This is a genomic window from Anabaena sp. CS-542/02 (assembly GCF_028331085.1).
Lineage (GTDB): Bacteria > Cyanobacteriota > Cyanobacteriia > Cyanobacteriales > Nostocaceae > Anabaenopsis > Anabaenopsis arnoldii.
This window is the reverse complement of the sequence record NZ_JAQMTM010000063.1, coordinates 1-57,671: the sequence shown is the minus strand read 5'-3', so window position 1 is coordinate 57,671 and position 57,671 is coordinate 1. Positions and strand designations below refer to the sequence as shown.

General features: G+C 40.8%; 51 protein-coding genes (1 of these 51 running past the window's edge). 30 read left to right on the top strand and 21 right to left on the bottom strand.

Annotated elements, in window-relative coordinates; all coding sequences use genetic code 11:
- Positions 1-634 carry the 5' portion of a cysteine desulfurase family protein gene (locus tag PN447_RS06660; protein WP_271761863.1) on the bottom strand. 512 nt of this gene lie to the left of the window's left edge, so the window shows 634 of its 1,146 coding nt (coding positions 1-634); its start codon is at positions 632-634; its stop codon lies off the left edge, out of view.
- A gap of 589 nt (positions 635-1,223) precedes the next feature.
- Here PN447_RS06660 and PN447_RS06655 point away from each other — a divergent pair.
- The 3 genes from PN447_RS06655 (at position 1,224) to atpC (ending at position 4,992) form a co-directional block, all read left to right on the top strand.
- Positions 1,224-2,852 (top strand): phospholipase D-like domain-containing protein, encoded by a 1,629-nt coding sequence (locus PN447_RS06655; protein WP_442867082.1) that lies wholly within the window; start codon positions 1,224-1,226, stop codon positions 2,850-2,852.
- Between the two features lie 189 nt (positions 2,853-3,041).
- Positions 3,042-4,490 carry a F0F1 ATP synthase subunit beta gene (gene atpD, locus PN447_RS06650; RefSeq protein WP_271761856.1) on the top strand — a complete coding sequence of 483 codons (1,449 nt, stop codon included), beginning with the start codon at positions 3,042-3,044 and terminating at the stop codon, positions 4,488-4,490.
- An 88-nt stretch (positions 4,491-4,578) separates the two neighbouring features.
- Positions 4,579-4,992, top strand: coding sequence for an ATP synthase F1 subunit epsilon (gene atpC, locus PN447_RS06645; RefSeq protein WP_271761854.1), 414 nt, complete (start codon positions 4,579-4,581; stop codon positions 4,990-4,992).
- A 96-nt stretch (positions 4,993-5,088) separates the two neighbouring features.
- Here the strand turns inward: atpC and PN447_RS06640 are convergent, their stop codons facing one another.
- Positions 5,089-6,309 (bottom strand): acetate kinase, encoded by a 1,221-nt coding sequence (locus PN447_RS06640; RefSeq protein WP_271761852.1) that lies wholly within the window; start codon positions 6,307-6,309, stop codon positions 5,089-5,091.
- A gap of 167 nt (positions 6,310-6,476) precedes the next feature.
- On the opposite strand from PN447_RS06640, the gene PN447_RS06635 reads away from it, so the two are divergent.
- Complete coding sequence (locus PN447_RS06635) at positions 6,477-6,731, top strand: hypothetical protein (RefSeq protein ID WP_271761850.1); 255 nt, start codon at positions 6,477-6,479, stop codon at positions 6,729-6,731.
- A 43-nt stretch (positions 6,732-6,774) separates the two neighbouring features.
- Here the strand turns inward: PN447_RS06635 and PN447_RS06630 are convergent, their stop codons facing one another.
- The 6 genes from PN447_RS06630 to PN447_RS06605 all read right to left on the bottom strand — a co-directional run bounded on the left by PN447_RS06630 (position 6,775) and on the right by PN447_RS06605 (position 11,547).
- Positions 6,775-7,779, bottom strand: a complete 1,005-nt coding sequence (locus tag PN447_RS06630; protein ID WP_271761848.1) for a transaldolase — start codon at positions 7,777-7,779, stop codon at positions 6,775-6,777.
- A 235-nt stretch (positions 7,780-8,014) separates the two neighbouring features.
- Complete coding sequence (gene gap / locus PN447_RS06625) at positions 8,015-9,031, bottom strand: type I glyceraldehyde-3-phosphate dehydrogenase (protein WP_271761845.1); 1,017 nt, start codon at positions 9,029-9,031, stop codon at positions 8,015-8,017.
- A gap of 212 nt (positions 9,032-9,243) precedes the next feature.
- A complete protein-coding gene (locus PN447_RS06620; RefSeq protein WP_271761843.1) occupies positions 9,244-9,489 on the bottom strand; it encodes a DUF7219 family protein in 246 nt (81 codons plus the stop codon).
- A 12-nt stretch (positions 9,490-9,501) separates the two neighbouring features.
- On the bottom strand, positions 9,502-10,269 hold the full coding sequence (locus PN447_RS06615) for an alpha/beta fold hydrolase (RefSeq protein ID WP_271761885.1): 768 nt from the start codon (positions 10,267-10,269) through the stop codon (positions 9,502-9,504).
- 91 nt (positions 10,270-10,360) lie between these two features.
- On the bottom strand, positions 10,361-10,873 hold the full coding sequence (gene fldA, locus PN447_RS06610) for a flavodoxin FldA (protein ID WP_271761840.1): 513 nt from the start codon (positions 10,871-10,873) through the stop codon (positions 10,361-10,363).
- Positions 10,874-11,286: 413 nt separating this feature from the next.
- Positions 11,287-11,547 carry a hypothetical protein gene (locus tag PN447_RS06605; RefSeq protein ID WP_271761838.1) on the bottom strand — a complete coding sequence of 87 codons (261 nt, stop codon included), beginning with the start codon at positions 11,545-11,547 and terminating at the stop codon, positions 11,287-11,289.
- Between the two features lie 147 nt (positions 11,548-11,694).
- On the opposite strand from PN447_RS06605, the gene PN447_RS06600 reads away from it, so the two are divergent.
- The 12 genes from PN447_RS06600 (at position 11,695) to alaS (ending at position 25,092) form a co-directional block, all read left to right on the top strand.
- A complete protein-coding gene (locus PN447_RS06600; protein WP_271761835.1) occupies positions 11,695-12,069 on the top strand; it encodes a DUF4870 domain-containing protein in 375 nt (124 codons plus the stop codon).
- A 265-nt stretch (positions 12,070-12,334) separates the two neighbouring features.
- Positions 12,335-13,177: a DUF2382 domain-containing protein gene (locus tag PN447_RS06595; protein WP_271761832.1), complete on the top strand. Its 843-nt coding sequence runs from the start codon at positions 12,335-12,337 to the stop codon at positions 13,175-13,177.
- A 299-nt stretch (positions 13,178-13,476) separates the two neighbouring features.
- A complete protein-coding gene (locus tag PN447_RS06590) occupies positions 13,477-14,292 on the top strand; it encodes a DUF2382 domain-containing protein (protein WP_271761883.1) in 816 nt (271 codons plus the stop codon).
- Between the two features lie 171 nt (positions 14,293-14,463).
- Positions 14,464-15,021, top strand: a complete 558-nt coding sequence (locus PN447_RS06585) for a DUF2382 domain-containing protein (protein WP_271761829.1) — start codon at positions 14,464-14,466, stop codon at positions 15,019-15,021.
- Positions 15,022-15,150: 129 nt separating this feature from the next.
- Positions 15,151-16,851 carry an alpha/beta hydrolase gene (locus PN447_RS06580; protein ID WP_271761826.1) on the top strand — a complete coding sequence of 567 codons (1,701 nt, stop codon included), beginning with the start codon at positions 15,151-15,153 and terminating at the stop codon, positions 16,849-16,851.
- A 186-nt stretch (positions 16,852-17,037) separates the two neighbouring features.
- Positions 17,038-18,474: a phosphoglucomutase/phosphomannomutase family protein gene (locus tag PN447_RS06575; RefSeq protein WP_271761824.1), complete on the top strand. Its 1,437-nt coding sequence runs from the start codon at positions 17,038-17,040 to the stop codon at positions 18,472-18,474.
- A gap of 16 nt (positions 18,475-18,490) precedes the next feature.
- Positions 18,491-19,069 carry an RdgB/HAM1 family non-canonical purine NTP pyrophosphatase gene (gene rdgB, locus PN447_RS06570; protein WP_271761821.1) on the top strand — a complete coding sequence of 193 codons (579 nt, stop codon included), beginning with the start codon at positions 18,491-18,493 and terminating at the stop codon, positions 19,067-19,069.
- A 51-nt stretch (positions 19,070-19,120) separates the two neighbouring features.
- Complete coding sequence (locus PN447_RS06565) at positions 19,121-19,456, top strand: hypothetical protein (RefSeq protein ID WP_271761818.1); 336 nt, start codon at positions 19,121-19,123, stop codon at positions 19,454-19,456.
- A gap of 52 nt (positions 19,457-19,508) precedes the next feature.
- Positions 19,509-21,092: a phytoene desaturase family protein gene (locus PN447_RS06560; protein ID WP_271761816.1), complete on the top strand. Its 1,584-nt coding sequence runs from the start codon at positions 19,509-19,511 to the stop codon at positions 21,090-21,092.
- Positions 21,093-21,129: 37 nt separating this feature from the next.
- A complete protein-coding gene (locus PN447_RS06555; RefSeq protein WP_271761814.1) occupies positions 21,130-21,609 on the top strand; it encodes a hypothetical protein in 480 nt (159 codons plus the stop codon).
- Positions 21,606-22,301 (top strand): ATP-dependent Zn protease, encoded by a 696-nt coding sequence (locus PN447_RS06550; RefSeq protein WP_271761812.1) that lies wholly within the window; start codon positions 21,606-21,608, stop codon positions 22,299-22,301. Before PN447_RS06555 ends, PN447_RS06550 begins: the two co-directional genes overlap by 4 nt.
- 148 nt (positions 22,302-22,449) lie before the next feature.
- Positions 22,450-25,092 (top strand): alanine--tRNA ligase, encoded by a 2,643-nt coding sequence (gene alaS / locus PN447_RS06545; RefSeq protein WP_271761810.1) that lies wholly within the window; start codon positions 22,450-22,452, stop codon positions 25,090-25,092.
- A 183-nt stretch (positions 25,093-25,275) separates the two neighbouring features.
- Here the strand turns inward: alaS and PN447_RS06540 are convergent, their stop codons facing one another.
- Positions 25,276-26,010, bottom strand: coding sequence for a Uma2 family endonuclease (locus PN447_RS06540; protein ID WP_271761808.1), 735 nt, complete (start codon positions 26,008-26,010; stop codon positions 25,276-25,278).
- A 251-nt stretch (positions 26,011-26,261) separates the two neighbouring features.
- Between PN447_RS06540 and PN447_RS06535 the strand changes: the two genes are divergently transcribed.
- Complete coding sequence (locus tag PN447_RS06535; protein ID WP_271761806.1) at positions 26,262-29,681, top strand: DNA methyltransferase; 3,420 nt, start codon at positions 26,262-26,264, stop codon at positions 29,679-29,681.
- On the opposite strand, the gene PN447_RS06530 is transcribed toward PN447_RS06535, so the two are convergent.
- The 10 genes from PN447_RS06530 to bicA form a co-directional block, all read right to left on the bottom strand.
- Positions 29,654-30,727, bottom strand: coding sequence for an L-histidine N(alpha)-methyltransferase (locus PN447_RS06530; protein WP_271761804.1), 1,074 nt, complete (start codon positions 30,725-30,727; stop codon positions 29,654-29,656). The genes PN447_RS06535 and PN447_RS06530 overlap by 28 nt on opposite strands.
- Before the next feature lie 215 nt (positions 30,728-30,942).
- Positions 30,943-31,605, bottom strand: coding sequence for a Na(+)/H(+) antiporter subunit B (locus PN447_RS06525; RefSeq protein WP_271761802.1), 663 nt, complete (start codon positions 31,603-31,605; stop codon positions 30,943-30,945).
- Between the two features lie 13 nt (positions 31,606-31,618).
- The gene (locus tag PN447_RS06520; RefSeq protein WP_271761801.1) at positions 31,619-32,149 is read right to left on the bottom strand and encodes a DUF4040 domain-containing protein; all 531 of its coding nucleotides are present in this window, start codon (positions 32,147-32,149) and stop codon (positions 31,619-31,621) included.
- Complete coding sequence (locus PN447_RS06515) at positions 32,142-32,420, bottom strand: monovalent cation/H(+) antiporter subunit G (protein ID WP_271761799.1); 279 nt, start codon at positions 32,418-32,420, stop codon at positions 32,142-32,144. Before PN447_RS06515 ends, PN447_RS06520 begins: the two co-directional genes overlap by 8 nt.
- Entirely contained in the window at positions 32,417-32,668 is a 252-nt protein-coding gene (locus PN447_RS06510) for a hypothetical protein (RefSeq protein ID WP_271761797.1), read from the bottom strand. The genes PN447_RS06515 and PN447_RS06510 overlap by 4 nt, the downstream gene beginning before the upstream one ends.
- Positions 32,665-33,057, bottom strand: a complete 393-nt coding sequence (locus PN447_RS06505) for a Na+/H+ antiporter subunit E (RefSeq protein WP_271761796.1) — start codon at positions 33,055-33,057, stop codon at positions 32,665-32,667. The genes PN447_RS06510 and PN447_RS06505 overlap by 4 nt, the downstream gene beginning before the upstream one ends.
- Entirely contained in the window at positions 33,054-34,481 is a 1,428-nt protein-coding gene (locus PN447_RS06500) for a cation:proton antiporter (RefSeq protein ID WP_271761794.1), read from the bottom strand. Before PN447_RS06500 ends, PN447_RS06505 begins: the two co-directional genes overlap by 4 nt.
- On the bottom strand, positions 34,478-34,813 hold the full coding sequence (locus tag PN447_RS06495; protein WP_271761792.1) for a cation:proton antiporter subunit C: 336 nt from the start codon (positions 34,811-34,813) through the stop codon (positions 34,478-34,480). The genes PN447_RS06500 and PN447_RS06495 overlap by 4 nt, the downstream gene beginning before the upstream one ends.
- A gap of 37 nt (positions 34,814-34,850) precedes the next feature.
- Positions 34,851-36,236 (bottom strand): cation:proton antiporter, encoded by a 1,386-nt coding sequence (locus tag PN447_RS06490; protein ID WP_271761790.1) that lies wholly within the window; start codon positions 36,234-36,236, stop codon positions 34,851-34,853.
- A 223-nt stretch (positions 36,237-36,459) separates the two neighbouring features.
- Positions 36,460-38,148: a bicarbonate transporter BicA gene (gene bicA / locus PN447_RS06485; protein WP_271761881.1), complete on the bottom strand. Its 1,689-nt coding sequence runs from the start codon at positions 38,146-38,148 to the stop codon at positions 36,460-36,462.
- Between the two features lie 730 nt (positions 38,149-38,878).
- On the opposite strand from bicA, the gene PN447_RS06480 reads away from it, so the two are divergent.
- Together PN447_RS06480 and PN447_RS06475 are read left to right on the top strand one after the other, a co-directional pair.
- Positions 38,879-40,768, top strand: a complete 1,890-nt coding sequence (locus tag PN447_RS06480) for a transketolase (RefSeq protein ID WP_271761788.1) — start codon at positions 38,879-38,881, stop codon at positions 40,766-40,768.
- Between the two features lie 88 nt (positions 40,769-40,856).
- Entirely contained in the window at positions 40,857-41,090 is a 234-nt protein-coding gene (locus PN447_RS06475) for a hypothetical protein (RefSeq protein ID WP_271761787.1), read from the top strand.
- A 64-nt stretch (positions 41,091-41,154) separates the two neighbouring features.
- Here the strand turns inward: PN447_RS06475 and galE are convergent, their stop codons facing one another.
- Together galE and PN447_RS06465 are read right to left on the bottom strand one after the other, a co-directional pair.
- The gene (gene galE / locus PN447_RS06470) at positions 41,155-42,159 is read right to left on the bottom strand and encodes a UDP-glucose 4-epimerase GalE (protein ID WP_271761786.1); all 1,005 of its coding nucleotides are present in this window, start codon (positions 42,157-42,159) and stop codon (positions 41,155-41,157) included.
- Positions 42,156-43,547: a sugar transferase gene (locus PN447_RS06465; RefSeq protein WP_271761784.1), complete on the bottom strand. Its 1,392-nt coding sequence runs from the start codon at positions 43,545-43,547 to the stop codon at positions 42,156-42,158. Before PN447_RS06465 ends, galE begins: the two co-directional genes overlap by 4 nt.
- A 563-nt stretch (positions 43,548-44,110) precedes the next feature.
- Here PN447_RS06465 and PN447_RS06460 point away from each other — a divergent pair.
- The 11 genes from PN447_RS06460 to PN447_RS06410 all read left to right on the top strand — a co-directional run bounded on the left by PN447_RS06460 (position 44,111) and on the right by PN447_RS06410 (position 57,384).
- A complete protein-coding gene (locus PN447_RS06460; protein ID WP_271761782.1) occupies positions 44,111-46,306 on the top strand; it encodes a GumC family protein in 2,196 nt (731 codons plus the stop codon).
- A 271-nt stretch (positions 46,307-46,577) separates the two neighbouring features.
- Positions 46,578-46,946, top strand: a complete 369-nt coding sequence (locus PN447_RS06455) for a hypothetical protein (protein ID WP_271761780.1) — start codon at positions 46,578-46,580, stop codon at positions 46,944-46,946.
- Positions 46,947-47,024: 78 nt separating this feature from the next.
- Complete coding sequence (locus tag PN447_RS06450) at positions 47,025-48,341, top strand: flippase (RefSeq protein ID WP_271761779.1); 1,317 nt, start codon at positions 47,025-47,027, stop codon at positions 48,339-48,341.
- A 28-nt stretch (positions 48,342-48,369) separates the two neighbouring features.
- Positions 48,370-49,455 (top strand): polysaccharide pyruvyl transferase family protein, encoded by a 1,086-nt coding sequence (locus PN447_RS06445; protein ID WP_271761777.1) that lies wholly within the window; start codon positions 48,370-48,372, stop codon positions 49,453-49,455.
- A 20-nt stretch (positions 49,456-49,475) separates the two neighbouring features.
- Positions 49,476-50,480: a nitroreductase family protein gene (locus PN447_RS06440; protein ID WP_271761775.1), complete on the top strand. Its 1,005-nt coding sequence runs from the start codon at positions 49,476-49,478 to the stop codon at positions 50,478-50,480.
- A 45-nt stretch (positions 50,481-50,525) separates the two neighbouring features.
- On the top strand, positions 50,526-51,773 hold the full coding sequence (locus tag PN447_RS06435; protein ID WP_271761879.1) for a glycosyltransferase family 4 protein: 1,248 nt from the start codon (positions 50,526-50,528) through the stop codon (positions 51,771-51,773).
- Between the two features lie 49 nt (positions 51,774-51,822).
- Positions 51,823-53,121, top strand: a complete 1,299-nt coding sequence (locus PN447_RS06430) for a glycosyltransferase (RefSeq protein ID WP_271761773.1) — start codon at positions 51,823-51,825, stop codon at positions 53,119-53,121.
- A gap of 11 nt (positions 53,122-53,132) precedes the next feature.
- A complete protein-coding gene (locus tag PN447_RS06425; protein WP_271761771.1) occupies positions 53,133-54,383 on the top strand; it encodes an O-antigen ligase family protein in 1,251 nt (416 codons plus the stop codon).
- A gap of 34 nt (positions 54,384-54,417) precedes the next feature.
- Positions 54,418-55,371, top strand: coding sequence for a glycosyltransferase (locus PN447_RS06420; RefSeq protein WP_271761770.1), 954 nt, complete (start codon positions 54,418-54,420; stop codon positions 55,369-55,371).
- Positions 55,372-55,438: 67 nt separating this feature from the next.
- Entirely contained in the window at positions 55,439-56,089 is a 651-nt protein-coding gene (locus PN447_RS06415) for a CatB-related O-acetyltransferase (protein WP_271761768.1), read from the top strand.
- Between the two features lie 92 nt (positions 56,090-56,181).
- Positions 56,182-57,384 carry a glycosyltransferase family 4 protein gene (locus PN447_RS06410; protein ID WP_271761766.1) on the top strand — a complete coding sequence of 401 codons (1,203 nt, stop codon included), beginning with the start codon at positions 56,182-56,184 and terminating at the stop codon, positions 57,382-57,384.
- Positions 57,385-57,671: the final 287 nt, after the last annotated feature.

Genomic DNA, 57,671 nt, shown 5'->3' with positions numbered 1-57,671 from the left:
CATAGAGCGCCCCCGCTCCTTGGGGCCCATATATTTTATGACTAGAAATACTCAGTAAATCTATTGATAATTCTTGCACATCTATGGGTAAACGTCCCGCGGCTTGTACCGCGTCAGTGTGAAATAAAACCCCGTGTTCCTGGGTAATCTTTGCTAATTCTGCAATGGGTTGGACTGTACCAATTTCACTTTGTCCATAAATTACAGACACTAAAACAGTATTGTCTTGTAATGCTGCTTGTAACTCTTGGGGGTTAACCCTCCCCTTGCAATCTACACCCAAGCGGGTTACCTCCCAACCCCACTTTTCTAATAACCGTACCGGTTCAGAAATAGCGGAATGTTCCACCTGAGAAATAATTATATGTTGGGGTAGATTATATAATCTGGCAATGCCGATGATAGCCAAATTATTGGACTCAGTACCACCGGAGGTAAAAACTATGGATTCTGGCGCACCATGAATTAATTCTGCTACTTGGATTCTTGCCTGTTCCACAATTGTAGCCGCCCGTTGTCCCCACTCATGTAAACTGGAAGGATTACCCCACTGTTGATTGAGGACTGCTTGCATCGCAGCCATGGCTTCAGGGCGAGTGGGAGTGGTGGCGCTGTAATCTAAATATATTTGCATATTAATACATAGATAGGAAATACGGCGCTATGGGTCTGTTTCTCAAGGTTTTTCGGCATTATAGTTATAATGTGGCGTTAGAGGATGTTTGATAAGTTTTATAAGGTGATTTTAGACACTTCTTGATACCCCCTAACCCCCCTTAAAAAGGGGGGAACTAGAGTCAAAGTCCCCCTTCTCAAGGGGGATTTAGGGGGATCTAAAAATATTAGATACACCATGAGGGACTTGACAAACATCCTCTGAGCGAAGTCGAAGGAATATCAGGGGGAGGAAGTGAGGTTAAGAGAACCGCAAGAGATTTTAGAGATTATTGGGGGGATCGTGGTTTCGACTTCGCTCAACCACCGAAATCAATACAGACCACATATCGACTTCACGCTGGTGACCACCGGGTTGGGGTTGTGGAATCATGTCACTGAGAAATTCATATCGATTAAATCCAGTCCCCTCCCCTTACAAGGGGAGGGTTAGGGTGGGGTAAAACAATATTTGATACACTAATCATGACTTGACAAACATCCTCTTAGCCATAAATTTACCATATTGATTGTTGATATTTTCCCCAATCCACTGTTTTTAAATTACCGTGCTGATTTTCCCACCACGAAAATACATCCTGATCTTTTTGCTGGTTTTGATGATCACGGCTTGTCAAAAACTACCAGATAAAACTCAGCTTTTACCAGCCCTACCACAGGACCCATTAGTTAAAGTTTACTTTAACCATTCCCCATCAGCAAAATATCGAGAACCCTATCGCCTACAAACTCGCCTGGGAGATAACCTAGAACAACAGATTATTGATACCATTTCTAGAGCCACATCTACAGTAGATGTAGCCATTCAAGAATTGCGCCTACCAAAAATTGCCCAAGCATTAGTAGCAAGGCAAAAAGCCGGTGTACGGGTGCGGGTAATTTTAGAAGATAATTACAGTCGTCCTTGGAGTAGTTTAACACCGGCGGAGGTGCGGAAGTTAAGCCCCAGAGAACAAGCTCGTTATCAAGAATTTTATGATTTTGTAGACCAAAACCGAGATCATCGCCTCAGTGAGGAAGAAATTAATCAACGAGATGGGTTAATAATTTTACAAAATGCCCAAATTCCCTGGATAGATGACCGTGCTGATGGTTCTGCTGGGAGTAATTTGATGCATCATAAGTTTGTGGTGGTAGATAATCGTTGGGTGATTAAAACCTCGGCAAATTTTACCCTCAGTGATATCCATGGTCAATATAACAACCCTACCAGCTTAGGCAATGCTAATAATCTGTTACATATTGACAGTCCGGAATTAGCCAGTTTATTTACTCAAGAGTTTAACATTATGTGGGGGGATGGTCCGTTCGGGAAGCCAGATAGTAGATTTGGCTTGGGTAAACCCAGGCGATCGCCCCAAACTATTCAATTAGGTGAAACTGAAATTACTGTAAATTTTTCCCCCACTTCCCGCGGCCAACCTTGGGATAAATCTAGTAATGGTTTAATTGGTCAAAACTTAGCTGAGTCCACCCAATCCATTGATATGGCCTTGTTTGTGTTTTCCGAGCAGCGTCTGTCACCGATTCTAGAAACCCGTCATTTGCAAAATGTGGCTATCCGGGCTTTGGTGGATTCAGAATTTGCCTACCGTCACTATAGCGAAGCTTTAGACATGATGGGGGTGGCGCTGAGTTATAATTGTCGGTATGAAATTGATAATCATCCATGGCAAACCCCCCTGACTACAGTCGGTGTTCCTACTTTAGCTCCGGGGGATTTATTACATCATAAATTTGCCGTAATTGACCAAGAAACAGTAATTACAGGTTCTCACAACTGGTCACAGGCGGCCAATTATGGTAACGATGAGGCAGTATTAATAGTCAACAATCCTACCATTGCAGCCCATTACAACCGGGAATTTACGCGGCTCTATGGGGGTGCGATATTGGGTATACCTCCATTAGTTCAGGAAAAAATCGCTGCACAAACAGAAGAATGTCCCCAGATAATTACCCGCAAGTCCAGGGATAATCAGGAAATAATTCCGGTAAACATTAATACAGCTACTATAGAAGAACTAATAACTCTTCCGGGGATAGGTGAACGATTAGCGCAAAGAATCATTACTGATCGGGAGGCGCAAAAATTTACATCTAGAGAAGATTTAGCCAGAGTCTCAGGGATTAGCACTAGAATGGTCAACAATTGGGGCGATCGCCTGAGTTGGTGATACTGGGTAAATAATGTTTTGGTTGATAACAATTTACCTTGCGCCCCAATATCCAGTAATTGATCCCTTTTTTAAGGAATTACTAAGGTAGTTGTGTCCCCCTGCGGTGCTAAAGTGTAAGATGACATTGCATCATCTCAAGTCTTCTAAGACCCTACCTGAAATATAGTTTCAATTATTAGGTCCCCCATGGTCACCACAGCAGAAAAAACAAATATTGGCTACATTACCCAAATTATTGGCCCAGTTGTAGACGTTAAATTTCCCGGTGGAAAATTACCCAGAATCTACAACGCTTTGAAGATCACAGCCACCAACGAAGCAGGACAGGAAATCAACCTCACAGTTGAAGTACAACAGCTTCTAGGGGACAACCAAGTGCGATCCGTGGCGATGAGCTCCACTGAAGGTTTAGTGCGCGGTCTTGAAGTTGTTGATACAGGCGCTCCCATCAGCGTTCCAGTTGGGAAAGTTACCTTGGGACGGATTTTTAACGTCCTGGGTGAACCTGTAGACAATCAAGGGCCTGTAAATGCTGAGGAAACCTTACCAATTCACCGCCCTTCTCCTCAATTCACTGAACTGGAAACCAAACCTTCAGTATTTGAAACTGGGATTAAAGTTGTTGACCTCCTCACCCCCTATCGCCGTGGCGGCAAAATTGGTCTGTTCGGTGGTGCAGGTGTTGGTAAAACCGTCATCATGATGGAATTAATTAACAACATCGCTACCCAGCATGGTGGCGTGTCTGTGTTCGCTGGTGTAGGTGAGCGCACCCGCGAAGGTAATGACCTCTACAACGAAATGATCGAATCTGGGGTAATCAACAAAGATAACCTCAATGATTCTAAAATTGCTCTAGTTTATGGTCAGATGAACGAACCACCCGGAGCCAGAATGCGGGTTGGTCTGTCAGGTTTGACTATGGCTGAGTACTTCCGTGATGTGAGTAAGCAGGACGTACTACTGTTTATTGACAACATCTTCCGGTTTGTACAAGCAGGTTCGGAAGTGTCAGCGCTCCTGGGTCGGATGCCTTCTGCGGTAGGATATCAGCCTACCCTGGGAACTGATGTGGGTGCTTTACAAGAGCGGATTACCTCCACCACAGAAGGTTCTATTACCTCTATTCAAGCGGTGTATGTACCTGCGGATGACTTAACCGACCCCGCTCCCGCAACCACTTTTGCTCACTTGGATGGAACTACAGTACTATCTCGTGGTTTAGCAGCTAAGGGTATTTATCCCGCGGTTGACCCTCTGGGTTCTACTTCTACTATGTTACAGCCTGATATTGTTGGTGCTGAACACTACAATACCGCTCGTGCTGTGCAAGCAACTTTACAACGTTACAAAGAACTTCAAGACATTATCGCTATTCTCGGTCTAGATGAATTGTCTGAAGAAGACCGTCTGATTGTAGCACGGGCGCGGAAGGTAGAGCGCTTCTTGTCTCAGCCTTTCTTTGTAGCTGAAGTATTTACCGGTTCTCCTGGTAAGTATGTGAAGTTGGAAGATACTATTAAGGGCTTCCAAATGATTTTGTCTGGCCAATTGGATGAATTACCAGAACAAGCTTTTTACTTGGTGGGCGATATTAACGAAGCGATCGCTAAGGCTGAAAAGATCAGAGGTTAGTCATTAGTCATGAGTCACTAGTCGTTAGTTGTCATCCTCATGACTAGTGACAAATTAGGCAAAATTACAGACAAAGGACAAAGGACAAATGACTCTCACCGTTCGTGTAGTCGCACCAGATAAAACAGTCTGGGATGCTGTAGCTGAAGAGGTAGTTTTACCTAGTACTACCGGTCAGTTGGGTATCTTAACCGGACACGCCCCTATGTTGACAGCTCTGGATATAGGTGTAATGCGCGTCCGTGCTAGCAAAAATCAGGATTGGGAAACTATCGCTCTTTTGGGTGGTTTTGCGGAAGTTGAAGAAGATGAAGTCACAATTCTGGTGAATGGTGCTGAACGTGGCGACAAGATTTCACTTGAAGATGCACGTACCGCTTTTAACCAAGCACAAACCCGTCTAAATCAGGTGACACCAGGCGATCGCCAAGCACAAATCCAAGCCACCCAAGCTTTTAAACGCGCCCGCGCTCGTTTTCAAGCTGCTGGTGGTATGGTGTAATTTAATATTGGGGTCTATTGGCCTTCTCTGGGGTGGGTGAAAATGTCTCGTTGACCCCGCCCCTGGTTTTAAACGCAAAGTGTCGCAAAAATTAAGTTATTTTTTTTGCATAATTTGCCAGCATTGTTGGGCGATCGCCCAGTCTTCTTGGGTTTTGATGACTAAGACCCTGATGGTTGAGTCTTCTGTGGCTATATCTTGATCAAGGGGCTGCTGTTGATTTTTTGCCGGGTCAATTTTTAGTCCCAGAAATCCAAAGGCTTCACAGGCTGCTTGGCGAATTCCTGGGGATTTTTCCCCTACCCCGGCGGTGAATACTAAAGCATCTAATCCTTCTAGACTGGCTAGCATGGAACCAATACCAGACCTTAATCGGTGTACGTACATATCCCAAGCCAGTTGGGCGCGGTAATCTCCTTGAGCGATGGCTGCAATTACTTGGGGTAAGTCGCTGGATACTCCCGAAATTCCCCTTAAGCCAGAGGCTTTGTTTAATACATAATCTAACCGCTCTGCTGAGTAATTTGATTGCCGCAATAAATGAATCAAAATCCCTGGGTCAATTGCACCGGAACGGCTCCCCATCATTAACCCGTCCAGGGGTGTAAAGCCCATAGTGGTGTCAATACTGCGACCCTTTTTGATTGCTGCTAGGGAACAGCCGTTACCTAAATGACAGGTAATTAATTTCAGGGATGCTAAATCTCGGTTGAGAATTTGGGCAGCACGCCCGGAGCAATATTGATGACTGATACCATGAAAACCGTAGCGGCGAATACCTTGCTCTACCCACTCATAGGGACCGGGGTAAATGGCGGCTGCATCGGGGAGGGTGGCATGAAATCCAGTATCAAATACTGCCACTTGGGTGACATCCCCTAAGCTCTGTTCAATGGCTTCTATCCCTTCTACTGCGGCTGGATTATGTGCTGGGGCTAGGCTGGATAAACTGGAGATTTTGCTTTTGACATCTTCGGTAATTATTACACTTTTTCTGTATTCCTGACCACCGTGGACTACACGATGCCCTACTACATTGATTTCTGAAAGCTGATCTATGACTTTAGTGGCTCCACGAGTCAGAGTGTAAAGGAGATATGCCACGTGCGCCCGTCGGGAATCACCATAAATTGATTCTTGTAGTGTTTGACCCGTCGCTGTTTTCACTTCAATCTCTGCTACACCCCGGTCTTGAGTCCAGTTAACTTTGCCTTCCCACAGGGGTTGGGGGGTTTGATTAGGCATAGTATGATCGGGGATCTCATACAAACAACTTTTTTGGCTGCTGGAGCCAGCATTTAAAACTAGTACTTTCATTACTTTTACCTAGTTGAGGTTTGTCACCGGTTAACTGTATAGTTGCCAATTTTCAGCTATTAAATAAAGTCATTACCCATAATTTACCGCAAGGCAAAAACATGAAAGGTTTCCAGAAATTATACTCAGTTGGGATTTTGATGTTTGCCTTCATCTATCCCTCAGCTATGGCTGAAGCTAAAAATACTGATCTTAATTATGTTCTCTATCACCAAAATGCGGGAGTGGAGACAAGTTTCATGGGGGGAGATACTAACCCAGAAGTTTTACTAGCTCATAGATATAACAGAAGTCGTATTAGACGACACCACCATAAATATAGACCAAGAAGGTACTATAGTGCGGCACATTATCGTCATGGGCGTTGGCAGTTAGTTCGCGATCGCCATGGTAGATTAATCTATGACTGGCACAGACATTAAGGTACTGACAGAATAGGGTGAGGAATCCTCACCCTTGGCTACATTAATGGCTAGCTATTACTTCTTTTTCCAGGCGCTCTAGGCGTTGTGCTAATAGTTCTTCTAAAGAAATCAAAGCTTTGGTAAAGCCATCAATACCTTCTGCTAGTTTATCCGATGCCATGCGGTCAGCCTTGTGCATCTTCTCAAAAGTAGCTTGATCAATGGATATCTTTTCAATTTCCATGGTTGCTACCCGAGCGGGATCAAGTTTCCGTGGTAGTTCCCCTATGGTGGCTTGCAATTCCGCCAACAGTGATGGGGAAATGGTCAGCAAATCACAACCGGCTAATTCTGTGATTTCGCCAATGTTACGGAAGCTAGCCCCCATAACTTCGGTTTTGTAACCAAACTTTTTGTAGTAGTTGTAGATTGTGGTGACAGATAATACCCCTGGGTCTTCCGCGGATGGGTAACTATCTCTGCCAGTATCTTTTTTGTACCAGTCGAGAATGCGACCCACGAAAGGAGAAATTAAGGTAACACCGGCTTCAGCACAGGCGATCGCTTGATGCAGACCAAACAATAGAGTTAAATTACAATGAATACCTTCTTTCTCTAAAATTTCCGCAGCGCGAATCCCTTCCCAAGTCGAGGCAATTTTAATTAGTACCCGTGAGCGGTCAATCCCAGCCGCCTTATATTGGGCAATTAATTCTCTGGCTTTGGTAACGGTAGCTTCAGTATCAAAAGACAAGCGAGCATCTACCTCTGTAGAAACCCGACCCGGAATAATTTGTAGAATCTTTAACCCAAAAGACACTGCTAAACGGTCAAAGGCCAGAGTCACAATATCCCCTTGACTAGCAGCCGCACCAGCATCTTTTTTAGCTTGGAGCAAAGTTTGATCAACAATTTCCTGATATTCTGGCATTTGTGCTGCGGCTGTAATCAGGGAAGGATTAGTAGTAGCATCTTGGGGTGTAAACTTCTCAATGGCTTTAATGTCCCCTGTATCTGCAACCACAACCGTCATTTGACGTAATTGTTCTAGTAAACTTTTAGACATATTTTTCTCCATGAGTTGTGCTAGTTTAGGACTTACTTGATTCCCTTGTTCTGTGCCCTATCCTTTTACTGACAATTACTAACTAGGCAATTTTACTTAAATATTGCCTTATTTACTGGCAGTTTTGTGCCTCAGCCCTATTCTAAGTGCTTTCTACCCAAATTGGCTGTCCAATAGAATGCACTTTAATTAAACTTGTTGTTCTTAGCTGACTAATTCACAAACCAGAAGTAATTTATTCTTTTTGTGACATGGACAACATTAAATCCACCACGCGATTTGAGTACCCCCACTCGTTGTCATACCAAGCAACCACTTTAAAGAAATGGGAATTTAATTCAATCCCCGCGCCAGCATCAAAAATAGTCGAATGGCTATCACCTTGAAAATCAGTAGAAACTACTTCTTCATCAGTATATCCCAATATACCATTTAATTCACCCCTGGCAGCGCGCTGCATTGCCGTGCAGATATCTTGGTAACTCGTAGCTTGGGCAGTTTTAAAAGTTAAATCAACCACAGAAACATCGGGAGTCGGAACCCGGAAAGCCATACCAGTTAACTTACCTTTTAATTCTGGCAAAACCAAGGCCACTGCTTTAGCAGCACCGGTGGAGGAGGGAATAATATTTTGTGCCGCACCGCGACCACCCCGCCAGTCTTTTTTGCTCGGTCCATCTACAGTGGGTTGAGTTGCGGTCATCGCGTGAACCGTGGTCATCAACCCTTCCGTCAGTCCAAAATTATCATTGATGACTTTAGCTATGGGAGCTAGGCAGTTGGTGGTACAACTGGCGTTAGAAACAATTAAATCTTTAGCTGGGTCAAATAGGTGATGATTTACACCCATTAACAGTGTCTTCACTCTCTCTGGATCTTTGGTGGGAGCAGAAATCACCACTCGCTTGGCACCAGCTTGTAAGTGTTTACTGGCGCTTTCGTAATCGGTGAATAGTCCAGTGGATTCTACAATATAATCTGCTCCCAATTTGCCCCAAGGTAATTCAGCCGGATTCCTCACGGACATACAAGGGATAAAATGCCCATCAATCAGGATCCCGTCTTCTTTGGCCTCAATTTTACTGTTTAACTTGCCATGGGTGGAGTCGTATTTCAGCAGATAAGCCAGGTTGTCTGGTGGTACTAGGTCATTAATGCCCACAAACTCAAGATTGGGATGATTCAAACCGGCGCGTAATACTAGTCTGCCAATCCGACCAAAGCCGTTGATGCCAACTTTTAACTTAGTCAAGATTAAACCTCCTGTGGGACTTTTACTGTTTACCTTATGATCCTGACAGTCTTCACTAGTTAAGCTATATTTACTTGACATCTTTTAAGGTTTTCACCTTCTGGCTAGTTCTTAAGCCTATGGGACAAAACTCAATTGCGCCTGAATGGTCATACCATTCAGGCGGTGCTTGCAAATGTCAATTAGTGTTTCGTACACAATCAAAAATACACTTAGCTGATTCCTAAGTCTTGTTTACTACTTTTTAACTGTTTCCAAAGAATCTGAATTTGCTTGTAGGCTTCCTGTGGGGACAGCTTACCACCAGTTTGTAAACTGCAAATGTAGCTGACTCGTTGAGAAAAGTCTTGCAGTTTAGCGTTAAAAACCAAATGCTCTGGTTTGAACTCCCCGGAATATGGACTCCGAGGATAAAGAAAATCACATAATTCACAGAGGATATCTGTTTGCGGATTCATAGATGTTGAGATTTATCGTCTTTTTTCATCGGCTTTTGATGCACATGACTGTATGCAATATATGGGCTGCGATCGCCTGTTATGATCTCCCCAAAAATTCAGAATTTGCTCACCCACCTGTTGAGGATGAAAGTAGTGAAAGAAATGATACCCTTGGGGAAATTCCCACAGTCTATCTTCTGGTTTGAACCAATTGCGCCAGTCATGTAATGCCGGTGGATTGACTACACAATCAGTCTTGCTACCGCATACCATCATGGGCATAGCAACCCCTCCCTTGGGTAAATATACCAACTTAAACAGAGAATGGGGCGACGGTGATTGCTCTAAGTCTTTATCTAAGGCAGTCATTAACTTCTTTGTGGTGTGAGCTGGTTGTTTGCCAAACAGGCTACGAACAATATTTACCAGAACTTGCTCCCGGCTAATGCTGAACAACTGTCGTTGAAAGTAATAATGGGCGTGCCAAGTATTAGCAGGTTGAGATGCTACAGCTAAGAGCGTTAGCGATCGCACTTTTTCGGGGTAGCGACGAGCATAACTTAAGGCGATCGCCCCACTGATCCCATGGCCAGCTAAATGGACTGGATCAGGGCAAGAATCTAAAAAATTACCCAGCAACAGCACAGCTTCATCCACAGAACTGGCTTCATCTCGTGTTTGTTGATATTCCCATTGAGCGATATTCATATACCTAGACAGGTATTGAAGTAATGGTTGATCAAAACGCTTCAACGCTGAACTAGTATTTAACCAAACAACATCCAATAAGTCAGACATAAATAACCGTAATTGTGCTGTGTAAGGGGTGATAACTTTAGCAGCCACGGACTCTTAAAAAGGTACATAGGCGATGCCGGGCTGCTATTTTCTACAAGCTAAACTCAGTCTTCAACTGAGTCACCCAAGTCTGAATCCGCTCATCTGTGAGATCCGATTGATTATCATCATCCAGAGCTAAACCACAAAACTTCCCATTGCGCACAGCTTTAGATGCGCTAAAATCATAGCCATCAGTAGGCCAATAGCCCACAGTTTTACCACCCTGTTGGGAAATCTTTTCTTCCAAAATCCCCATAGCATCTTGGAAGTTATCAGCATAACCAATTTGGTCTCCAGTACCAAAATAAGCCACCATCTTCCCAGTAAAATCAACCTCGTCTAAATCAGGATAAACACCCTCCCAATCGCTTTGGAGTTCGCCAATATTCCAAGTTGGGGAACCAATAATCAGATATTCATACTCAGCAACATCAGCAATATCCGCCTGAGAAATATCGTGTAACCTCACGACATCACCACCAAAGGCATCACGAATGATTTCCGCCGCAGATTCAGTTTTCCCAGTTTGAGTACCGTAGAACAAACCAATTTTTTTTGACATTTTGACACCTGATAAATAGTTTTAAATGCAGTTGGAGGGTTGAAGTTTTACCCTGAGATATCTACCCAGTTTAATGAATATATATCTCAATAAGCTCTGAAGATATCTTAGCAGAGTTATTGCCATACTTTATCAGTAAAATAGTGTAAATTTTCGTAAACAGACACATATATAACCTCTAAAAAGCCTATAAATATTAGGTTTTAACCATGTGGGTAGTTGAAAATTTTAGAAAAATCAGAAAAATTTTTGGCTAAAATGCTAGTAAATCTCAATAAGACTGTGGTAGAGTGCAAACAGCTCACACAATGTTAATAAACCTTCCACATTTATTAGGCTGAATCCTGTTTTGAGATTTGGGACAACAAAACAGGAATTTGGCCATTTTTTGCAGGAGTACGTAAATTCAACTATCAGGTATGAAGGTTGGCTTGTTCTTGTAACCACGGATCTACAGGCTGTCCATCTTTGCGCCGTAGTTCAATTTCTACCACCATAAATAACTTCTTGGAAGGGGGCGCAGGCTTTTGATGGAAAATAATATCATAATCTAATGGATTATGTTTGCGTTCTTTGAGCCATTCCTGTACCTTGATTGTAGCAAAAAATGATTGCCCCTGGTCAAACAGCCGGGTAATCTGCATTTGTAATGTATAGGGATTAATGCGACCCATTTTTTAAATCCTCTGTGGATTAAACCTGATTCCTAGTTTATGTCACAGGCAGTAATAACAACTCCTAGAGTACGGTAAACTGTCATACCCAACCGATGATGTATTCGTTAAAATGAAAATGACCAACCTACTTGAGAGAACACCAGGATGGAAGTTGGATACAATGCTGATAAACGTAAATTGCTGTCATCTGTGTGTCACGGGGCAATTTTCTTTAGTACGACATTATTATCTATTGGGGTTCCCATTGTCATTAACTTAATTTCCGATGACCCAGTGGTGAAGAGTAATGCTAAAGAATCCATTAATTTTCACTTTAATGTTTGGTTTTGGGGAACCGTAATTGGAGTACCAATTGGGGTTATATCTTTTCTCACATTTGGCTTAGGGGGAATTTTGTTCTTTCCTCTGGTTGCATTAGGTTTTGCACTGCACTGGGGATTGACAATTTGGGCGCTGTTGCACTGTTTCAGTCAGCCCGATGAACCATTGCGGTATCCTTTTATTTTCCGAGTTTTCTAATGGTGTTTCATTCGATATTTTTCTCACAGAAGAGGAACACAGGTTAATATCCCTGTTCATTTTCCCATGAGATGGTTAAAATAATTGCTGTGTCTGACTTAGGACTGACGCAAGTTGGACACGAAATTAAATTATAAATTATAAATTATAATTTTATTATCTATAAATCATCAAATATATTCCCTCAATTCAGCCGCCAGTAAGAGGAAGACAATGATGAGAATTTTTATGCTGATAGGTATAAATATTCTACACCTGTAAGTATATGCCTCTTTACAAACTTGAAGAATTTGACCCTAACTACCGAGAAACATTTGGCGGTGATGACGTGAAAACCTTAGACCTTTACACTGAAGGCGGAGTTAGAGTTGGCTCAGTAGCTGATGCTTTAGTTGACCAAGAGGGACGTTTTCGGTATTTAGTTATTGACACCAGCTTCGACTCTGTGAGTAAGAAGATATTACTACCAATTGGGCTTTCTCACATTAATTATCCCGCCCAACGTGTTTATGTTGATGGACTGAGTAAAGAACAAGTTGAGTATTTACCTGAATACCAAGAAACTATCAATGTTGATGAGGATTATGAAAAAGAGGTGCGCCTTGTTTTTCGCCCTGAAAGTAGAGATATCTCTGAACAACAGGATATATCCCTTTACGAAAGAGAACCAGATTTATATAACTTAAATGAACAATATCATCAAACTCTCAGGCTATATGAAGAACGTTTGATTGCTAATAAGCATCGGGTCAAGACTGGGGAGGTAAAAGTTGGTAAGCACGTTGAAACACAAATTGCACAGGTGACAGTACCTGTGAAGAAAGAACGTGTTTTGATTGAGCGAGTTCTTCCCACAGAAATAGGAACAGTGGTAGACCCAAAAGCTCTTAAATTTCAAGAGGGGGAAATAGCACGGATAGAATTGTACGAAGAAAGGCCGGAAATTCGCAAAGAAGCCTTTGTACGGGAAGAAATTAGAGTTAAGAAGGTTGTAGACCGCCACACGGTAGAAGCACAAGACACCATTCGGCGAGAACAGTTAGATATAGATACTACGGGGGAATTACATATGGATGCAGCTAGTAGAAACCCTGAAGAAGCCTTTTGAGTAGCTAATTAGGGAATGTAATTTGGTGATTCATATCAAAGGTAGGTAGGGGAAATTTCGCCTCTACCTCTACTTTTATTGTTAATTTAACAGAAATATCAGAAATATAGCAATCCTAAATGATTCATGAACAATTTCTGTTCCCTGTTCCCTGTTCCCTGTTCCCTGTTCCCTTTCCTCATATATAACTTTTGATGTGATATCAATGTATTAATTCAGTCAATAGTAAGAGGGAAAATAGCTAATTAACCTTTATGTTATTCATTAACAGATGGTATGAAAACTCAAAGGTAAATGTCATGGCTCTTCACAGATTGGCAGATTTGGCTCCAAATTATCGTGAAACTATTCAAGGTAATGATATTCAAGGCTTAGGTGTCTACACAGACAGGACTGATGAAAAGATTGGTACAGTAACTGATGTTTTAGTGGATGAAGAGGGACATTTTCGTTATCTAGTTGTTGATTTAGGTTTTTGGATATTTGGTAAAAAAGTACTACTACCAGTTGGACGTTCCCGCATTGATCATGACGCTGGTCGCGTCTACGCCATTGGTATGACTAGGGAACAGGCGGAAAATTTACCGGAGTTTGAAGAAGGTAGAACACTTGATTATGACTATGAAGAACAGGTAAGGGGGGTTTATCGCGATACCACCCCCCATACTTACAACCGTGATACTTACACTTATGAACATGAACCTTCTTTGTACAAGCTAAATCAGCAAGACCATCAAACTCTACGATTGTATGAAGAACGGTTAATTGGTGAGAAAGTTCGCCAAAAAACTGGAGAAGTAGTAATTGGTAAGCACGTTGAAAGTGAAACTGTCCAGGTTTCAGTTCCCATAGAAAAAGAGCATGTTGTCATTGAACGTGTGACTCCAACAGATGTGGGTCAGGTTGTTCCTCCTAGCGAAGCTAATTTCCGTGAGGGGGAAGTTGCTCGTATAGAAATCTATGAAGAAACTCCTGAAGTTCGCAAAGAGGCTTTTTTACGGGAAGAAATTAAAATCGATAAGGTTGTAGAGCAAGAAACAGTTGAGACTCAAGACACTGTGCGCCACGAAGAGTTAGATGTTAATGCTCCTAATCTTCGCGTTGAGGAGCGCTAATCAATAATTACAACTAATAACCAATTAAACATCAGGTGCGGGTGTGGCTTTTTTAATAGTTACTAGGTTGAACTACTTCACTATCGATTCTCAGGCTATGGTGGTTTAAATACTCTACCATAGTCCTGATAACGGTGATGTAATCAAAACATTTTATCAAGAGTAAAGCTTATGTCTGAATATTTAAAACTGCAAAAAGCAGATGGTCAAAAAACATTAGATAAATTAACTGAAATAAAAACCCTGAATAACAATATGATTAAAAGTCAAACTGAAGTTGAGGAAGAAGATACTTTTCGTTTAATAGAAGAACGATTGATAGGTGATCATAAAAAATCCAAAGTTGGTGAGGTTATTATTCGCAAAGAAATTGAAACTCAGATCATACAAGTACCTGTGAGGCGTGAAAAATTAATTGTGGAACAAGTTTGTCCAGAGAATAAACGACTGGCAGAAATTGACTTGACGCAGGGTGAGATTTCTGGTCTTGAGTTCATCGAGGATGATAGACCATTAGGAACGGTTCTAAATACTCATGTAAATGTGAGTGGTGAATTCAGTTCCCCGAAAATTGCTAGTTTACTTTTAAATGCGATCGCTCAGGAAAAAAATCACGGCTGTGAGCAGGTAAAAATTACAATTGCTGTGACAAATGAGTCACTAAGGAAGAAATATCAGGAGTGGTTTGCTCGTTGTTCTAAAGGGGAGAAACCCCCCGGATCAAAATAAGCGGATAAACCTTATATAATGTCCGAGAATTCATACATAATAAACAGTTTGTATTGTCTCAGCTAAAACTAAAATACTGAATAAGAGCAAACATTTTTTATTGAGTTTGATTAAACGGACATGATATCAGTGAAAAAATTTTGGCAATCTTCAATTTTAGGGCTGCTATGGACTTTGATGACTGCTACCCCCGGAATGGGGGCTGAACGGATTAGCTTTTTTTACCCTCCTTTTGGGGAATTCTCCCTGAGTGTGGACTCATTAGCAATATTTGCTCAAAAAGGGAAAATCACTGATGAATTTTCCTTTTATGCGCGGCGGGTTAATCCCCAGCAACTAGCTCAATTACGAGAAGTGCTACAGCAGGAATTTAATGTTACTCCCACTCTTGTATCTCAGGTGACTTACTCACCTATAGGCGAAGACCTCATAGACCGTTTAGGGGGCTTAATACGCACGGAATCAAGGCAAAATGGCTTTTACGCCATCAGAGGTGCTTTAATACTAGCTGCTGCTTCTCCAGAAGGCTTAACAGTGGTGAATTTTCTGCGTCACTTTCCCTCCCCCACAGTACGGTTAAATTTTACAGAGGGGCTAAAGTTAGTTGATGATTTATCGCAGGTATTAGAGAAAAGGGATCAGGTTGTAACTTGGATTCAACAAGAAGCGATCGCCCATGGCGCGCCCATTAATTGGAAGCAACGGCCGGATTTAGCTGCATCTGGTCCGTTTACTTGGCGACGAACCGAATTGATACTCCGGGATAGATCCCGCAGTGTTCTTCGCATTATACCCACAGATATTTATCTACCACAAGGAACAGCGCCGCCTTTTCCTCTGATTGTGATTTCTCATGGTATTGCTTCTGACCGTTCTTCTTTTGCTTATTTGGCTGAACATTTAGCATCCCACGGTTTTGCTGTAGCGGTATTAGAACATCCGGGGAGTAATGCGGAACGTGTTCGGCGCTACTTGACGGGTTTGGCTGGGCCATTAGAAGCCGAAGAATTTATTCACCGACCTTTAGATATTAAGTTTCTCCTGGATGAACTTGAGCGCAGAGAAAAATCAGATCCTAACCTCCAAGGACTCAACTTTGAGCAAGTCGGAGTCATGGGACATTCTTTTGGTGGTTACACTGTGTTAAGTTTGGCAGGAGCCAAGATTAATTTTGACCAACTGCAACAAGATTGTAGTCCGAATATTTCCTCTTTTAATTTGTCTCTGTTTTTACAGTGTCAAGTTACGGAGTTAGAAGTTAAAGATTATGCACTCCAAGACGACCGTATTAAAGCTGTATTGGCTATTAATCCTGTATCTAGTTCAATTTTTGGTGAAAGTGAAATCAGTCAAATTCGAGTTCCTGTGATGCTGGTGGCGAATAGTCAGGATATTGCTACCCCCATTGTGTCTGAGCAGGTTCGGCCTTTTACCTGGTTGACTACTCCTAATAAGTATTTGGTATTAATTGAAAATGCTACTCATTTCAGTGCGATCGCCCAAATAGATGCAGAAAATAATGTTTTACCTATACCACCGGCTTTACTCGGTCCAAATCCTGCGCCAGCTTATTCTTACCTTCGGGCTTTGAATTTGGCTTTTTGGCAAACACACCTTGTCAATCGCCCCGAATATGCTTCTTATTTACTACCCTCTTATGCTGAATATCTCAGTCGATATCCTCTCAATCTCAGTGTGTTAAATTCTTCCTCAGCGGATCCATTGAGTCAAGCATTGCAAGAATTCAATCCTCGATTATCGAAAAAATGGGTTGAAACCCCCGTTGTTCTAAGACGGCTTTTCTTGATTCTTGGAAAAAAACTTGCCTAAAAAACAACAAAAAGCTAAAATGGAATGTTCGGCATAAGGCATCGGCACGACTTTAAATGGACAGGGAGTGACTATAAGACTGCTTCAGCAGCGCGTTACTGTGAACTGTCAAGAATCACCGAGCTTCAAGATCGGTGAGTATGTCAAAAATGCTAAAATCCTCTCGTAAACAGTGAGGATAACTTAATGCCAGTTGCTGCTAACTCTATTAAGTTTGGTACAGACGGTTGGCGGGGGGTGATTGCTGATGAGTTCACCTTTGAACGCCTAGCATTGGTGGCACCAGTTGCCGCTAAAGTGTTATATAATACATATAACTCTACAGTTGGCAGCAAAACTATTATTGTCGGCTATGATCGCCGCTTTATGGCCGAAGACTTTGCCCGCACTGTGGCTGATACTGTCTCCGCTGTCGGCTTTGATGTTTTACTCAGCGAAACCTACGCCCCAACTCCGGCTTTTAGTTGGGCGGCTAAAGAACTTAATGCTTTGGGGGCTCTAGTTATTACAGCCAGTCATAACCCCGGTACATATTTAGGTCTAAAAGTCAAGGGTTATTTTGGGGGTTCAGTACCACCAGAAGTGACAAAAGAAATTGAAACTTTATTATCTGCGGGTGTACCACGAGCAGCTAAACCCGGGAAACAAGATATATTTAACCCCTGGCCTAGTTACATCACAGCCTTAAAAGGTAAAGTTAATATTGCCCAGATTCAAGAGGCGATCGCCTGTGGTAAACTGACATTATTCGCCGATGTCATGCATGGTGCGGCAGCGGGGGGATTAGGAAAATTACTCCAAGATGGGGTTCAAGAAATCAACAGCAACCGCGATCCTTTATTTGCAGGAGGAGCGCCAGAACCTTTACCAAAATACCTATCTGGTTTATTCTCAGTCATTAAAAGCCACCGCCAAACAGACACATCAGGTTTAACGGTGGGATTAGTATTTGACGGGGACTGCGATCGCATCGCCGCAGTAGATGGAAAAGCTAACTTTTTGAGTTCCCAAATCTTAATACCTATACTAATCCACCACCTTACCCAAAGGCGGGGTTTTACAGGTGAAATCGTTAAAACTGTCAGTGGTTCAGATTTAATTCCCCGGGTAGCAGCACTGCATAATTTACCAGTTTTTGAAACAGCAGTGGGATATAAGTACATCGCTGATAGAATGTTAGCAGCACAGGTGTTGTTAGGTGGTGAAGAGTCGGGAGGAATCGGCTATGGTAGTCATATTCCCGAACGTGATGCACTGCTATCAGCATTGTATGTTTTAGAAGCTATTGTATCATCTGGTCTCGATTTAAGCGATTATTACCGGGATTTACAACAGAAAACAGGTTTCACCTCCGCTTATGACCGCATTGATTTACCTTTAGCTAGTATGGCAGTGCGATCGCGTCTTTTACAACAACTGGAAACCGAACCATTAAGGGAAATTGCGCTCAAAGCAGTAGTTGATTGTCAAACCATAGACGGTTATAAATACCGGTTAGCTGATGACAGCTGGTTAATGATTCGGTTTAGCGGTACTGAACCGGTGTTACGTCTGTATTGTGAAGCAGCAACACTTGAGGAAGTACATCAAACCTTGGCTTGGGCAAAAAATTGGGCGACCTAAACTGTTAAATGAATATATGACTAAAATAATGGTAGTAGCTACGGGTAACCCCGGTAAGCTCCGGGAACTACAAGTTTATCTAGCTAATTCTGGTTGGGAATTAACCCTCAAACCACCAGAATTAGAAGTTGCAGAAACCGGTACAACTTTTGCGGATAATGCTTGTCTCAAGGCCTCCCAAATTGCTCAAGCTACGGGACAATGGGCGATCGGTGATGATTCTGGTTTAGAAGTAGATGCTTTAAATGGCGCACCAGGGGTTTATTCTGCACGTTATGGTCAGAGCGACTCAGGTCGCATTGCTAGGTTATTACAAGAGTTAGGTAACTCAGAAAATCGCCAAGCTCAGTTTGTCTGTGCAGTGGCGATCGCTCGTCCTGATGGTAAAATAGTCTTACAATCCACTGGGGTATGTCGCGGCGAAATTCTCCATACACCCAGGGGTGAGGGTGGTTTCGGCTACGACCCTATATTTTACGTTCCTGAGCAACAATTGACTTTTGCGCAAATGTCACGGGAGGTAAAAGGGTCAATTAGCCATCGGGGTCTTGCTCTAAAGGACTTGGTTCCTCAGTTGGTAGATTTAGGAGCTTAAAAATCTCACTGAAGACTGTAGTGGTTCTAACTTGAGTAGGATAACTAGATTTTGACGATTGTTGAAAATGAAGTTAAAACTTATTCAGGTAAAGATATGAAGTCTTTGGCAAAAGTCACCTTTATGCTACTATTTAGCAGTATGGCTGTTACTGCTTTCAATCCCATGTTTCGGGTTGTAGCTCAAGAAGGGGAAACCTCCCCACAGCAACCCGGTCTTAGTCAAGAGTCAGACCAACCAGAGCAAAGTACATCTACCCCTGAAGCTACTGTTAATCAACAGCTAGATGTTAAAGTAGAAGCAGAAAATGAAATTGAAACAGAATCCGCACCTCCCGCACATATGATGACTACCCCAGAGAGTGGGGGTGAAGCTGGATCTGATTAAGTAGTACTTTGTCTGGGTCTAGAAAAATTCTCAAGCAAAAGGGGACAGCCAGATGCACAATTTTGATTATGTCATTCTGGGGGGCGGATTAGGTGGAATTTCCGCCGCAGCTTGTTTAACTAAGCAAGGATACAGGGTAGCTGTTTTAGAAAAACATTACCTACCTGGCGGGTGTTGTCACACTTTTGATTATGGTGACTATAGTTTTTGCGCTAATGTCCATTATATATCTCAATGCGCACCTAGTCAAACCATTGGGCAATTTCTCAACTACATTCAGCGCCATGTCCCCTTTAATAGCCTTGACCCAGACTGCATAGACCGGATAATTACACCGGAGGTAGATTTTCAAATTCCTTTAGGATGGGAAAACCTGCGATCGCGTTTACTCTCCACCTTTCCCGATGAAACAACTGCTATTAATGGCTACTGTGACACAATTGCGCAGATCCATCAGGAAATGCGTAGCCTAGGGGGGGAAATACGTTGGTATAATCAAAATTGGTCAGACTGGTTGAAGTTACCTAAATATTTCCATTTATTTAGAAAGCGCAACTGGACTCTACAAGACTTATATGACCATGTGGGTTTATCACCCAAATTACAAGCAGTGCTAGGGGGACAAAGTGGTGATTATGCACTACCACCTCATGAAATCGCCTTACTGATCCACACTTCCCTAGTTTGGGATTACTCAGAAGGCGCTTACTATCCTCAATACCATTTTAAGCAGTTTGTAGATAGTATTACAGATGCGATCACCCAAGGGGGAGGTGTAATTAAATATTCAACTCCTGTCCAGCATATTGAAGTTAATCAAAAGCAAGTACAATGGGTAACTGCTGGTGGTGAAACCTACCAAGCTAGTAAGGGCTATATTAGCGACCTTGACCCCAAATTAACAGTAGAGTTAATCCACGACACCACAGCTTTGAGCTTAAGGGAACGTCAACGCCTTACCAATTACGAATACTCAACTAGTGCATTTAATATTTACCTGGGTTTAGATAGTCGCTTTCAACCAGAAAATTATAGGATTGGTAACTGGAATATTTGGTATTATCCCACAGGAGACTTAAACAGGGAATATCAACGCCAATTTCAGGGAGACCTCAGCCAACCTTGGATTTTCCTATCTTGTCCCACGATGAAATCTAGAGATAACGCCGGAATAGCTCCACCAGGTCATCATATCTTAGAAATTGCCACTGTCTGCCCTTACGAACCATTTAAACATCTGCAAGACACCAACCACCAAGGCTATAAAGCCAAGAAACGGGAAGTTTACCAGCAGATCATGACCAGTGTTCGAGATTTAATTCCCGATGTAGACCAGTACGCGCGCATGAAGGTTTCTGGTACACCCACCACCAGTGAATTTTATCTCGGACAACCCCAAGGTAATATTTATGGTGCAAAGTTAGTACCTGAACAAGTGGGGTTAAATCGGTTAGGATATATTACAGAGTTGCCTAACTTGTTTCTTGTGGGGGCTACTGCTGGCTATCCTAGTGTACCAGGGGTAATTGGTAATGGCATGGATGTTGTGGAACTGATCACAGGACAAGGAGTTAGGGGAGAGGTTCCGGCTTTGTTTTCGGCGAAAATCAGCAATATTCAGCATAGCTGGGAATGATAATATATTCTAGTTAATGCCATAATTCCCGCATTCAATGAACAAGGCACTGGATGAAACGCTGTCAATGGAAGTTGCGCAAAATATTAAAAGTAAGGCTCGTCAGCCCTTTGATAATGCTTATAGGGCGCTGTTAGTTACAGATCAGGCGAACTATGTCCAGGGGTTTTTGGCTATAGGGGGCAAACCTTACCAACCTATTGAACATGGTTGGCTAGAGTTGGCTGATACCTCTGGGGAGGACTCTCTAATTAAGATTATAGATCCCAGTCTACCACACCTAAACAAAAAAACTCAAGAACTGTGGTACTTTGCCGCCCAAAGTTTTACCAGGAAACAATTAAAAGCGATTATTGAGGAATCACAGGAAGATTATCCGGAGGATGACCCATTACCGGTTTATGGGGATGCACCCTATGAGTATTATGGTAATGTGATGTTGGGTGGTGGCGAATATTTAGCAGCTTACCAAGCTGCACAGGCTAAGTGTCAAGAACTCAGAGAATCACTGGCATGAGTCAAACTGGTTTAAATTTATTAGCAATATCTATATTTCTCATGACCCTATCAGTCTTGTTAGGGCCATTAATTCATTTGTCCCCCGCAGTACCAGCGATCGCCACCTTTAGTATTTTGGGAATAGTCACTTTTGACAGTTTTAGTTTACAAGGGCGGGGTGGTACTATAGTTTTAGATTGGATTGCCAGTTTTTCTCCCCAACACCGCGATCGCATCATCCACCACGAAGCTGGTCATTTTCTGGCTGCACATCTGCTGAATATCCCTGTAACTGGTTATACTCTCACTGCTTGGGATGCTTGGAAACAAGGACAACCAGGACAGGGGGGTGTGACATTTGATGATGCGCAATTAGCATCGCAATTAGAACGGGGGACAATTAGCGCTCAAATCCTTGACCGCTATTGTACAGTCTGGATGGCGGGTATTGTCGCCGAAACTTTAGTTTTTAATGATGCACAAGGCGGTACTGACGATCAAACAAAGTTAGCGGGAGTTTTAGCAGGTTTGGGCTTTTCTGCTTCAGCTAGTGAACAGAAACAACGATTTCATCTGCTACAAGCAAAGACTTTATTACAAGCAAATTGGTCTAGTTACGAAGCCTTAGTAAAATCTATGCAAGACGGCGCATCTGTCAGAGATTGTCAGCGGATCATTGCCACAGCTGAATCATCATCACCTATACTATAGATGCTCCTGGTGATAGCGCCAGCACTGCTGTTGAAAAGCAGTAGAATAGATACCTGTCGGTGGGCTGTTAGTCACTTATGGCGTAGATACTCTATCCTGGGGCATATTTTTTGTGTAAAAACAAGTATTAAGACGACTTTTTCAACCCATGGCTTCCACTCCCCAGAAACTTAGCGGTAATGCAATTCGCGATTCATTCCTTGACTTCTTCGCCCAACGAGGACACAAAATCTTACCCAGCGCCTCCCTCGTTCCTGAAGATCCCACCGTACTGCTAACTATTGCGGGGATGCTACCATTTAAACCCATATTCCTGGGACAGCGCACACCGGAATTTAACCGCGCTACCACATCTCAAAAGTGTATCAGGACTAACGATATTGAAAATGTCGGTCGCACTAAACGCCATCATACATTTTTTGAAATGTTGGGTAACTTTAGCTTTGGTGACTATTTTAAAGCACAGGCGATCTCTTGGGGGTGGGAGCTATCCACAAAAATCTTTGGTTTACCACCAGAGCGCCTAGTGGTTAGCGTCTTTCAAGAAGATGACGAAGCCTATAATATCTGGCGCGATAACATCGGCGTACCAGTAGCTAGAATTAAGCGCATGGGTGAAGAAGATAACTTTTGGGTATCTGGTCCTACGGGTCCTTGTGGTCCTTGTTCAGAAATTTATTATGATTTTCACCCAGAACGGGGAGATGAAAATATTGATTTAGAAGACGATACCCGGTTTATTGAATTTTACAACCTGGTGTTTATGCAATATAACCGGGATGCATCGGGTAATTTAACCCCACTGCAAAATAAAAACATTGACACCGGTATGGGTTTGGAAAGGATGGCGCAAATCCTGCAACAAGTCCCCAATAACTACGAAACTGATTTAATTTTCCCGATTATTGAGAGCGCAGCCCAAATTGCTGGAATAAATTACCACAGTAGCGATGAAAATACCAAAGTTTCCCTCAAAGTCATTGGTGACCATGTACGATCTGTAGTCCACATGATTGCTGATGAAATTCGCGCTGCTAATGTGGGACGTGGTTATGTGCTACGGCGCTTAATTCGCCGGGTAGTCCGTCATGGGCGCTTAATTGGTATTAATGGGGAATTTATCACCCAAGTTGCAGAAACGGCAATTTCTCTTTCAGAATCAGCTTACCCCAATGTGCGTCAACGGGAAGCAGCAATTAAAGCCGAACTGCAACGAGAAGAAGCCAATTTCCTCAAAACTCTAGATAGAGGGGAAAAACTACTCGCGGAAATTATTCAAGAGGTGAAAGCCCAAGGTAAAACTCAAATTAGCGGCGAAAGAGCTTTTACTTTATATGATACCTTTGGTTTCCCCTTAGAACTTACCCAAGAAATCGCCGCCGAAAATCATCTGACTGTGGATGAAGCTGGTTTTGATGCTGAAATGCACAAACAGGTAGAACGAGCTAAAGCTGCTCACGAAACCATTGATTTAACTGTGCAAGGTTCTTTAGACAAGTTAGCTGAACATATCCACGCTACGGAATTTTTAGGTTATACTCAACCCGCTTCCACTGCTAAAGTAGAAGCCATATTAATAGATGGTATTGCCCAAGAGGAAGCAGAAGCTGGAACAGAAGTTCAAATTGTCCTCAATCAAACCCCATTTTATGCCGAATCTGGGGGGCAAATTGGCGATCGCGGTTATGTCTCCGGTGATGGTGTGTCGGTGGGGGTTACAGAGGTGAAAAAAGAATCTGACTTTTTTATCCACTTTGGCCGCATAGAACGGGGTACAATCCGAGTAGGAGATACTGTCACGGCTCAAATTGATCGCGCCCGTCGTCGTCGCGCTCAAGCTAATCATACCGCTACACATTTACTGCAAGCGGCTCTCAAGAAAATCGTCGATGATGGTATATCTCAAGCTGGTTCCCTGGTCTCCTTTGACAGGTTGCGGTTTGACTTTAACTGTCCCCGCGCTTTGACATCAGAAGAAATTCAACAAATTGAAGAACAGGTAAATACCTGGATTGCCGAAGCACATCCAGCTAACATAGAAGTGTTACCTTTAGCAGAAGCCAAGGCTAGAGGTGCTGTGGCTATGTTTGGGGAAAAATACGGCGAACAAGTGCGGGTAATTGACTTTCCCAGTGTCTCTATGGAACTGTGCGGCGGTACCCATGTCAGTAATACCGCGGAAATAGGCAGCTTTAAAATTATCTCAGAGGCGGGTGTGGCTTCTGGGGTGCGGCGCATTGAGGCGGTTTCTGGTCCGGCTATCTTGGATTATCTCAATGTTCGTGATACAGTGGTTAGGGATTTAAGCGATCGCTTTAAGGTTAAACCCGAAGAATTACCAGAGCGGATCACGACACTGCAAACTGAACTCAGAAACGCTGAGAAAGAACTAGCAACCCTGAAATCACAGTTGGCGATCGCAAAATCTGACAGTCTACTGCAAAAAGTGGAATCTGTAGGGGATTATCAGGTATTAGTGGCGCAGATGGAAGAGGTTGACCCAGAATCATTAAAAACTGCTGCTGAAAGGTTACTACAAAAAATGACTCATGGTGCAGTGGTATTGGGTTCTATTCCTGAAGCTGGTAAAGTCAGTATAGTTGCAGCCTTCAGCCCCGAAGTCAATAAAAAAGGACTCCAAGCAGGTAAATTCGTCGGCGCTATAGCCAAAATTTGCGGTGGTGGTGGTGGTGGAAGACCAAATCTAGCCCAAGCTGGGGGACGGGAAACTAGTAAATTACCGGAAGCTCTAGCTAAAGCCGAAAGTGATTTAAAATCAGCCTTGATTTAATTTCTGAGGTCACCCACTGCGGTGCGATCGCTATGGGAAATATACCTTAAATTACCAGTATACCAATAGGGAGATTAACATTAAAAACCTTTTATTGCAGGCATTTAGCAGCCATATTCTCCCTCATCTTCTAGACCTCATGTAACAAAACGTGAGTTTTACTAAGGGTTTTTACTCCAGCCATTACTGGTCTGGTTCGATTCCCAGAGCTTTCAATTGTGCTTCCAATTGGGCGGTGCGTTCCTTGGCTGCGATCGCCTCCTGTTGAGCTAATTGAGCTTGTTCCCTAGCTAACTGAGCGCTTTCTGTCCCAGTGGGTAGCACATCCCCATTTTGATCACACCACCGTAACCAAATATCCTCTTTACCTTCAAACACCCCCGACCACAAAGTTAAGCCTATACCAATTTCTGCAAACCAGAAATTATGCATTTCTAAATACTGTCTAATATTCAGTTGATAAGCGCGCAGTGGTTGCTCCCCCAGCATTTGCAAAGGGTCAAACACTGCGTAGTAGGGAACCCCCATTCTGGCGTAATCTTTCAATTTAGAACCCAATTCGTTTCCTTCCCGGTTGGAAACTATTTCTATAACCACATCTGGAGTTTTGCCAAATTGCCAAACAAAATAACTGCGGTTCTTTTTTTCTCCCCAATCCGAAGGCATGGTAACATCAATACTGAGGAACACATCAGGGACAAGGGGAGGTAAACCAATACTGTAAAACACCCCGACATTAGCAGCAGCTATAAAATTTTGTGTTTCTGCGGGTGGAACCCAACCGTTGTATAATACCTCTGTTAATAAGCGCTGTTGTTTTTCTGACAGGAAATTATCCACTGGTGTATCATCTTCAGTAACAATATGGGTGATATCTGGTTCAGGTGCAAGCTCAGTTGACAATATTTCTTTTACCATGATGTCTGCTACCTTCATCTACGGGGCTATTGATGAGAATTAACTGGCTGTTTCAGGTGGCGCAAAGGCTCAAAGAATGGCGGTTAGGTAAGTTGATTTTGGCTCATCTTCAAATTAAGCAACTCCGGGTATTTATATAGCAGTGTTAGCTTTAATGATAATGTTATATTTAGTATAGCATCAATTAACTAAGGTTTTGTATTCGGTCATCTTGATATTTCTTGACAAAAATACGTGTTTTCACCAGTAAGATGAAGGAACTTGATCAACAAAGAGTTGAGATTTTTTTAGATAAATGGCAAGGATCTAGTGGTAATGAAATAGCTAACAAAGACTCATTTTGTTTAGATTTATGTACGGCTTTAGGTGTCCCACCTCCACCCCATCAAGGTAGGGTTCCCGGTGACCGATATTGTCTGGAAAAAAATGTTAAAATGCCCCAGTGTACAGGAAACATCAAACAGGGGCGCATTGATTTTTATAAACAAGGACATTTTATTTTAGAAGCCAAACAGGGAAGTATAAAATCTGGGAATAGTACACCCAAACGCGGCACGAGGGCTTATGATCAATATATGCAAAAGGCATTTATTCAAGCCACTGCTTATGCACCCCATTTACCGGTCAAGCCACCATTTTTATTAACTTGTGATATTGGTGACCATTTTGAGTTATGGATGGGATTTAGTGGTGATTATGGCGGTTATGGAGCCAGACAAATTATTAAACTAAATGATTTATTAAAACCTGATATTTTTGATTTATTTGTTGATATTTTTACGCAACCCCAAAAGCGCAACCCAGAGAAAATTAGAGCCAAAGTAACACGAGATGTGGCGGGTGATTTAGCTCAGTTAGCCTATTGGTTAGAAAAACAGCAACATCACCCCCAAGAAGTGGCTAATTTTTTGATGCGTTGTATATTTACCATGTTTGCAGAAGATGTGCAACTACTCAAAAGAGGGGTATTTACTGAAGCATTAACCCAAAGATGGCTATGTCAACCCAGCAGCTTTAAGCCAGAGATTGAAACTTTATGGCGCACCATGGACGAAGGGGGAACTTTTGGTTTTGATAGTATATTAAGATTTAACGGTAGTTTGTTTACAAATGCCACAGCTTTTGATTTACCAAAGTCCCAATTAGAGGTATTATTACAAGCAGCTAAAAGAGATTGGAGCCGAGTAGAACCGGCAATTTTTGGAACTTTATTAGAAAGGGCTTTGGATACCAAAGAACGCAGTAAGTTGGGCGCACATTATACGCCGCGTTCTTATGTGGAAAGGTTAGTACGTCCAGTGGTGATAGAACCATTACGCCAAGACTGGTTAGAAACAGAAATTGTGGTAGACCAGTTATTGAAAGTTCCAGGGGACTTAGAACCAACTGCGACCCAGAAAAAGAAAGCGGTAGAATTAATCAGAGAATTTCTGCAAAAGTTGAGAACTATTAAAATTCTTGACCCTGCTTGTGGTTCTGGTAACTTTTTGTATGTCACCTTGGATTTACTAAAAACTCTGGAAGCGGAGGTTATTCGCCGCATAGCTGATATTACCGGACAATATCAATCTAGTGTTTTAGACCAAGTTAATGTTTCTCAGCTTTTAGGCATTGAAGTAAATCCCAGAGCTGCTAGTATTGCCGAATTAGTCATCTGGATTGGTTATTTACAATGGTATTTTAAACAATTTGGCAACACTTCGCCACCGGAACCAGTGTTACAGAAATTTAATAATATTGAATATCGAGATGCGGTGTTAGGTTGGGATAGCAAAAAACCCGCCATTGACCCCACCACTCACCAAACCCGCACCCGTTGGGGTGGACGTACTATGAAGCACCCAGTGACTGGGGAAGATGTTCCAGACCCTCAAGACCAAATCCCTATTTATAGTTATAGTAATCCGCGGATGGCAATATGGCCAGAGGCTGATTATATTGTCTCCAACCCGCCGTTTATTGGTAATGCCAGAATGCGGGAATTATTGGGTGATGGTTATACTGAAACTTTGCGTCAAGTATATCAAGATGTACCGGATAGTGTTGATTTTGTCATGTATTGGTGGCACAAAGCCGCAGATTTAGTCAGAAAGGGTCAGGTAAAGCGCTTTGGTTTGATTACGACTAATACTATTAGTCAGGTGCGGTTAAGGAGTGTGATAGAATATCATTTAAAACAAAAGCACCCCATTAAGTTAATTTTTGCCATTGCTGACCACCCTTGGACTGATGACGGTGCTGCTGTGCGGATTGCTATGACCGCGGCGGAGTTGGAAGGTTCCCCAGTGTCTCAGGTGGTGCAATTGGGGGAGGTAGTTTTGAAGGGGGAGGGAGAAACCCCGGAAGATACGGCAGATTTAATTGATATTGCATGGCAAAATGTCGGGGTGATTTTTAGTAATCTCCGAAGCGGTGCTAATCTTACTAATATCCAACCTCTCAAAGCAAATGATCAACTTTCCAGCCGCGGTATGATGCTTTTTGGTTCTGGGTTTATTATAGAACCAGTTGATTTTACTAAAATTGAGTCAGAAATATTATTTACTTACACTAATGGGAGAGATATATTGCAACGCTCTCGCCATGTCAAGATTATTGATTTCTTTGGTCTGAGTGTAACCGAAGCTGAAAAACTTTATCCTCAAGCATATCAATGGGTTTTAGAGAAAGTCAAACCAGAACGAGATGCTAATCGTGATCAAAATTTACGCAAAAACTGGTGGGTATTTGGTCGCCCTAGACCTGAACTTAGGCTAGCATTGCAAGATATACAGCGATATATTATCACTGTAGAAACAGCTAAACACCGGGTGTTTATATTTTTAGCTCAAGGTGTTATTCCCGATAATAAACTAATTGCGATCGCTCTTGATGATGCCTACTTTTTAGGTGTTCTTTCCAGTAAGATTCATGTTAATTGGGCTTTAGCAGCAGGTGGGACATTAGGTATGGGTGGAGTTTATGTCAAAACAAAATGCTTCGACCCTTTCCCTTTCCCCGAACCCACAGCAGAACAAAAACAAAAAATCCGCGACTTAGGGGAAAAACTAGACGCACACCGCAAACAAGTACAAAGCCAACATCCTGATGTGACAATTACCGGGATGTATAACCTCCTAGAAAAATTACGCGCTGGGGAACCCTTCACAGATGCCGATAGAAAATATAATAATAAAGCCTTAGTGTCCATCCTCAAATCAATTCACGATGACCTAGACGCGGCGGTTTTTGCTGCTTACGGATGGTCACCGAATCTCAGTGATGAGCAAATTATCACCCAATTAGTCGCCCTCAACGCTGAACGCGCTGGGGAAGAACGAAATAATTTAATTCGGTGGTTGCGTCCCGAATATCAAGCACCCCATGAAGTGAATACCCAAGTAGCCATTGCAGGTATCACCACAATCCCAGAAACTACGATTACACCCACACAGCAGCAACCATTCCCCAAAAAATCCAAAGAACAACTTGCAGCCATTCGGGATTTATTACGCACTCATGGCGGTGATTGGACTCTAGAACAAGTCATGAAACAGTTTAAACTTACGCCGGGACAAAAGCAAGTCATTGGCGACCATTTAGAAAGTTTAGAATGGTTCAACATTCTAGTTAGCTCCCATGACCATGGCGTGACACGCTGGCGCTATGTAGAAACAGACTCAGCAGCTTGACAAATCACCATAATATGTGATAGGTACTTATTACAACTATAATGAACAATTTCTAATCCTGCCGTTGCTAACTCCTCCATCAGTTCCGGTATCTGATGTTTATGGTGTCTCCAAATAGTCACCTCTTCATCTGCCAAAATTTCCACAGTTTTATCTATACCTAACTGCCTGAAGTTTATAGCATAGTGGCGATGAAATTTAATATTAGCTGTAACGCTATCTGTTATACTATCATACTTTCTCACAAGCTGGCAATCCTCCGCAGCTATGCCTAACTTGTCAGTCACCCATTTGTATATTCCGTCTACATGATACTTCAAACCACCCCGAGCTATTCCATCCCATTGGCAATTAGCACCAATTTCGTTAGTGAACACCAGCAAATCATTTTGGTTCATGCTGTGTCGGAAGTTTTGTAAGGCTTTACTTCTGTCTTGATGATTGCCAATAGTTACACCTAAATGTAAAAATATCTTAGGTATATCCTCACTCCCTAAAATCTCCGGGGAAATAGGAGTATTTTCTATATCAACCGTGTAACTCTCAAACTGAACTTGGGGAAACCATTGAGTCAAGTTGGCTTTTGAGACACTCAAAAGTTCCTGGCTAATATCCCAGGCAATATATTTATTTATCCTACCTAATTTAACCAGTCGGGAAATAAATTTTTTCACTGGGTAAGAATTACCAGCACCTACATCTATAATATTTATCCTCTGGTAATTCTCAGAGCTATCGCTTGAGGTTAGCCATTGAGAGCCATTACCATTAATATAGTCAAAATTGTCCTGTAATAAATCAATGTCTACGTTGGCAGGTTGAAACCATTGAGGGATAAGATATTTTTGATAAAAACTATGCCATATTTTACCACCTGGACCTTTGTAACCATACTTTAAAGGTATTTCCCGTTTGAGTTCTAATGAGTGAACTAACTCTGAAAGTTCTCCATGGGAAAAAATAGAGTTTAACTCTAGACTTGGCTCTACTAAACGAGTTGTATCTAGGAAAGGTTGGGAATTACTATAGGTTTTTTTAGGTATCATTAGTGATGAGAATTTGAGGATCTAAATCAAGACTATAACTATAGAGGTTACGACTGCCAAAGTTAAATATCATATCATGACCGGGTAATTACTGATAATGAAATCTATCAACCATGTTTAATGTGGTGTGTTCCGGTGAATTATCACTTTCTCCAGGTCATCCAAACCCGGTTAGCGGTAACACACCCTACTGAATATTGACTGTCAGACAGCAATCAAAATAATCCCCGATAGTGAATAAACACTACAATTGCAGACCAAGACCCCAAGGTAACTTTTATTGCTACTAATAAATTAAGCAAGGGAATCGCGCCACCACTAAAAAGTGTCCCCAATTCTCCGTGGGGTAATTCAAATCCACTCAATGTTATCACTGCTAAGACAATAAAAACCAGCACCGAAATCTTCTCCCACATAGTAGCTTTCCAGCGCTTGTAAATCCCTTGCATCCATTGGGGTGAGGAGGTAATGGCTACTAAGCCGATCGCTGTTCCCCCCGCTACCCCAGCGGCGAAACCACCCCCAGGACTCAGGTGTCCTCTAATTGCTAGTTCGATACCTACTAACGCAGATATAGTCGCCCCCAAACGCGCCAGAACAATTGATGGTTGGTCTTGTAACTGAGAAATTTCTGATAAAGGTTTTTCATCAGCTAACAGATACCGCGCCCCCATGATGGCGATGGTAAATACTACTACTTCAAAGATTGTGTCATAAAGGCGATTTCTGAGAATAATCCCGGTGACTGCATTGGGTATACCACTATCTTTGACAATGCATGCAACTACAGACATATCTCCTAAATCCTTGAGGGAATTGGGGATAAGTAACAGGATACAGTAAAAGGCTATGCCAGCGGCAATGTAAACCCATTTCATAGCTAGTTGTCCTTTATTTCAGTAAATTTACATAGGATATAGTTGTCAATGGTGAGGAAATCTCTGCATTGATGATTTCATAGATGCGTTGAATTCTAGTCACAGTGTGATAGGGTTGGCTTTGCTCCCCAGTCTCATCCCCTTGGTCACAGGTGGCATGAATTTCTTTATCTAGAAGAGCCTTGTGTAATTCATTGCTATCAATATAAGTAATTAACTCAATACGCATATAGTGTTTACGAAAAATTCGGCGTAATTCCTCCATCAATGGTTGAAAATGGTCTTCCCCATCTGCGATTACCCCCAGACGCAAAACCAAAGATGAACGCACGGCGATCGCATATAGAGTAACAGCTAGAAAAGTCCCCATTAAAGCTTGGGTCAGAGCCACATCTGCTGCGCCCAGAACAGCAAACACCAAAGCCGCCACAGCGCCCAATATTCCCTGAACAACCAAAGCATTGTATGGGTTAACCTGAAGTACCACCATCAAGGCGGATAAGGGTAACAGGGCGGTGATTATATAGACATAATTATCATTCATGGTCAAGCTCGCTAGTAGAACAGTATGCCAACACATAGCCCAAGACTGTATTCCAAATTGCCAAGGAGATAAGACCCAACAGCAGCAAAGGCCATTCACTGGGTATTTTCAGCAGCAGTCCGAAAACAATACTCATAGAGCCGAGGGTATCCGCCACCGAAAGACTATGGAGCTTAAATAATACCGAGCGATGACCCAGTAGGGGGAAGGTTCCCCAAAACCAAAATGCGATGCCTAAACCTATGCAAATGTAACTAACTATCTCTATCATAAATTACCCATGCGCTTCAGTAGATGTGCCAATAACATTAATCCGGCATTACCCACACTCAGGATAATAATCCCCACCACGCCAATCATCCAATCATCACGTAAGACGGATACCATCAGAATCATAATTGATGTTTTGGTGGCAATACTGGCAAAAGCTAACATTTTTTGCCAAATATCATCATCTTGCCAAGCCTCATACATGGGTATGAGCAAAGCCAAAATCATGGCAATCATTACCGGATTCATCCCTGTGTCCTCCGTCTTCGGACTCGGTGTACCTCATACCACCCCTGTTCATGATATTTCAACACAATAGTTTTAGGTGTAAAAGTAATCAAGAAGATATCCAGGAAAATCAGCCCCGGGGTGCGTTGGGGTTTAACTCTTTCAATAATTACATCTTCGTGATTATGAGGGCGGAAAATTATTTCCACCGCCTCAACATACGCCTGGGGAATAGCCACAAGCACCTCACCCAGAACACGCAACCAATCCCTTAATGCTTCTGGTACTCTCTGACGACCTGGTAATAACAGTGCAACGATCACACCAATAATGATATTTGCCACACTCAAATCCGAGGTGAGCAAAAACCAAATAGTCAGTCGTAAAATTAGATTTAGATGCCCAATCATGGTAGTATCATCCCCAACAATAGGAGCAACATCAGAGTCATGACACCAATCAGATGTTCAAATTGCTCAAGTACACGTGGCAAACTTACTACTAACCGCTGAAAAACCCAAATATAAGCTACCCAGGCAACGCCAATGATCCCTAGGGCTTTGATTATATTTGGTACTGTGTATGCATCGTCATATACCCCAATCCCCCCAATGATTCCCCCTGTTAAGATGATGATCGGTAGCCATAAACCAGGGGGAATCTCCACTTCTTTCTTGTGGGGTAGAAAAATGAATTTGGCATAAACTATAGCTGTTCCCACAGCCCCAATATTCATTAATATCTCTTGCCAAGGTAGGACATTTTTCAATGTCAACATTTTAGCCCCAAAACCTACTAACAAGGGAAAGCCGGAAATTGACAAGCTACCAATAACTAAGGGAATCCAGATCCTAGTATTCATGGGCTGCGATCGCAGTTCCTGGAAATTGCGGCTGGGTAAGTTCCCTGCAATCAGGAACAACAAAGACTTGACCAGCCCATGGCCTAGGGCATAAACACCACCCACCGCCGGCGCTGCTAGAATCCATCCCAATTGAGAAACAGTACTAAATGCCAGGGTGCGCTTGGTATCTTTTTCAAAGATGGCATAAGTTACCCCCAGTAGGGCTGTCCCCACGCCAAACATCCTAACAATGGGTTCAACCTCACTCACCATTAATGCACAGCGCACTAAGGCAAAAACACCAGTTTTAACCACCACTCCTGATAACATAGCTGATACCGGTGTTTCTGATTCTGAGTGGGTCAAGGGTAACCACAGTCCTGATACAAAGACCCCTCCTTTTGTCAAGAGTCCGAGAAAAATCAGGGCGATCGCTGTGTTAGGTGCTGTACTCAACCCAGTAAAACTAAAGGAACGACTGGCTTGATAAACCAAAGCCGCCCCCACCAGATAAAACAGCATTGCCGTGTTACTGACAAACAAATAACGCAGCGCTACCCATATTGAGCGTTGACTACGGGGATAGGAAATCAGAAGAAAGGCTGCAATACCCACCACCTCAAGGGCTACATATAAACTGATGAAATCCGCACAGCTAAACGCCGCATTAACGCTACCATGTAAGATGATAACCTGAGTATAAAAAAACGCTGTCTTCTGTTTCCCCCAACAGTAGAGGATCACTGCTGTCGTTACCAGAGCATTAGTTAATATCAAGTAAGCACTTAACTGATCAACCAGTAATGTCACTCCGAAATTATCGAGTAATTCCAGTGTTAACGGCGAATCCTGTACAAAAACCTGGAAGGCATATACAGCGGAAATTACGGTGACACATAAGGACAGATATCGATCAAGTTGGGGGAGAAGATAAATAACGAACCCCAAAAAAAATGGTAGTGCAATCCAAGTGATGGTGATGGTATTCATGGGGTATTGTTCTTCTCGATTTCGTTACTTTCCAAAGTGGGATTATCCCGCGCCAGCTTCATCACACCCACCAGCATTAAGGACTGAATGGAAAATCCGATCACAATTGCTGTTAAAATCACCGCCTGGGGAACTGGGTCGGCGTAGGTGGGATTTTCCCCAGGGGAAACAATGGGTGTGAATAAGCCTGCCTGTGATGCAATTAGCACATAGTAGGCGATTACCCCCGTACTCATAACATCCATAGAGATGATCTTCATCACCAGGTTCTTTTTCCAGATGATGCCGAAAAATCCGCACAATATGGTAAATAAGATAGATGCTTGTAACACGAGAACTGCTGTTTAGTAGTGGTAATAAGTAGCTAGCCTATGAAATTTTGGCTTCCTCTAAGGATTGTTTTTCTGTGGGTGGTTGTTTAAATGCAAACCGCAATAAAGGTGGTGCCAAGAAGGTTGTTAAAATCACCATGATAATAATCGCCGCCTGTAGTGGTTTATCCAGAGTACCACTAGCAGCACCAATCCCCGCAAATACTAACCCGACTTCACCACGGGGAATCATCCCTACACCAACCGCTAATCGGTTAATTTTAGCTTGGCCAAAAACTGACCAACCAGTGACAACTTTGCCAATGATTGCGACCACAATTAAGAAGGTAGCAATGATTAAACCCTCACGATTTCCCGGAACTAGAGGATTAAGAACACCTAAATCAACTTTGGCACCAACTGCAACAAAGAAAACTGGGACTAAAATATCAGCAATCGGTTTGACCTGCTCATCTAGCTCTTTGCGTTTATCAGTTTCATCCAAAACTAAGCCAGCTGCAAATGCCCCTAAGATAGCCTCTAAATGAATAGCATTAGCCAAAAAAGCCATCAAGAACGCAAATATCAATGCTGGTATAATTAAGTTGCCTCTGGTTTGCAATTTATTAGCAATGGCGACAAAACTTTGATTGAAATATTTACCCAGCAAAATTGAGCCGACGAGAAAAACTGTAGCGCTGACAATTAAATAGATGACATTTAAAATATCAACTTCCCCTGTTTTGGCTAAACTCGCTACTACTGCCAAGACAATAATGCCTAAGATATCATCAATGACAGCCGCACCGACAATGATTTGCCCCTCACGGGATTTTAACTGCCCCAGTTCCGACAAAACCTTAGAGGTAATACCAATACTAGTAGCTGTCAGTGCCGCACCTGCAAAAATTGCCGGAATTAAGGGAGCATGAAATAAGAACAGTAGTCCTGCTGTCCCAGCCGCAAAGGGAACAGCTACCCCGACACAGGCTACAACTGTTGCTTGATAACCGACTTTCGTCAGTTCTTTTAAGTCCGATTCCAAACCAATTTCAAATAACAGAATGATCACACCCAGTTCCGCCAGGACGGAAATGATTTCACTTTGGCTGTGAAAAATTTCTGTTACTGCTTCGGGGCTGATGTTGTTAATCAATTGCAGGACACTTATAATGGCGGAGTCGGCAGCAGCTGCTCCACTCTCAGTAAATACCACTAAATGTAGAGCCGAAGCACCTACCAACACGCCGCCCAGTAATTCACCTAAAACAGGAGGCAAATCTATGACTCTAGACAACTCACCGCCAATTTTACTGGCAACATAAATAACTACTAAGCTGAGTAATACACCAGCCAAGACAATGGGGGCATTTTCAGCTTCGTTCGTGGTCGCGAGGAAAGGACTTTGCCAAAAGGAGTTAACTATCAATTCCGAAAAAATCATGTTACTTATCTGTGATCTTGATTAATTATCCTGTTAAATAAAGCCTTTTTCAGGCTCATGAAGTACACACCAATTCCCTGTTCCCTGTTCCCTGTTCCCTCAAACTAAAAAAAATTTGTACCTCACGAGCATGGGAAATGCTATAAATGACTGCAAGAACGAGTAATTTACACATCTAGTTAAATAATTAACCTTCATACTTGCAGCCATTAACCTCATTTACTCAGGAGTGATATTTTGTAGGGTTGCTGTCCCTGACTGCATAGGTATCTACTAAAGCCAAAGCTCTGGTAAGTGCTTCGACACGATTCATGAACCAATGCTCCCGGGAGACGAAATTCAAAACACCCAGCTTTTCTAAGCGGTGTTTCACTTTCCCAGATGCACCAACAATTAAGATTTTACGACCTTGCTCATAAGCATCTTTAATGGCATTTTCAATGGCTAAAGATGCGGTTACACCCAACATTGGCACATCGCTGATATCTAAAATCAATACGTCCGAGTCGGCCATTGCTGAATGTTCCCGGGCGATCGCTTTAGAAACTCCAAAGATCATCGGTCCACTGAGGTAGAATAAGACCACCCGCCCATTAGCTTGATCAAATAATTCCTTCTCTTCATCGTTCAAGACAATGGCATCATCAGCATCGGTAATGGTTTTGACATCCTGAGCTTGTAACTGCGAAAGACGTTCAATGGTTAAAATGTTGGCAATGAACACTCCCACACCCACAGCAATAATTAAGTCAACAAATACGGTTAAGAACATGACACCGTACATAATCACCGCCCCTTTGAGGGACACATGATGAGCGCGTTTTAAAAAGCTCCAGTCAAGAATGTCAATCCCGACTTTGAGCGCAATACCCGCCAACACTGCCATGGGGATGCTTTGAGTTAAACTAGATCCCCACAAAACTACCACCAGTAGAATTAGGGCGCGAGTTATACCAGATAAAGCCGTTTTAGCACCGGTTTGGATATTCACCACTGTTCCCATGGTAGCACCCGCCCCAGGCAGCCCACCACATAAACCAGATACTACGTTAGCAATACCTTGACCAATTAACTCCTTATCAGATTTGTGTTCTGTACGAGTCAAACTATCGGCAATTACCGCAGTTAATAAAGTATCAATACAGCCGAGCATCCCCAACATTACCCCATTAATCAGCATCACAGTAATTTGTGATCCATTAAAGGTAGGCATTTGTAATGTTGGTAATCCCATGGGAATTTCCCCAATTCTTCTGATGTTAACATCGCCGAAAAATACCAGGGAAACTATTGTGACTACTACTAAAGCAACTAATTGTGGTGGGGCAAACCGCTTGTATTTAGATGGTATTAAGAAAATGATTGCCAAGGTCATGCATCCCAAGGAGGTTTCCGCAAGATTAATCTTGCTCAACAGTTCCGGCAAAGCTTGCACCATTCCCAAAACCCCACCTTTAGGATTAGGTTGTCCCAAAAAGGGTGCAATTTGTAGCAGAATTAAGATCACGCCAATGCCAGACATGAAACCAGAAATGACACTGTAGGGCATGAGGGTAATATATTTACCCAGCTTGAATACTCCGAATAAGATTTGACATATCCCCGCCAGCATCACTACTGTAAATGCCATTGCCAGGCCAACCTGCTCTCCATTACTCGCTATCATGGAACTGACAATAGCAGTCATGACGACGGTCATCGGCCCGGTAGGTTCAGAAATCAGAGTTGGAGTTCCACCAAATAAGGCGGCGAAAAAGCCGACGCAAACCGCACCATAAAGACCAGCCACAGGACCGGCGCCAGAGGCGACACCGAATGCCAGTGCTAGAGGTAAGGAAACGATGGCGGCAGTTAGGCCGCCAAATAAATCCCCTTGTAAGTTTCTAAAATGTATAGTATTCGTCAATTGCATATTAAAGGTATAATTTGTTGCAAAAAATTCACCTTTCCTACGACGAATCACTAAATAGTCATCGCCCATAGAGAAGGCTTGGGTCAAAGGGAGTAACAATTAATTACCTGAAAAACTTATATGAGTTATGAGTTACCCTTAAAGATAGTCTACAGGTTTATCAAGCAATTACAAGCCAGAATTTTAAATAAATATTAAATAAATTAAATTCTTTCCATAGATATAAAGCTATGGTTAGTAGGAAATACATAGAAAATAATCAAATATATAAGCAGAAACTATATTAATTTATATGTCAATTCTAAAAAATAATGCAGATATCTGGTATTTAAGGTATCGCTTTAATGTTTTAGTACCTTTTAATTGCAATACTGTTAAGGTAAAGCTCTGTGCAAGTATATATGTATAGCTTGCGGTAGATTGTGAAAACCGGTATTTATTCCCTGAGAAAGTAGTTATGACATCTGGGACTGTGTATTGTGAAGCCAGGAGGAGTGCAGTATGGTGATTGACCACTACAGAAAATTAAAGATTACATAACAGTGGAACAGTGGCAAAACTCTGTTGCGAGTAAGTTAGGGAGTTTAGTCAAAAATTGGGCGAATTTTAGTAACTATAGTCATCCTATTTGAGTTGAGAAATTATCAGTGAGGAAAGGGAACAGGGAACAGAAATTGTTCAGAAATCAAATAGGAGTCCGATACCTGTATTTTCATTTAGGAAAACTACTATGACCACACACGAGGAACTGCACCAATGGCATGAATTAGCACAACAATTGCGGGTAGACAGTATTCGCAGTACCACCATTGCTGGTTCAGGTCATCCTACCTCGTCCATGTCGCCGGCGGATCTGATGGCGATTTTACTCTCTAAGTATCTCCGCTATGACTTCGATCACCCAGGAAATCCCAATAATGACCGCTTGATTTTCTCCAAGGGTCATGCAGCACCATTACTATATAGTATGTATAAGGCAGCGGGAGTCATTAGCGATGAAGAACTGCGATCGCTACGGCATTTTGGCAGTCGTTTAGAAGGACATCCCACACCTGCTTTACCTTGGGTGGATGTAGCGACAGGTTCTTTAGGACAAGGATTAGCCATTGGTGTTGGCATAGCTTTAGCAGGTAAATATTTAGATCAACTTCCCTATCATACATGGGTGCTACTAGGTGATAGTGAAAGCGCCGAAGGGTCAGTTTGGGAGGCCTTTGATCATGCGGCACACTATACCTTAGACAATCTCATTGCCATTATTGATGTCAATCGCCTCGGTCAAAGGGGTCAAACCGAATTAGGATGGAATACACAAGCTTATGCCAACCGTGCTAGAGCCTTTGGCTGGCAAGCCATTGAAATTGACGGTCATAATTTAACCGAGATAGATCAAGCATATAGCGCGGCTGTAACTGTGAATGATCGACCCACCGTAATTATTGCCCGTACCATCAAAGGTAAAGGAGTAGCCTCCCTAGAAGACTTAGGTGGGTGGCATGGCAAAGCCCTAAAACCTGATGCTCAAACCCAGGCCATTGCCGAGTTAGGTGGAGAACGGCAGATAATCATTGAGGTAGATAAACCAGAAGAACAAAGACAACCAGCCAGCATTGGTAAAGCCATACCATTGCAACTACCCACATATAAAAAAGGTGCAAAAGTTGCTACAAGACGAGCCTATGGTGATGCGTTATTAGCATTAGGAGCCGCCCAACCCAATGTTATTGCCCTTGATGCAGAGGTGAGTAATTCCACTTATGCCGAAGACTTCGCCGAAGCCTATCCTGAGCGGTACTTTGAGATGTACATTGCTGAACAGCAAATGGTAGCAGCTGCTGTGGGCTTGCAGGTGAGAAAATACAAACCCTTCGCTTCTACCTTCGCCGCCTTCTTAACTCGTGCTTACGACTTTGTCAGGATGGCCGCTGTTTCTCGTGCCAACATTAAATTAGTGGGTTCTCATGCAGGGGTATCCATTGGTCAAGATGGGGCTTCACAGATGGCCTTGGAAGATTTAGCAGCATTCCGAGCCGTGTGGAGTAGTACCGTACTGTATCCCAGTGATGCCAATCAGACAGCCAAATTAGTGGCACAAATGAGCGATCGCGACGGTATTGTTTACCTGCGCACCACCAGAGAAAGTACACCAGTCATCTATGATACTCACCAACAATTCCCCATTGGTGGTAGTAAAACCATTCACAGTTCCCCGGGCGACCAAGCAACAGTCATTGGTGCAGGTATTACAGTACATGAAGCGATTAAAGCCTATAACAGACTAAAAAAAGAAGGGATCACAGTGCGCGTTATCGATGCTTATTCAGTCAAACCCATAGATGTGCAGACACTACACCAAGCCGCACGGGATACTAAAGGTAATGTAGTCGTTGTCGAAGATCACTGGATAGAAGGAGGATTAGGTGCTGCAGTCCTGGATGCCTTTGCTGGTACTAGTAATACTCCCTTTTATCAGGGGCCACAACTGCGATTAATTAAATTAGCGGTGCGGGATATGCCAGGTTCAGGTACACCAGAAGAACTACTTCATGCTGCCAAAATCGATGCCGATGCCATTGTAGAAGCGGTGAAATCCCAAGTTAGACAGCCAGTAGGGGTATAGAAACTAAAATATAACTCTTTCCTCCGATAGGAGTTAACAGTAAAAGCCACAGTTATCTTAGAAACTACTGTAACCAGGAGTTAGGAAAATGACTGACAAGTATCATACAGGAACCAAAGACGAACACTTTAACCTCATCAGCGTATTATATCACGCTCTCAAGTGTTCCGCCTGCTGTGAAACATATATCAAAGATGCCGAACAAGCAGGCGATCGCGAACTCGTCCAATTCTTCCAAAATATCAAACAGGAAAACCAGAGAACAGCGGAGACAGCCAAGCAAATGCTAGCCAAGCGCACAGAGCAACTAGTAGCACATTAGACAACCAGAACAAGGAATAGACAATCTCTATTGTCTATTCCCCAGCTCCTTCAAAAAACCCATATCAACCAACACCAACCACCGAAATCAAATCCCGACGACACCTTTCCCAAGCCAGAGTAGTAGAAATAATTTCATCTAGGTCATTATATTTTGGTTGCCAACCCAGTAACCTACCAATTTTATCAGCACTAGCAATCACACAAGCCGGGTCACCGAGGCGACGTTCTGCCTCCAGAACAGGAAAATCCACCCCAGAAATATCCTTCACCCGTTCAATAACCTCACGGACACTGTATCCTTGTCCATAACCACAATTGAGAACCTGGCTATCGTGACCTTGCTCCAGATAAGTCAAAGCATTTAAATGTGCAGCAGCTAAGTCTTCCACATGAATATAATCTCTAATTGCCGTTCCATCTGGTGTAGAAAAATCCGTACCAAAAATTTGCACCCCTGCTCTCCGTTGCAATGCAGCATCACAGGTAACACGAATCAAATGAGATGCATCTTTTAACATCTGCCCCAATCGTCCACCAGGTTCTGATCCTGCCACATTAAAGTATCGTAAAATTACGTAACGTAAGTCAGAAGCCTTGGCATAGTCACGAATCAGCCACTCACAAGCAAGCTTAGAACGTCCATAGGGGTTAATCGGTTCAGTGGGCGTAGATTCAGTTACGGGAACTGTTGCAGGTTGTCCATAAACAGCGGCTGTACTAGAAAAGATAATTTGCTTTACACCCATGTTGTGGCAACAACGGAGTAAATTCAGGGTATTACGAGTATTGTTAGCGTAATAGTCTAGGGGATAACAAACAGATTCGGGTACACTCAGACTGGCAGCAAAGTGTAAAACCGCAGTAAATTGGTGCTGAGAAAATACCCGCCACAGGTGTTCTGAATCTTTTAAGTCACCAATAATTAACTCACCATGTAATACTGCTTGAGGTGAACCCGTAGAACAATTGTCATAGACGACAACATCATAACCTGCTTCTCCCAACTGACGAACTACATGAGAGCCAATGTATCCTGCTCCCCCAGTGACTAAGACTTTTTGATTCATCTGCCTTTACCTAGTAGTACTACCCGAATGGTTTTGAAAAAGATTGCTAAATCTAAAGCCAGAGAATAATTCTTGATGTAGTAGAGGTCATAAGCTAGTTTTTCCCTAGCATCCTCCACTGATGCGCCGTAGGGGTACATCACCTGGGCCCAGCCTGTAATTCCCGGTTTGACAACATAACGTAAGTCATAGTAGGGAATTTCTTGTCGTAACTTGACATCAAATTCTGGTCTTTCTGGACGCGGCCCAATCAGGCTCATTTCTCCCCGGAGGACGTTTAAAATTTGTGGTAGTTCATCGATTCTGATCAGGCGTAACCAGCGTCCTACTCTAGTAATTCGCGGATCTTGCTCGTTAGCCCACTGCGCTCCCCGTTTTTCCGCATCCTCATACATAGAGCGGAATTTGTACACTCTAAAGGGCTTTCCATCCAGACCAGCTCGCATCTGTGTGTAGAACACTGGCCCTGGACTATCTAACTTAATCGCTACTATTACTAGTAACATCAGCGGAGATAAAAAGGCCAGTAATAACCATGCCAGAATAATGTCTAATATACGTTTGAGCTTTTGGCTGATGCTATCAGCTGCTAAATTAAAACCATTACCAAAAGCTAGCCAGTTATCCTGAAGCACAGATGAGGGAAGTTTATACCACAAGGTTTCACAAATATCAGGAATCCCATAGATGGAGACGCCAGACAAACGTAACTGGATTAACTGCTGTATATGTGCATCAGATAATTCTGTTCCTACTATTACCCCTGACCAAGATTGTTGACTCCATTGGGGTAGGTCATTGAGGCTCCCGGTAGACACTCGATTACTTTTCCCTAACTCATTAATGTTCTGCTCGGCGGTTGTGAGTATCACCAGATGACCTAATGAACTCTGTTCTAAAAAAGTTTCCGCAAATAAAATGGTTTTTTTACTTGCACCTAAAATTAGCCAACGTCTTTGTTGAGCTTGCGATCGCGCCCAGTTTGAACCCCATATTCTTAATCCTATAGCCCAGATGGTAAATATCCCTAAACTAGGGAGTAAAATCCCTGGTTCTAAAACCAGATATTTTCCCCAAACACCAGTACAGTAAATCAGAGAGGCCACCATACAGCCCACAAACGCATTACTGACCAAAACCCGGTAGGGAGAACGTAAACCTGATATTTGGCTCTCTGGATGGTAAGTATTTGCTAAATACAAACCGGCGAGAATTAGGCAGAAAAATAAATAAATTATAGGGTCAAATTCACCTCCTTGCCACCAGATGCAAAGGGATAAACTTAAGGATAAACCCACAATATCCCCTAATAACAGTAGTACACAGAGGATATTATCTATGTGATATAAATTCTTAGTTTTTCTGCCAATAATAAAAGTCGTAGTCATATGTGTAAATCAGTAATAATTCGAGACTCACCTGGCAAAATCTCTCAGAAAAACACATTATGCTTCCTCGAAAACCAAGACATGATTTTCAGGAATACACAACTGAATTTCATTAGATTAATTAGAAAAAATAGTCTCGCTTTTTCTCTCCGCTATTTTTGTATTGATGGTTATTTAGTGTCATGGAGAACTTAATATATTTGGATTCCTCACTTCTACGTCAAAATCACTTAAGTTTAAAAAATCAGTAAAATCACCTTACTTTGTTATGGACTATGGATAAAAAATCAGTATTATTGCGGTTAGGCTAAATTCAGTAAAATCACCTTGATTACTTGTAGATAAATGACAAAAATTCAGTGATTTATGCCATTGGGGAAACGGGTAAAATTACGTTTGTTATTGACAGTAAAAATATTGGATAATTCATAATGTTGTTGATCAATTATCAGAGGATATCAGATGAGTTGAACTATAGTCATCTTCTACTGCACCTTTAAATATGCGTACAAATAAGGCAATAAATTTCTATTAGTGTCAATATATAGAGTATTAACTGACCTATGCCTTACTATCAAGAAGACCAAGACCAAATTAATTTACAAAAGTATTGGCTCACTGTAAAAAGACGTTGGTTACTGATAGCAACAATTATCGGGTCTGTTTTTGGACTGACAGCGTTCGTGACTTTTAGTCAAAAGCCGATTTATCAAGCCGAAGGTCAGCTGATTTTTGATAAGCAAAATAGTATTTCTTCCCTGACAGGTGTGAGTGAGAGCCTGGGAGAACTCAGTGGTGTGGGAATTGGTTCCAACCCTTTGGACACCCAAGCTGAAATTATTCGCTCTCACCCCCTAATTCAAAAAACTATTTCTGAGTTACAGCTAAATAATCAAGATGGAGAACCTTTAGGAATCAATAGTTTCCGGAGTAACTTAAAAGTAGAAAGTGTTCGAGGTACTGATGTTTTGCAGATTTCCTACCGGAGTGTTGACCCTGAAGAAGCCGAAGCCGTAGTCAATCAATTAATGTCCGCCTATCTAGAAAATAATGTGCTGACTAACCGTTCTCAAGCTACAGCAGCAAGGGAATTTTTAAGTAAGGAATTACCCGTGGTTGAAGCACAAGTTGCAGAAGCGGAATTAGCACTACGTCGGTTTAAAGAAAAATACCAGGTTGTACTCTTAGAAGAAGAAGCTAAACAAGGAGTTGAAAGACTCTATGAAATATCTAACCAGATCACTCTACTGCGGGCGCGATTAGTAGATGCTAACAGCCGTTCTGGTGCTTTGCAAAATCAATTGGGATTGAATACACAGCAAGCTACAGCAATTAACACCTTGAGTCAGTCAACAGCAGTACAACAAGTGCTATCAGAATACCAACAGGTTCAAGATCAGTTGGCTGTAGAAAGGTCAAGGTTAACAGAACAACATCCCACAGTTGTCAACTTATTGGAGAAAGAACAAGCTCTTAGGGCACAGTTAGAAGCAAGAGTCACCCAAACCCTGGGTAGTTCACAGCCAATTCCAGAGCAAAATTTACAAATGGGAGAACTCAAACAAGCCTTAACTGCTAATTTGGTGCAAGTAGAAGTAGAACGACTGGGTTTGGAGAATCAAGTTAATGTATTGAACCAGGCTTTTACCACTGATGAAGCCCGTCTGAGAACCTTACCCAAGCTGGAACAACAACAACTACAGCTACAACGACAGCTGCAAGTGGCAAGAGTCATCTACGAACAAATGCTGACAAAATTCCAAGAAGTGCAAGTGGTGGAAAACCAGAATGTTGGTAATGCCAGAATTATTTCTCAGGCCTTATTGCCGGATAAATCCGTTTCTCCTCGTATTCAATTGAATTTGGCACTAGGGGGATTTTTAGGATTTTTCTTGGCTTTTGCAGCCGCTTTATTACTAGATGCTGTGGACAAGTCTGTGAAAACAGCCGAAGAAGCCCAGGAACTGTTCGGTTATCCTTTGTTGGGTACCGTTCCTAAGCTATCTCGTGAGCAGAATACAACAGAATTACCTGTACTCAATAACCCCTACTCATCGGTGAATGCAGCCTTTGAAATGCTGCAAATCAACCTTGGTTTTAGCCTTTCCGACCAGGAACTCAAGCTAATTGTGGTCAGCAGTTGTCTACCAGGTGAGGGTAAGTCCTTTGTGGCGGCTAATTTGGCAGTGGCTACTGCCCAAATGGGACGGCGAGTACTATTAATTGATGCAGATATGCGCCGTCCCCGTCAACATGAAGTGTGGACACAACCTAACTTGATGGGATTAAGTAATATTTTAGTGGGACAAGCTACTTTGGCACAAACCACTCACGAAGTAATGGTAAATCTAGACTTGGTAACGGCTGGAACTATACCGCCTAATGCAGCCGCCCTATTAGACTCACAGCGGATGCAGCAGTTACTGCAACAGGCTTCCCAAGATTATGATTGCGTGATTATTGACACCCCACCTTTGAGATTTATTGCTGATGCCTCAATTATCGGCAAAATGGCAGATGGAGTACTATTAGTTGCCCGTCCTGGTGTGGTTAATTCTGATGCTATTATCACTACAAAGACACTGTTAGAAAATTCGCGGTTGTCCGTGTTGGGCATGGTGGTAAATGGCGTATCTAACAATAGTACTTACTCCTACAATCATTATTACAACTATCATGATAAAAACCGAGATGGCAAAAACCATACTATTGAGGCTCAATTCAAAGAAATAACCGGTAAATGGTTCAATAAATCGTAATTTCTACTAGGTAATCTTCTGTAAATAGGAACATAACCTAGGAAAACCTTTGACAAATTCTTACCTCATACTATCACCGGATGATATTCCGTAGAAATACGTTTTTGAAAATTCCCTGAAATTACCTATTGTGTTTTTATGGAGAACGCATAAGATATAAAAATTAATTAATCAAATTCTTTTTTTCACGATTTAGATGTTAATCCATCTGAATAAGTTTCACCCCTCCAAAACTAACTTTACTATCTGCTGTATATATTAGGAGGTCAAATTGACCAGAAGGTGCGATCGCAATCGGAACCGGTCAAAACGCAGAGCTATTTACTGTCCTATTCATAGCTGTGATCTTGATAGCGTTAGTCGAAAATATAGGATTGATGCTGATAAATTTTTAAGTCGGCGGACTGGGTCTTTATTAATAAGCAAATATAGAACAGTTCCCATCAAAGCCGAGTGGTTAGAGGCTTTTTGGTGTCAAGAGTGTCAGCAAAGAAACTGGTATTATATCCGTCACTTTGATGATGGGAGATACGAGATTTCTTTAGCTCCCAGGGAACTATGGCAACAAGTAACAGGGCTGATTGATTCTCAAGTTCATGGTTCTATGGGTGACTTTACGCGGATGAACGCCAGACTTTAGCAGTTCCTGATTAGAAAAAGTAATACTCTTGTAGATTAAATTTAATTTTCGGGTTAATTTTCGGGAGACTGAAGCCAAATGCTAGACAAATATACAAAAAGTCTGTTCTCATGGCAGGAAAAAGCCTCTGGAAAATTAGCAATTATTCAAAATGTAGCGTGGCTATTTTTTGATCGCATTCTGCGCATGGGTGTGGGGTTATTTGTAGGTGTTTGGGTGGCGCGTTATTTAGGAGTAGAAAAGTTTGGCATCTTGAACTATGCTACTGCTATTGTTGCCTTATTCAATCCCTTAACAAAGCTGGGTTTAGATGGGTTAATAATCCGTTCTATTGTGCGTGAGCCAGGAATTAAAGACCAAATTTTAGGGACGACTTTTTGGCTCAAGTTAGCTGGTGCAATAGCATCTATATTCTTAGCAGTTAGCTCTATTTTTGTATTGCGTCACGATGACCAGTTAACTGTGGGGATAGTGGCAATTTTAGCAACGGCGGGAATTTTTCAAGCCTTTGATGCCATTGACTATTGGTTTCAGTCTCAAATACAGTCTAAATATACTGTAGTTGCCAGGAATACGGCATTTATTATTACAGCACTGGTGAAAGTTGCTTTGATTAAAATGCAAGCGCCGTTAGTTGCTTTTGCTTGGGCTACATTAGCAGAAGTTGCACTGGGTACCGTAGGTTTAATAATTGTTTATAGGTTTAAGGGTTATTCAATATTCTGGCGTTGGAGTCTGACACTTGCTAAGACTTTATTGAAAGAAAGTTGGCCTTTGATGTTATCTGGTTTAACCATCATGATTTATATGAAAATTGACCAGATTATGTTGGGGGAAATGGTTGATACTACCGCTGTGGGTTTGTATTCAGCAGCCACCCGTATTTCTGAAGTTTGGTATTTCATTCCCATGGCGATCGCTTCTTCGGTTGCTCCAAGAATTTATGCCGCTAAAGATATAAGCGAAGAAGTTTATTATCAAAAAATTCAACAATTACTTCGTTTACTAGTGCTAATTTCTATTTTTGTTGCTCTACCAATGACATTTCTGTCAAACAGAATAATTACAATACTTTTTGGTAATAGCTATTTAGCAGCAGGTTCAATATTAGCAATTCATATCTGGGCTGCTGTATTTGTATCTATGGGAATTGCTACAGGAATTTGGTTTGTAGCCGAGGGTTTTACCCATTTGGCTTTCCAGAGAAACTTGATTGGGGCAGTTACCAATATATTTTTAAATCTCTTTCTAATTCCAGCTTATGCTGGAGTAGGTGCGGCGATCGCCACTGTAATTTCTTATGCAATTGCTAGTTTTTTATCTCATAGCATTAATCTCAAAACGAGAAAAATATTTAAATTACAAATTCAAGCATTCTACTTTTTTAATAAATAGAAAAATCATATTTACCTTAGGAGATAGTATGTCAATTAAAATTGGAATCATCACCTATCATCATACAATTAACTATGGAGCAGTCTTACAGACATATGCCATGTTTAAATTTTTAAAAAACAAGGGATATGAAGTAGAAGTAATTGATTATCGACCAGAATCAGTTAGCTGGGAAGAAAAAAGATATTTATACTTATCTAAATATTTTCTTTTAAATCCCCTAGGCGGAATAAAAAGAAAATGGAATATGAATAATTTCATAGATAAATATATTAAATTGAGTCCGGGCAGATTTTATAATCTTGATAGCTTGACACAATATAATCATTCATATGATTATATTATTTGTGGTAGTGATGAGATTTGGAATATCAATTTAAGAGGGTTAGACAAAGCTTATTTCCTAGACTTTGTAAGGAATCAACGAACTCTTAAACTCAGTTATGCTGCGAGTTTTGGATCTACAAAATTTCTGGGCATTGATCAGCCAGAAATATCTCAAATATTTAAAGAATTTCATGCTATTTCAGTGAGAGATAGTAATAGCGTCAAATTAGTTAACCAATGTGGTTTTCATGCAGAAAAAGTTATTGATCCAACCTTTCTAATCAATTATGAAGATGTTATAATTTACCCTAACATAAAGAATAAATATTTACTTGTATATGGTTCGTTAACGAGAAGTGAAGCTGAATATGTCAAAATGTTAGCGGATAAGGAAGGTTTAGAAATCATTTCTATAGCTTCAAATAACTTTACAAAGTTTGGGAAATTAGATTTATTTGATATCAGTCCAGAAAAATGGTTAGGGTTTTTCAGTCAAGCTAGTTTTGTGGTTACTAAGTTTTATCATGGTGTAATATTTTCTTTGATTTTTAACAAACCATTTCTTGTTTTTGAGCAGCACAGTAAATCAGTTAAGATAAATGATTTGTTAAGTATGTTAAATTTAAAACGGAGGATGTTAAGTTTAACAGAAACAGACCAGAGCACAATAAAAATAAGTGATGACCATAAGTTATCATCATACATTATGACTGATTCGGAAAAGAACGAATTAAAGAAGCACATTGAATATTCTCAGGATTATTTGCTTTATAAAGCATTAGAATAGCTCATTTTTTCAAAAGTATTATGATTAAGAATCCTCTCCTGCAAAAACTAATTACCCAATATCAAATGCTTAAATTCAGAGTAAATTTAACCTTTGATTATTATTATGATCTGCAAAGATTTTTCAAATTATCTGCAACAAATAATCCCTATACAACAAAGACTATGCTGCAAGGGAGAATTATTGCTCACTATCATGTAATAGAAAAAGGGCTATCTTTAAAGAATCCCCGTCCTGGTTTTGGAGCGAATGTAGTACATAATTTACTATTACTACTTAAACACTATCAAGAAAATTATGGGTTAGATGAAGTAACTGAGGTAGCTATTAATGTTTTATATTCTTATTACAAATTTAATCTGAGTTATAATTGTAATCATGAACAACTTTACCAGAAAATAATTCAAATTAAAGATGAGAAATCGGTTAATAATGAATATTTATCAGAGGGAGGTACAATTGAAATTAAAAAAGCACATATTCATAAAAGTGCTTTGATAAATTTTCAAGATTTTGTCAATAGTAGACACAGTATTAGAAATTTTGCTAATGGTGATGTAGATATAAAGTTGATCAAAGAGGCGGTTTCAATTGCTATAAAAACTCCATCTGTTTGTAATCGACAAACTTGGAAAGTTCATGTTTACAGTCATGAAGAAATTAAAAATAAAATTTTGAGCCATCAGAATGGTAACCGAGGCTTTGGAGAGTATGCTGATAAAGTATTAATAATTACTTCAGACCTCAATTATTTTACAGGTTCCTCAGAGAGAAATCAGTGCTTTGTAGATGGTGGTTTATTCGCAATGTCTCTAATTTATGCTTTGCATTCATTGGGACTTGGAAGTTGTTGTTTAAATTGGTGCGTGAGTCACCAAACAGATAAGCTTCTGAGAAAAGATGCAGGTATTAAAGAATCTGAAACCGTAATAATGATGCTTGCAGTTGGTAATTTACCTGATGAATTATCTGTTGCTAACTCTGCTAGAAAAGCAGTGGAGGAAGTTTTAGTTTTAAATGATTAAAAATAAAGGTAATTATATCAACCTATAAGCGGAGATTTATAGATGATTAAACCACTAATCGTTAATACAATGGATATAAACGGAGGTGCTGCTCGTGCAGCTTATCGGCTACATCAAGGGCTAAAACAAATAAATATTGATTCCACAATGCTCGTGGGAAATAAGACTAGTGATGATATTACAGTTTTAGGAACAAATAATAAACTAGGTAAAGCATGGATAAAAATAGCAGGAGCGTTAGACTCCCTACCCCTAAAAACCTATTCCCCTAGTCACAATTTAATGTTCTCCTTACAGTGGTTACCTGATCAACTAGGAGCAAAAGTAGTTGAAATTAATCCTGACGTAATTCATTTACATTGGGTTAATAACGGTTATATGCAAATAGAAACACTTGGGAAGTTGAAAAAACCCATAGTTTGGACACTACATGATATGTGGGCATTTACAGGGGGGTGTCACTATAGTGAGGATTGTGATAAATATACAATGTCCTGTGGTGCTTGCCCACAACTAGGAAGTCATAGAAAAGGTGATATTACTCAATGGATTTTGCAGAGGAAAGCCAAAGCATGGTCTAATCTAAATTTAACTATAGTCACCCCTAGTCGTTGGTTGGCTGACTGTGCTAGAAAAAGTCTTTTATTCCAGAACTTAAGAATTGAAGTTATACCCAATGGGTTAAATACTCAAGTTTACAAACCCATTGATAAAACAATGGCTAGAAAGTCCCTCAATTTACCATTAGATAAACATCTGATATTATTTGGCGCTATTAACTCCACAGTTAATAAACGCAAAGGTTTTCATTTACTTAAACCTGCTATACAGAAGTTGAGCCAAGAGCACAACTCCAACAATATAGAATTGGTTATTTTTGGTGCATCTCAACCTTCACAGGTTCCCAATTTTGGGTTCAAAACACACTACTTAGGACGTTTACATGATGATATAGGACTAGCATTAGTATATTCAGCCGCAGATGTGATGATAGTACCATCTATTCAAGAGGCTTTTGGACAAACTGCATCTGAGTCATTAGCTTGTGGTACACCAGTTGTTGCTTTCGACATCACCGGTTTAAAAGATATTATCGATCATCAACATAATGGCTACTTGGCTAAACCTTTTGATGTGGATGACTTAGCTCAAGGAATTACTTGGGTATTAGAGGACAAAGAAAGATTAATAAATTTAAGTAATAAGGCTCGGGAAAAAGTTGAGCGGAACTTTAGTTTAGAAGTACAGGCTAACAGTTATTTATCAATATATAAACATGTTTGTGAAAATTAACTGGTAGATGTACAGCTTAGAAGATGTTTGAAAAGAGGGGTAAAAAATCATGTCAATAGGCAATTTAGATCAAAGTTTATATGCGAATGTTAATAAAGTCAATCCCAGTCCCTGTATACTGCTTTTTGATTTGAAAACGGGAGGACATCACCCAAGTTATATTCGCCATCTAGTGAATTATTGCTGCGATCAAAAGTTGCCAATTAACCTAGATATTGTTGTATCGCCTAAATTTATAGATGAACATGCTGATGTTGTGGAAATTCCCATTAAGAGAAATCAATCACAAATTAGATTTATATCCATAACTGTAGAAGAATATGCCCATCTGCTTAATGCAGGTTCTTTATTGCATAAAATATTTAGAGAGTGGAAATTATATTGTCAATATGCAAGAGTTCTGCAAGCAACACACTGTTTATTAATGTATTTGGATACTCTGCAATTACCTATAGCTTTAGGAGAACAGTCTCCTTGTCCATTCTCTGGGATTTATTTTAGGCCTACATTTCATTACAAAGATTTTAATGACTACACCTTTTCTGTACAAGATATATTTCGAGGGTGGCGACAAAAATTAATTTTGCATAGAGTTTTAAATAACCCCCAGTTTCACTGTTTATTTTCCTTGGACAACTTAGCTACTCAATATATTAAAAAACTTCACTCTCACGCCAAGATTATTAATTTAGCTGACCCTGTAAAAACATATAATTCTGAACAAGAGAAAATCGAGGTACTGCGCCAAGAGATTGGTATTGGTAAAGATAAAAAGATATTTCTTCTATTCGGTAAAATAACTAGTCGTAAAGGTATCTATAAATTACTAGATGCTATTAAGATTTTACCTGAAGAAGTTTGTCAAAAGATATGTTTATTACTGGTGGGTTCTATAGTACAAAAAGATAAATTATTAGTACAAAGTCAAATAGAAATAATTTCTCAGTCTTTGCCTATAGAAATAATTACCTGTGATAAATTCATTGTAGAAGAACAAGTCCACCTCTATTTCCAACTATCAGATGTTATCCTAGCTCCTTACCAAAAACACGTGGGAATGAGTGGAATATTATTACTGGCTGCTGCGGCAAAAAAGCCCGTATTGGCATCTAATTATGGTTTGATGGGTCAGTTAGTACGCCAAAATAAACTGGGTATACCTGTAGATTCAACATCACATGAAGCAATTGCTAATAGCATGACCTATTTTATTGATAATCACAAAAAACCAGCAGATATTTTTGACTTAAAACTCATCAATGATTTTGTAGAACAAAATTCTGTAGATAATTTTTCCCATACTTTATTTCAAAATATTTGTACAGAAATAAAAACTGATTTTTTATAGGTTAAGAAAATATGAATATACATACATCTATTTTATTTTCCCCATTTTACTTGAAATTAAAAATATTATTATTCTCAATAGCTTTATTTGGGTATGGAATAATTGCCTCTTTTATTTACGATGGCTCAACTTCGCGGTTGCTGACTTTACCTTATAGGGCATTTATATTTTTACTGAGTATACTAGTATTTTTAACTAATATTAATCATAATAATCATCAAAAAACAAGTAATCCAGGTAAAATATCATTACTGTATTTTGTTTTTATATATATTTTTTTCTACTCCTTAAGACTAGTCCATGATGTGCTATACCAAGATATATTTCGAGAACCTAGTGAATACTTGTTATTTTGGTTTGGTATGTGCTTAATACCAGGGATAACATTTATATTTTTAGATTTTAAGCATTCCCAAAAATATTTATATTTATCTTGGCTCTTATTAGCGATCGCCTCAATTTTAGCAATACCTCTCATTTTACAAGAACAAGCCAGTGGAACATTTGTCGCACAGGGGAGATTGGCCAGGGAAGCATTAAATCCAATTTCCTTGGGACACCAAGGTGGCTCACTATTATTAATCAGTCTCTACATTTTACTTAATCAAGAATATACCAAGAATAAACTTACCCAAAATTTCTATATATTATTTTCATTCATCGGTTTGATATTACTCTTTTTCGCTTCTTCCAGGGGTCCAGTTATAGCGGTTAGTTTCTGCTTTATTTTATATTTAATTAGAATTTCTGTACAAAAGTCAAAAGGTAATGTATGGAAAAAAATGGGTGTCATTATAATGTTGATAGTTTTTGCAAATCTTGCCCTTTCATTTGCATTGGATTCGGGTAGTAGTTTAATAGAACGTTTTTCTTCTACTGCTAATGATTTTGATAGTTCAAGATTTGTACAACGCCCAGAACTATATCAGACGGCTATTGAACTTATTGCCAAACATCCAATATTTGGCTATGGTTTAGAACTACCTGGTGTAGGATATCCACATAACATAATACTTGAAGCATTTCTTGCCACTGGGGTTGTAGGCGGATTTTTATTTCTGATACTTTATATTTATGCCGCCATCAAAGCATTAAGAATAATTATGTATGAAAATAATCCATGGGGATGGTTAGGGATTATTTATATTCAGTATGCTATTGCTGGTATGTTTTCTGGTTCTTTATACAATTCATATATGTTTTGGTATTTATTCTTCGCCATTTGTGGTTGGAAGAAGTTAAATACAGTCCCCGAACAATAGCAATTTTAACTCGTACCTTGATTTGGTTTAAACTATGAATTATTCTCCCATTGCAGTTTTTGTCTATAAGCGTCCTGAGCATACTCGCCGTACATTAGAAAGTCTTATCCAGTGTCCTGAGTTTGCTGATAGTCCCCTCTATGTTTTTTGTGATGGTGTGAAAAAAGAAGAAGATAGAGAAAAGGTAAATCAAACTCGTGAATTAGTTCACTCTTTATTAAATGAAAAAGCCAAGATTATAGAATCTTCAGAAAATAAGGGTCTAGCAAATTCAATTATTGCTGGAGTCAGTCATATATGTGAAATATATGGTCGTGTAATAGTTCTAGAAGACGATTTAGTAGTAGCGCCTGAGTTCTTAACATTCTTAAACACCGCTTTAGATAAGTACCAAGATCAAGACTCCGTAATGCAAGTTTCTGGATATATGTTTCCAATTCCAGAGTTAATACCGGAAACTGAAGCCCTATTTCTACCCTTCATATATTCTTGGGGATGGGCTACATGGCAAAGGGCTTGGTCAAAGTTTGACCCACAAAGTACTGGATGGGAAGTATTAAAGACTGATAAGAATATGCGATCGCGTTTTGATTTAGATGATAACTACGGTTTTTTTGATATGCTAAATCAACAAATGTCTGGCAAAATAGATTCTTGGGCAGTTCGCTGGTATTTGAGTGTTTTCAAACATAATGGATATGTACTATATCCCCCAAACAGTTACATTACTAATATCGGTTTAGATGGTAGTGGTACACATGGGTCTTGGTACGTAAATCAACGTTTAAAACAGATTCAGTATCAACAATTGAATCAATTTACACTACCAGATGATATTCAAATCAACGAAGAAAAATTTAAGCTTATTAAAAAATATCTCAGAACTTTACAGCCCAAATGGGTCAAAATCCTGAAAAAATTCTTGCTCCCTAGTTGGACTGTAAAACTTCGTAAATGTGCCTTAGCTGTTCGCAATTACTTTGTTTGAATAGTCTGATTATCTCAAGTTTGATCTATTTTGAATCACCACAAACACTAATTTATTAAGGTATCATATGGCTGTAAAATTTGTGAAATCTTTGATAAATACCGAAAAAATTAAATACATACAGCAAATATCAATTTTTTCCTCCTTTTTAAATTCTAAGTTAGGTCGATATAGCCGTATATATCCTTTTACTAAAGTAAGTGACACCCAAATTGGAGCCTATACTTATATATCTTACGGATGTATAATTAACAATTGTCAGATAGGTAATTACTCTTCAATTGCTCGTGGTGTAAAAATTGGTTTGGGCAAACATCCGGCAAATTTCATCTCAACATCACCAATATTTTATTCTCTCAATAACCCTTTAAAAAAATTGTTTGTAAAATCGCAAAAGTTCACGGAATTTGAAAGAACAACTATTGGTAATGATGTCTGGATAGGAGTCAACGTTGTTATACTTGATGGCCTTACTATTGGAGATGGTGCCATCATTGGTGCTAATGCTGTTGTCACTAAGGACATTCCACCTTTTGCCATTGCAGTAGGTTCTCCTACAAAAATAATTAGATATAGATTTTCGGAAGAAAATATGCAGAAATTATTGTCTATAAAATGGTGGAATAAAGATATTTCAGAATTAGAAAAGGTTAAAGATTTATTTCAAGCTGAGGCTAATGATTCATTCATTGATAAATTAACAGCCCTCATGGTTTGAAATTTTCTCTAGTAATTACATCGTTGAAAATATGGCAATTAATATTAAATATTAAATTTCTGAGTTCTTTGGTATCCAGATTAAATATAATCATGAAACAAATCGCTATTCTTACCCAATATTTCTACCCCCATCAAGGTGCCACCTCTCAGCTAATTACAGACTTAGCTAAGGGACTGTCCCACCGGGGATACACTGTTAATATATTCACAGGAACCCAAGCAAAACAAACCACCCCAGAATCACTAAATCTTAACATTAACCGTGCCTTCTCCCCCATTAAATCCAGCACCAGCATTTACAGTAAAATTGCCAGTTCAATATTTTTCCTCCTGGGTGCTTTATGGTATGTGATATTTCAAGTACCCCCTAGTACCCCCCTGTTAATTGCTTCTAACCCCCCCTACGCTGGTGTTTTAGGTATATGTTTTAAAATTATCCATCGGGGTAAATATTATTTTCTCCTGCAAGATATCTTTCCCGAATCAGCTGCAATGTCTGGAATAATCAAGGAAAACAGCATCATATATAATTTTTTGAGCAAAGTCATGTATTTTACCTATAAATATGCTCAAAATATCATTGTTCTCACCACATCAATGCAGGAATTTATAGACAAAAAATATCCTGGTTTCAAATCTAAGATTAAAATAATTGAAAACTGGTCTATTACAGATATTCCTATTATCAAGAAACAGGAAAATCACTTTGCTCAACAGCATCAGCTTCAGCAAATATTTACCGTTTTATATTCAGGTAATTTGGGGAGAATGCATGATATTGAAACTATAACGGAAGCTGCAAAAATACTTAGAGATGAACCGATGAGATTTGTATTTATTGGTGATGGTGCCAAAACTCAGATAGTTAAACAAGCTATTGATGCCGAGCATCTCCAAAACATTCTTATACTACCATACCAACCGCGAGAACTATTACCTCTATCATTAACAGCTTGTGATATTTCCTTAGTTAGCCTCATACCAGGTGCAGAATACATAGTTGCACCCTCAAAACTTTACGGAATGCTAGCAGCAGGGCGCGGAATTATATCTATATCGGTATCAAATTCATATATAGACCAGCTATTAAGTAATTCAGGTTGTGGGATTAATATTCCCCCTAATCATCCTCAGTACCTTGCTGATATAATTCGTCAACTACAAAGTAACCAAGAAAAAGTTAAACTCATGGGTGAAAGAGCGCGTCAACTATATGAAAAAAAATATACATTTGAGCGGGCATTAAGTGAATATGAGCAGATTCTGTTTTCTTCACCCTTAGAGGTTGTTTGAAAAGTTTTCAACAGGTAATTTTTATCTTAGGGAACAGGGAACAGGGAACAGGGAACAGGGAATGGGGAATAGGGAATGGGGAATAGGGAATGGGGGACACACCGAAACAATAAAATCCAGTCCCCTCCCCTTACAAGGACAAGACAAGGTGGACAAGGTGGACAAGGTGACAAGGGAGAAAAACAGTACAAAGTCTGTATTTTTAGTAAGAAAAATAGCCCCTTAAAAGACCATTGTCCGTATAAAATCTTCCTTGTCCACTTTCCTTCCTTGTCTTCCTAGTCTTG

Coding starts and splice junctions, on each gene's coding strand:
- atpD (WP_271761856.1), top strand. CDS start 3,042: ATGGTCACCACAGCAGAAAAAACAAATATTGGCTACATTACCCAAATT.
- atpC (WP_271761854.1), top strand. CDS start 4,579: ATGACTCTCACCGTTCGTGTAGTCGCACCAGATAAAACAGTCTGGGAT.
- PN447_RS06640 (WP_271761852.1), bottom strand. CDS start 6,309: ATGAAAGTACTAGTTTTAAATGCTGGCTCCAGCAGCCAAAAAAGTTGT.
- PN447_RS06635 (WP_271761850.1), top strand. CDS start 6,477: ATGGCTGAAGCTAAAAATACTGATCTTAATTATGTTCTCTATCACCAA.
- PN447_RS06630 (WP_271761848.1), bottom strand. CDS start 7,779: ATGTCTAAAAGTTTACTAGAACAATTACGTCAAATGACGGTTGTGGTT.
- PN447_RS06620 (WP_271761843.1), bottom strand. CDS start 9,489: ATGAATCCGCAAACAGATATCCTCTGTGAATTATGTGATTTTCTTTAT.
- PN447_RS06615 (WP_271761885.1), bottom strand. CDS start 10,269: ATGTCTGACTTATTGGATGTTGTTTGGTTAAATACTAGTTCAGCGTTG.
- fldA (WP_271761840.1), bottom strand. CDS start 10,873: ATGTCAAAAAAAATTGGTTTGTTCTACGGTACTCAAACTGGGAAAACT.
- PN447_RS06605 (WP_271761838.1), bottom strand. CDS start 11,547: ATGGGTCGCATTAATCCCTATACATTACAAATGCAGATTACCCGGCTG.
- PN447_RS06600 (WP_271761835.1), top strand. CDS start 11,695: ATGGAAGTTGGATACAATGCTGATAAACGTAAATTGCTGTCATCTGTG.
- PN447_RS06595 (WP_271761832.1), top strand. CDS start 12,335: ATGCCTCTTTACAAACTTGAAGAATTTGACCCTAACTACCGAGAAACA.
- PN447_RS06590 (WP_271761883.1), top strand. CDS start 13,477: ATGGCTCTTCACAGATTGGCAGATTTGGCTCCAAATTATCGTGAAACT.
- PN447_RS06585 (WP_271761829.1), top strand. CDS start 14,464: ATGTCTGAATATTTAAAACTGCAAAAAGCAGATGGTCAAAAAACATTA.
- PN447_RS06575 (WP_271761824.1), top strand. CDS start 17,038: ATGCCAGTTGCTGCTAACTCTATTAAGTTTGGTACAGACGGTTGGCGG.
- rdgB (WP_271761821.1), top strand. CDS start 18,491: ATGACTAAAATAATGGTAGTAGCTACGGGTAACCCCGGTAAGCTCCGG.
- PN447_RS06560 (WP_271761816.1), top strand. CDS start 19,509: ATGCACAATTTTGATTATGTCATTCTGGGGGGCGGATTAGGTGGAATT.
- PN447_RS06555 (WP_271761814.1), top strand. CDS start 21,130: ATGAACAAGGCACTGGATGAAACGCTGTCAATGGAAGTTGCGCAAAAT.
- PN447_RS06550 (WP_271761812.1), top strand. CDS start 21,606: ATGAGTCAAACTGGTTTAAATTTATTAGCAATATCTATATTTCTCATG.
- alaS (WP_271761810.1), top strand. CDS start 22,450: ATGGCTTCCACTCCCCAGAAACTTAGCGGTAATGCAATTCGCGATTCA.
- PN447_RS06540 (WP_271761808.1), bottom strand. CDS start 26,010: ATGGTAAAAGAAATATTGTCAACTGAGCTTGCACCTGAACCAGATATC.
- PN447_RS06535 (WP_271761806.1), top strand. CDS start 26,262: ATGAAGGAACTTGATCAACAAAGAGTTGAGATTTTTTTAGATAAATGG.
- PN447_RS06530 (WP_271761804.1), bottom strand. CDS start 30,727: ATGATACCTAAAAAAACCTATAGTAATTCCCAACCTTTCCTAGATACA.
- PN447_RS06525 (WP_271761802.1), bottom strand. CDS start 31,605: ATGAAATGGGTTTACATTGCCGCTGGCATAGCCTTTTACTGTATCCTG.
- PN447_RS06520 (WP_271761801.1), bottom strand. CDS start 32,149: ATGAATGATAATTATGTCTATATAATCACCGCCCTGTTACCCTTATCC.
- PN447_RS06515 (WP_271761799.1), bottom strand. CDS start 32,420: ATGATAGAGATAGTTAGTTACATTTGCATAGGTTTAGGCATCGCATTT.
- PN447_RS06510 (WP_271761797.1), bottom strand. CDS start 32,668: ATGAATCCGGTAATGATTGCCATGATTTTGGCTTTGCTCATACCCATG.
- PN447_RS06505 (WP_271761796.1), bottom strand. CDS start 33,057: ATGATTGGGCATCTAAATCTAATTTTACGACTGACTATTTGGTTTTTG.
- PN447_RS06500 (WP_271761794.1), bottom strand. CDS start 34,481: ATGAATACCATCACCATCACTTGGATTGCACTACCATTTTTTTTGGGG.
- PN447_RS06490 (WP_271761790.1), bottom strand. CDS start 36,236: ATGATTTTTTCGGAATTGATAGTTAACTCCTTTTGGCAAAGTCCTTTC.
- bicA (WP_271761881.1), bottom strand. CDS start 38,148: ATGCAATTGACGAATACTATACATTTTAGAAACTTACAAGGGGATTTA.
- PN447_RS06480 (WP_271761788.1), top strand. CDS start 38,879: ATGACCACACACGAGGAACTGCACCAATGGCATGAATTAGCACAACAA.
- PN447_RS06475 (WP_271761787.1), top strand. CDS start 40,857: ATGACTGACAAGTATCATACAGGAACCAAAGACGAACACTTTAACCTC.
- galE (WP_271761786.1), bottom strand. CDS start 42,159: ATGAATCAAAAAGTCTTAGTCACTGGGGGAGCAGGATACATTGGCTCT.
- PN447_RS06465 (WP_271761784.1), bottom strand. CDS start 43,547: ATGACTACGACTTTTATTATTGGCAGAAAAACTAAGAATTTATATCAC.
- PN447_RS06460 (WP_271761782.1), top strand. CDS start 44,111: ATGCCTTACTATCAAGAAGACCAAGACCAAATTAATTTACAAAAGTAT.
- PN447_RS06450 (WP_271761779.1), top strand. CDS start 47,025: ATGCTAGACAAATATACAAAAAGTCTGTTCTCATGGCAGGAAAAAGCC.
- PN447_RS06445 (WP_271761777.1), top strand. CDS start 48,370: ATGTCAATTAAAATTGGAATCATCACCTATCATCATACAATTAACTAT.
- PN447_RS06440 (WP_271761775.1), top strand. CDS start 49,476: ATGATTAAGAATCCTCTCCTGCAAAAACTAATTACCCAATATCAAATG.
- PN447_RS06430 (WP_271761773.1), top strand. CDS start 51,823: ATGTCAATAGGCAATTTAGATCAAAGTTTATATGCGAATGTTAATAAA.
- PN447_RS06425 (WP_271761771.1), top strand. CDS start 53,133: ATGAATATACATACATCTATTTTATTTTCCCCATTTTACTTGAAATTA.
- PN447_RS06420 (WP_271761770.1), top strand. CDS start 54,418: ATGAATTATTCTCCCATTGCAGTTTTTGTCTATAAGCGTCCTGAGCAT.
- PN447_RS06415 (WP_271761768.1), top strand. CDS start 55,439: ATGGCTGTAAAATTTGTGAAATCTTTGATAAATACCGAAAAAATTAAA.
- PN447_RS06410 (WP_271761766.1), top strand. CDS start 56,182: ATGAAACAAATCGCTATTCTTACCCAATATTTCTACCCCCATCAAGGT.